Here is a 57671-nt window from a genome sequence, read left to right on the forward strand (position 1 = left end):
TGAGTTAAGGGGTAAGCCTGAGAATGTGATATATCACAGCGATCAAGGTTCGCATTACACGAGCTTGAAATTCAGACAATTAATATGGCGTCTTCAGATTGAGCAAAGTATGAGTCGCCGCGGGAATTGTTGGGATAACGCACCAATGGAGCGTTTCTTTAGAAGTTTGAAATCTGAGTGGATACCCGCCAATGGTTATGGGAATTTTACAGAAGCAGATAAAGAGATCACAAATTACATCACTGGATACTACAGTGAGACCAGACCCCATCAATATAATGGTGGGTTAACGCCAAATGAGTCAGAACGTTTATATTGGAATGACTCTAAAACCGTGGCCAATTTTACTTGACCACTACAATAACCTTATAGCGTAAGGCGCTGGCCATACGCCGAATTTGCCTATTTAAGCCTTGCGTCAGCACGATTTCAATGATTTTATCAACAATCCAGCCGCGCCTATGCTCGTAACTGCGACCAGTGAGTTTATCCTCACCACACAAAAAAGCCCTTCTAACACAGCGATTTATCACATGATAGAAAGGCGTTGTATTGGCATCAATTAACTGTCTTCTGGCTGAGGTCATCACAAGCTCCACACAAACAAAAGCAAGATAATGTAAAGCCTAGTAGAAGGGGCACAAAACACAAAAGATATGGCTGTCCTCTTTATCCCTTTATCTCCGTCCTTTTTTATCTCCCCGCCGTGAACTCTTCCGATATCGAGAGCATGGAAAAGCCGACGGCGATGCTTGAATGCTCAGCCTTTATTCACATTAAATTTGTTGCTAGGGTGTGGGGACGCCTGCTATTGATACTCAGCCTTCCATAAAGTCAAAGGTTCGGCAGAGCACCATTGCCAGAATTTCTTCTCAACCAAGTCACTTGCCGCGGCAGCATCCCGCCCCTCAAACAAGCGCCAATTTTCCTCTGCAGATTTCAGGGCATACTGTCTCAAGTGACCGGTGACCCTTTCTAAATCAACCCCCTCCAACAGAACATCCCGGTAGTGCTCCCACGGTACTTGTGCATTGGGATCCAGTTGCTGGTTTCTGAAGAACCCCTCTGTGTAAACGCTGGCCGAACTGCCTGCCGACACACACTCGTCCCAACGTTTGCAGCGAAAGAAATACTCGTCCTCCGCCTCAGTCGTTCCTGTTAGCTCTCGATAGGGGCAAGCTCGTTCCCAAGCCTTATCGATATTGGTTTCGGCTATACCTTTGCGCGCCAGTTCAATCTCATAAGGCTTAGGAAACATCTCCAATAACAAGTCATAGCCGGATTTTTCCTCTGCAATGGAAAAAGCTGCTGCGCTGAACAGCGAGACACAAAGTAAAAATTTTGTCTGAAATAACCTTATTCTGAATCGCATTTTTACACCCTAGTCACTGTTGATATGAAATTGAAATACATGCCAATCCTAATCATCGAGTTTACTTTTCCAAATCGACAAAGGTTCGACAGCGCACCATTGCCAGAATTGCTTTTTAACGAGTTTGTCAGCTTCACTAGCACTTCGCCCTTCAAACAAGCGCCAGTTTTCTTCAGCAAACTTCAAGGCGTAGTTATAAGAGTGCTCCGAACCGCCACCAAATTCTGCGTCATTTTTGGCCAAGTCTTCGCCATCTTTTTTCCACTGCTGAGGAATTTCCTCCCCAGTTTTATGGTGCTTGAAAAAACCTTCAGTAAACTGACTCGCTGAAGCTCCCATCGTCTTACAGTCTTGCCAGCGGCGACAACGGAGATGAATTTCGTCTAAGTCAATATCGCCCGAATCGTCAAAGAGCAAGCGAGAACTGTTATATGGGCATGGCCGCTCCCAAGCATTCTCTATGCTTGTTTCTGCTACGCCTTTACGAGCAAATTCAACCTCATGGGGTTTAGGTGCATTAGCAAGGATACTTTGCACAGTTACCGCTTTTTCTTCCGCTATAGAAGTAGGTGTAGCGCCGAGCAGCGATATACAAAGTAAAAGTTTTACGTGAGATAACATTATTCTGAATCGCATTTTTGCAAAGTCCTTTGAGCATGAATTTAGCTAGCCAGAAACGGAAAAAATCAAATAAAGCTATAGCCTTAGTTTGATTATTTCTTTGTTATTAACGACTCGTTTTCGGCATCGTCTTTGTATCCGTTAACGTCACCCGTGTTTGCTGAATGAGTAAACATTTTCTATCTGTAATTTCATCAACATATAAAGATAAGGCTTTCGGAAAAAAATTATTTCCCTTTATAAGGTGATGTATTGCAGATGGCTATAACACGAAAGAAGGATTTCTTACTAATTAACGGTATAACTCTGCTCACTCTAATATAATTTTGATTTGGTTATTAAACTGCTTATATGTCATAGATGGTTTTGATTATGATACTGCTATTAATCGTGATGTAACTAAGGCGGTGGCTTCTGCAGTCTGAAAATATGTCTCAATCTTTGCAGTAATATCTAGGCTGAATTATTTTTTATTTTATCGTAATATCGTTCGCGCTTATGTTTTTAAGCTATGAGCTAAATTTCTATTTACCCACTGAAAAGGATTTTTTATGGGACATAAGACGTTATTGAGTGCTGTACTTTTGACCGCGACCTGCGGTGTCGCCACTTTTGCGGTGAATGCTGAATCGCTGTTTACTCCCTTTCCTGATGCCAAATCGCCTAAAGAAAAGCACATCCACTTTACGTCCTTTGAACTTATCACCGCAGGGAATGGTGACAAGTTCACTCTGTTGCCTGTATCAGGAAAATTGACTCGACAAAGCGTTGAGTTACCCGAGGGGTATAGTCCTGAACATGTGATCAATAACTATTTGGCACAGCTAAAAAAGCTTAATGCCGAAGTGTTATTTAATTGCACGGCAGCATCCTGCGGCGACGGGCAAGCTATGCAAAGACAACTAAAGCCGCTTAGAGAAGTGAATGCCGACTATCACAGTGCTTACGTGGCGGCAAAACTGAAAGGTACTCGCGGTGAGGTTTACACCAGTATCTATGTCGTCAATCGCGAGGACAGATATACCTATCTGCAAGTCGATATTCTCGACGCTATCCCTGAGCCGCTGGACTTAATCCAAGCGAATAGTGACTTTTTACAGCAGGCGCCGAAGAACATTGAGATTAAAGATAGGCGTAGTGACGATGCTCAAGGCTCGACAGACCATCCTTTGCTGGGACGTATGCCCGGCAGTTATATTACAAGTTACAAACAAACTAACTTTACCCAAGTGCCTGTATTAGTGGGGATCTCGGGCGCAAATTATCAAACCAAATCGCTGGACACCAAGCTTACCCAAATAAGTTATCAGATGCCTGAAAGCTATTCCCTGTTTGAAATTAACAGCAATTATGCCGCAGCCGCACAAAAGCTTGCAGCAGAGCGGGTATTCCATTGCAAAGGCACGGCTTGCGGCGACGATGATAGCCTGATTAATGCCATCAAATTAATCAAGGACGATAAAGAGGACGAATGGCAGGAGTATCAGCTGTTTAAGCTTAGTCACGCAAAGGGCGATGTTTACTTCGATATCTATTCCCAAGGATATTTCGATGGCACACCTGCCGATACTACCCTCAGGGTAATGGAACTCTCTACTCTGAAGGATGATCGAGTGGCGATTGACCTCAATGCTTTGACCGATGCGATTAGCCAAACTGGCAAGGCGACGTTGGAGGGATTGCTGTTTGATTATGACAGTGAGCGCATGTTGCCTGAGTCCAAACCTGTACTGGAGGTGCTGGCAAGCTATCTTAAGCTGCATCCGACACTGAGTTTCTATGTGGTTGGACATACCGATGACAAGGGCGAGCGGAGTTACAATCAAAGCCTGTCGGAGCGCCGCGCCGCAGCTGTGATTAAGCAGTTGAGTGACGGGTTTCAAATTCCGTCGGCCCAATTAACCGCCCACGGTAACGGGGAATATAGCCCTGTCGCCAGCAATACTAATGACGCCGGACAAAAACTGAATCGCAGAGTGGAGTTAGTACTTCGTTCCGATAAAAAGTAGCTCATATTAATAAGCTTGAAAGGGGAGCTTCGTTTTATAGAAACGCCTGAGTCATCTCAGGCGTTTCTATCTTCATTGGAGTTCATTGGAAGATATTGTTCACGCGGGCATTTGTCTAAAATTGAGGTTAGTAGCTTGAGTGTATTCGCCACTTGTCTTTCTCTAAATTGTCACTGCGGCTTTAAGCACTGCAACTTCCTGTGGGGTGAGTGGCCGCATCGCTCCTTCGGCTAAGGATTCTAGCGTTAATGTCATTAATGCGACGCGCTGTAAGTCAATTACCTTATAGCCTAAGGCGCTGGACATACGCCGAATTTGTCGATTTAATCCCTGAGTCAGCACGATTTCAAAGCTGTCCGAACTGAGGCGGTGGACTTGGCAGGCCAGGGTTTGCAGGTCTTTATAACGCACTCCACTTGCCATTTGCTCAACAAAATCATCTGCGAATGGCCTATCGAGGCGTACATGGTAGGTTTTGCTGTGGGCAAAACTGGGGTGCATGAGTTTATGGGTCAGCTCACCATCGTTAGTTAACACCAGTAGGCCGCGGGAGTCCTTATCGAGTCTGCCGACGGGGTAGAGTCTTGGTGCTTTGGGAAGTAGGTGTATGAGGCTCGTTTCATCCTGCTCAAGCAGACGGCAATCTGTGCCCACAGCTTTGTTAAATACCCAATAGGCGAGCGTTTCGGCTTTAGTGATAGGTTTGCCATCAAACTCAATACGGTCGAGGCAGTGTAATGACTCGTCTAAACAGATGGGATCTGTGTGGCGGGCGATACCGCCATTGAGTGTGATGCGCCCAGCCTCAATCAAACGGCAGGCTTCACGGCGTGAGCCTATGCCACACTGGGCGAGGTATTTTGCTAAGCGCATGGATTACCCTAAAGTATTTGGCGTTCTTGGGCGCGATGATACAGTATTTTTGATAGGCGCTGCATTGCAAAGGCTAGGCTTAAACACCAAATAATACTCAAGTTAGTTTGGAGCCACATATTGGCTGAAACAGTACAAAAGTGTGTTTGGGGCACACAGGGAGGGAAATCCAATATTGTCCAATCTAATTGCAGGGTTAAACTCACTGCACTACAAAAGCTGATCAGGCTTAAATAGAACAGTGGCTTTGGGCAAATAAACCGAGGCACTATCCCCGCTATAATCACAAGGCTGTGTAAGATGAGGGTGCTTAATAGATAACTCGTTGAAACTATTCTGTGTATGCTCAAAAAATTAATGGGGAATATTCCCATCAAAATCACAGAGACTCCTACCCAAGCACCTGTAAGTGCGATGCATTGGCTGAACGTATCCAGTTTTAGTAAGTAGAGCCCAGTCATTGAAATGAGTATGCAGAGCCCTGCAGCCAATAAGCTTAAATTAAACACATAAGCGAGGGGGGAGTTGATATAGTTACCTAAAAAATCAGCTCGTATTTGTAAGACTTGAACTCCAATGTTTTGATATTCAGCATAAATAGCAATTAAAACTCCAGAAGCACTAATAAAGGCTGCGCCTACAATCAACCATGTAATAAGACGATGTAGATCGTAATAACTTGGTTCTTGGTGATAAAGAGGATTCATGGAGACTAAAAATATGCTGATGGGATATGACCACATTGAATGCGGTAACTTGCCTGAATTGTTTAATGAAGGCAAGCGAGTTGATGCTTTTTCGTCAAAAGAGGGCTTTAAAATGACAAGGAACGCCTAGTGCGTTCCTTGTCATAAACGTTAGATTTTACTCATGCGACTCAAATATCATTTAGTGTCGTTTGCGGAAAATTACAATCGCAACAGCCACTACGGCTAAAATCATACAGTACCAAGCGTGTGATACCGCTGCTAATGGCGTGATGCTAAAGGTCGAAGCAATCAAGAGTGCCTGTGCACCATACGGGATCAAACCTTGGATAATACAGGCGAAAATATCGAGTATGCTGGCGGCACGTTTTGGACTCACGCCATGCTTCTCTGCTAAGTCTTTTGCAATATCACCCGTCACCACGATAGAAACCGTGTTGTTAGCCACACAAGAGTTAGTCACTGCGACTATACCTGCCATACCTAGCTCAGCTGCACGGCATGAAGCTTCACCTTGCGCCTTAGAGAAACGAGTGATCAGCTTTTCAATCTGTTTACTCACAAAGGCAAGACCACCTTGCTGCTGCATGAGTGCGGCTAAACCACCCACTAGCATAGACAGAATGAAAATCTCCTGCATATTGCTAAAGCCAGCATAAATATCTTTACCGAATTGGATCACGCCGTAATCCATAGTAAACAGGCCGGTTGCGCCCGCTAATAAGATACCTAAGGTCAAGACCACAAATACGTTCAGACCCGCCACGGCTAAGATCAAAATGGTCAGATAAGGAATGACCTTAATAAGATCGATATTCTGCGTTGCTAATTCTGCTTGGCCTTGTCCGGCAAATACAAAGGCGATTAAGGTTAGCAGTGATGCGGGGATAGCGAAAATCAAATTTTCACGAAATTTATCTTTCATATCACAGCCTTGGGTGCGCGTAGCTGCAATTGTGGTATCGGAAATAATCGACAAGTTGTCACCAAATAGGGCGCCAGACATCACGGCTCCCGCCATCAGTGCATAGTCGATTTGCGCTTGGTCGGCTACGCCTAGGGCGATGGGAGCGACAGCCGCGATTGTCCCCATAGAGGTTCCCATGGCCGTTGCGATAAAAGCGGCAATCACGAAGAAACCAGGTAGTAACAGGTTCGATGGTATTAACGATAAACCAAGAGCAACAGTAGCATCGACGCCGCCAGTGGCTTTAGCGACTGCAGCGAAGGCGCCTGCAAGTAAGTAAATTAAACACATAGCAATAATATTGCTGTGACCAATACCGCCGATAAAGGTATCAATCGATTGATTTAATTTCTGTTTTGATAAAATCAACGCCAGAATGATTGCAGGTAAAATAGCGATAACGCTGGGTAATTGATAGAAGGCAAAGTCGACACCTTGGCTTTGGAAATACACACCCGCGCCAATGAAAAGACCAAGGAAAACAAATAATGGCAACAGGGCAATAAAAGATGCCGGGCTGTGCTGTGCTGCTGTTGGATTGCTCAAATGTTATCTCTCTTTCGCTTAGGGTTTTTCCGCAGGATCCTTGGCAGTCAAACTCGCTTAAATTCAGTGTTGCCTCGGCATCGTATCCTAGCAACTTGAGGCAAAGCATATTTGATCCCTGATAACCTGTCAATTTAGACGTCTAGATGTTTTTACTTCCGTTGTGATCGCTAGGTTATTAATAGGTTGTATAAGATGAAAATTAGTCTTTATTTTAATTACTAATCAATAATTTACCTGTTTTCATTTAGATTGAGTTAGAGGGTTTATATCTGATTTAGCGTGTATTTCAACTGAATGGAATAGCGTAAAATTTAAGCGGATGACTGGTGTGATGGAGTAAGCCGGCTATTTATTGCTCCATTTAGTTTGAGTTGTTGGTGGGTAAGACAGCATAAATAGCGTAAATGATGAGTGGCATTAATCAATAGGGCTCATTTGGGGACGTATTGACTTAGTTCGCTTGTGCAGCGTTGTGATAGCAATGATAAGTCAAATAACTTTAATAAAACCTTAATAAGCAATCTATTGTTTTTAAATGTAAAACAGTTTCAAGCATCTAAAATCCCCATAAAAACTAATGGCAACAATTTGTATTGAAGTAGAGACTTTAATAGAATCCGCACAAATTATGTTAATTACTCTTAGTGCTTTGTTTAAATTTAACTGGATGAAGCGTTTATTGCTGATCCCTCAAATCTTCCTACCACAGTGGGTATTATCATGATACGTCGCGCTAAGCCATTACTCGGAACGCTGGTGGAAATCGCTGCCGAGTCACTGCCAAATCAAAGCGGTGAGGTACAACTTAAAGATAAAGCATTGGAAGCGGCTATTAGCGCGGCTTTTTCGCGTGTGACCCATATTGGGCGGTTGCTGAGCTTCCATCAACAGGACAGCGAGTTAAATCAGTTAAATCGGCAGCCGGGAATATGGGTAACGTTAAGCCAAGATAGTTTACGAGTGCTCAAGTTGGCTAAGGGGCTGGGTAAGGCGAGCAACAACTTATTCAATTGTACCGTTGGCGGCGAAATGATGTCTCGCGGCGCTTTGCCTGCTTACCTTGGTATGCCATTGTTATTGCAAGGTGACTGGCAAGATATTGAAATAAAAGGTAATCAAGCGCGATTAGCTAGACCGCTAATTTTAACCTTAGATGGTATAGCTAAAGGTTATGCGGTTGATATGGCAGTGAGTGAGCTGCGTCGCGCTGGCGTGAGCGGAGGTTGGGTCAATGCGGGTGGCGATTTAAAAGTTTTTGGCAGTGCATCTTTAAATGTAGTGTGCCGCGGTCCATTAGGAGCGAACCAAAAGCTCTGCGTTAGCAATATGGCGCTCGCTAGCTCAAGGGTCTCACAAACCTTAAGTCATGATTACCCTGCACTATTACTGCCAACTGGCAATGTTGCCGATACGAACGTCGATGCTGAAAGCGAGCGTATTGTTAGTGTGAGAGCCTCTTTTGCTTGGCGCGCCGATGCGTTAACGAAAGTCGCAGGCTATCTTAATCCCGACTTGGCCGCTGAAAAAATTACTCACTTGGGTGGTCAATTAGTCAGTTTTGATTGATGTATCTTTTGGCTGTTTTACAGCTTTTGCAGATGATTGAATTAGAAATTCAATCATTACTGTGAGTTAACATTAAGCAGTTAGTACTGTTATTCGCACTTTAACGGGTGAATCGATACAACTTGGGTTTCGTTACCGTTATTTACAACTTGCATACGGTTGTGGGCTTTTATTGTCTTCAAGCTTTGCTTGGTATTATTTCCATTAAAAAGAGTGCCTACATTGGGCACTCTTTTCGTTTCAATAGCTTATCGCTAACCATTTATCGTTAGTCATTTATCTTAAGCGACTTTAAATCGCGCCACTTCTTTTTGTAGATTGCTGCAAATAGCCTTAGTGTTGACGACGATTTGCTGAGTCTCTTGAATGACTAAGTTGCAGTATCTTGTTTTATCGGATAATTCGGTCAAGTTACGATTAATTTCTTCGGTCACATGGGTTTGCTCTTCGGTCGCAGTCGCCGTTTGAGTGGACATCTCACTGACCTTAGAGGTGGAGTTTAGAATTTCATCTAATGCATCTTGGGTCTGGCTGGCGAGGGTCACGGTTGATGTGGTCAGGCTAGCTCCCGATTCAATGCTTTTAACCGCATCATTTACTCCGCGTTGCAACTCTTCAATCATGCGCTGAATATCTTGGGTTGAGGTTTCGGTACGACTCGCCAGTGTACGTACTTCATCGGCAACTACGGCAAAGCCACGGCCCTGTTCGCCAGCGCGCGCCGCTTCAATGGCCGCGTTAAGGGCAAGGAGGTTAGTTTGCTCAGCGATTGAGCGGATCACATCAAGCACTGAGGCAATATTGGCAGAATTGACTGAAAGTTTTTCAATAACTGTCACTGCATTTTTAACTGATTCAGACAGTTGCTGAATATGATTAACGGACTGGGCGAGGATATTCTTACCCTCTACTGTTTGGTCATTCACCTTAGTGATTTCGGTGGCAGTATGAAGAGCGTTACTGGCGACTTCTCTTACGGCTGCACTCATTTCATTTACTGCTGTGACAATAGTATCGACAAACTGCTCTTGTTCATGGCTGATGTTGATTGTGGTAGCTGACTTAGTTGCAAGGCTTTCAACGGTTTGGCTCACATCTTTAGTTTGACCAATAATCGAGATGACCATTTGCTGTAGCTGCTCTACAAATAAGTTAAATGCATGGGCGAGCTCGCCGATTTCATCCTGACGTGTGATAGGGATCCTTTGGGTTAAGTTACCGTCACCATCGACAATGTCATTGATCCTGCTAGTGATATCTTCAATTGCATTGACTATGATTTTAGGGCCGAAGTAGGCAATCAACAGCGCCACAATGGCGACTAAGCTTGCTATCGTTAAGGATATTTGGGTTTGGGTGGTTGCCTGTTCCGTTGCTTGTAAATCTAGCTCTTTTACTCTGTTATCGGCGGCTTCGCCCGCGGCATTGTAGATATCTCTTAATGCCTTAAATTCTTGCTTGGATTTGGTTTCGTGGAGTTGTTTCGCGCGTTCAAAATCATTACTTTTGACGGCATTAATGACCTCTGATGAGGCTTGATACCAGAGAGAAAACTGCGCCTCAAAGCCATTAGTTGATTGCAGTACTTGCAGGTGATCTGTAAGGATTTTTTTAAATTCGCCCATTCTGTCACGGGCTTGATCGACATTCTCTTGCCAGTTATCAATCTCACTCTTGCGATTATCGGCAGATAATTCTTCCCTCAATAACACTTCTTCACTTAGCTGCGCTTGATAAAGGTCGCGATCTGCATTGAGAATTGCCGAAATTGCGGGATTAAATAACTGACTAAATTCCTGCATCTGTTTCACAGTAGCACGGCTTTGCATAGCATCGGTGACTGCCATGACAATGAGGGCTGTCGCCATAATGGCAAACATCAGTGAAAACTTAACGCGAATACTGTTAAACATAGGACGATCTCCATTAATAACTTAATAAATAGCTTAGCCGTTATTTATAGAATTGCCTTTGCGTGCAGCAGATTGCGATGGGATTTTGTACGCATTGAAATAAGCGAAACCGCCTTGGTCACTATTACCAAGGCGTTGACGCATTACTTTGGATTATTCAGGACAAGCTAGGGTAGGGATGACTTTAGGCTTAGGTTTTATCTGCACTAGCATGACGCCAATAATGACCATAGAACCGCCAATATAATGATAAATGGCTAAGGTTTCATCTAGGATGATGGCCGCCAGTATCGCCGCAATAATAGGCATTAAATTAAAGAATACGCAGGTGCGATCGGCGCCGAGTTTGCTTATGCCATTGATCCAAGCCCACGGCGCTAAAAGTGAGGCAGCGATAGCAGCGTAAAGTATCAGTGGTGCTGATTGGGCACTGATCGCTATGCTGGGACTTGTAAACAGCAGTGGTGTCAGCATGAATACGGCTATGAGTCCTTGAATATAAACCGATTCCCAAGTCGGTAGTGGTAGTTGCCAGCGTTTCAGTAATACGCCATAGAGCGCATACACAAAGGCGCTAAAGAGCAACAGTAAATCACCTTGGGTCACGCCGATGGCAAGGTTCATCATATCGCCGTGACTGAGCATAAAAATCAATCCAAATAGCGAGATTAAGGTGCCACCAAAGGCTAACGGTGATAATTTTTGCTTGAGTAATGGCACGGCTAAAAACAGACTGATCATAGGCACGAGAGAGGTGATTAATGCCATATTTGTTGCCGTGGTGGTTGCCGCCGCAAAATAGGCCAGACTTTGGTTTAGTACCATACCTAACAAAGCCAAAGTAGCGAACTTAGGTAACAAAGGTAGTATCACTTGGCGTTTTTGCCAGACGCGACTTGCGACAAAGGGGGTTAACAATAACATAGCGAAAAACCAACGGTAAAATGCTATGGCTTCAGGATCGATAATCCCAAATGAGAGCTTGTTGACTATCGAATTGCCTGCCCAAATTAATACGGCCAACAGGGGAAACAAATACAGCATGGTCTTGCCTTTAGGTACTGGCTAAAGTGACTGGCCTTAGCTTATGGCTTATCACTTAAGCATCCAGATAATAGATTAGCGGCTATTATCCATGGTCGGTTATGATATAAATATCGCTTATCAGACAAGGTCAGTTCCTCTACGGACAAGCGTAATCTGGGTTAGCGATTTCGTTTGAGTTTTTGGACCACCATAGCTTTGAGGGCATCAAAATGCGCACGGTTTACCATCCGCTCACGGCAGAGCAAGAGCCTGCTGCAGATATCTTCTTCAACTATGAAGCTTTCCTGCCAAATACGGTAACGCCAAAACATCAACATGTTTGGGGGCAACTGCAGTTAATCAGCGGTGGAATTATGGAGTTACATGCTGCAGGGCAACGGTTTTTATCGCCGTCACAATATGCGATTTGGGTTCCTGCGGGGATAGAACATGAAAGTTACACTCGGCGCAGTATTCATTATTGCTCGATGAATATAGTTGCCGACCGGGCTGCGGCTTTTCCCATAGAGACCTGTCTTTTAGCCGTAACATCCATTGCCCAATCGATCGTTAACGATCTGCGGGAGCGGCAAGTCACTGTGGCAGAAACTGCGGCGGATAAGCGACTGGTTGAGGTTTTGCTCGATCAGCTGACCTTGGGTAAAGCTCTACCGCAATTTCTGCCCACCGTTTCAGATAAACTGTTACAGCCGTTGTTGTTGGCACTTGAAGCCGACCCTGCGAGTTCGAAAACCTTTAAATCTTGGGCGAGTGAATTACATACCACAGAGCGTACTTTAGCTCGTCGTTGCCAAGAAGTTCTGGGGATGAGTTTTACTGAGCTAAGACAAAGGCATAAGTTTATCTATTCCTTACAACTATTACGTCAGGGACTTGCAATCAAAGAGGTGGCATTGACGCTCGGCTATAACCAAACTTCGCCTTATATCGTGATGTTTAAAAAATATGCTCAGTGCTCACCTGAGCAGTATCGCCGCCGATTGTGATTGAGTGACTGATGGAGTAAGGCTTAATAAAGGCGAGATAATGAGATCCTATGTGAAAGTCGCGCTAGATGATGCACTAAAAATATTGTGGGGAAACTGTGAAATAAGATAGGGTGCTAAAGTATTAACACCCTATTTTCGGCCTATTTAAAGAGAGGATTTAAGGTTTTTTACAGAGTTAGATAAGTTAGTCGGAAGCCTTTTGGCGGTTCCGTTTATCTTGACGCTTCTCTTTTAAGGTTTTCATTGGCGGTTTTTTGTTTTTTTCTTTACTCATAGATATAAACTCCAAAGTGAAGGTTACTATCCGAACCCGCGCCGCAAATCGGTTTCGATAGTTGGGCTCAATTTTTTATTTCAGGCTTTAATTGAGACGGTTTATTTATAAAGAGTATAAAAATAAATTTAACGATTGAGGCGCCGTGCTAAACCTCTTAACCCCTTTGCTGTTTACTCTAAAGCGCTGCCATGACTTATACGTAAATAGTTGCAAAGAGTCGTTAATTGCAGTGTTAAACTTATTTAAAGTGTCTCTTTAATAAATATCGCGGCCAGTTAATGACTTCAAAATAACATTCCCTCTTATTATATTATGTTGAAAATGCCGCTATAAGCCGCCGCTAATAGCGAGTTCAAAGCATGTTGCCACTGAATTGAACATGCTTTATTTTAAAATGCTTACAGCCTAATAATCATATCTTTAAAATTTTATGAAATGTTGTCAAGTAGCAATACTCAATAGCCATTTACAAAAAAGTATGCCAAATGATTTTTCTTATACAGACTTTTTAGGTTGTTTTTTCGTTAAACTGACATCTTTAATCATAAACAGAACTGGTTTGCCTAAAATGCTCACCTCTGCCAGTTCGCCCTTTGATAACCCAAGTAAGCTGACGCCTAAATCTGATATGACAGAGAAACGTCCTGCACTGGGTTTATGCCTTGGTGGATACACGAGTTCAATTTGGTACTCTTGCTGATCCTGCAGATTAACTAAGTGAATTTCTCGTCCCACAGTCACTTTATCACTCGTCGTATCATGCTTTAGCTGCTCAAGCTTACTAATCACGCCTGCCAAAGCCGTTGGGCGTAGAGAGGCATTAAAACTGTTTTGTAAATAATAGGTTTCAGTTTTTAGAATAAAATTCTGGAAAAGACTACTAAAAAAAGAATATGCCATTGCCGCCTCTGAAATAACAAAGTTAAAATATAAGCATAGAAATTAAAATGAGTATTACTCTGTGCTTATTTCACAAGAAGTTATAATTCTGCCGAGCGCGAGTGACGCTCGGCTTAGACTGGGAATTTGAGCGAGAGGCGGATTGAGCTTACTGAACTAGATGTGTTAGCTAACACATGGGAAAATAGTGATGAAAATGCAGTGCTAAACATAGTGTTACATCTCCAGTCAAAAGTTGATATTCGATTGATTATTTATTTTTTGTATATCGATTTAGTATATCGGCCTTGCTGTTAACTAAATCTTGCCATTAACTAAATAAGTAATTGCTTGGCTGATACCATAGGTCAAGTAAAAATATAAAGCAAGCCTAACTAAGCTAATCTTGCTGAATATACTGATAACAGTAAAACTGGATTTAACATGGTTTTAACTTTGCCGTATTGGGGCTAGTCTTTGTCAATTTAATGCTAGCACTCGTAAAGTAAACTGAGCACTTGTTAATTTGGCAGAACTGAAAGCCAAATTAATTCAACCATTGAATGTTCTAGTGCATTGTCACTAGATGCTATGGGCACTAACTGAATTAAGCCTTAATATAAGCTTCTAAAGTCAATATTTACTTAGGTTGTTAAGCCCGCACCTTTTAAAAGTATTTTGATACACATAGAGACGAGGAACAGACAGCTTACGCTTGTACACCAAATCAGCACTAACCAGCCGAGTCGATAGGCGAGGGATTTCGTTTGGGTCGTCATGTTGATCTCCTGCATATGTAAAGTCATCTAAGGTGAATCAGCGACCTAAGCCAAGTTAGCTTAGGTCGTGTTGTGGGAAGCCTCTTTTACCTGAGTCATGGCTAGTGATAGCCTGCATCCTTGGTTACTTTGCCGCGGAACACGTAGTAGCTCCAAAAGGTATAAACCAAAATCAGCGGGATGATCATCAGGGCGCCGACGAGCATAAAGCTTAGACTGCTGTCGGGGGCTGCTGCCTGCCAAAGGCTGATGTTGGGTGGAATAATGTGTGGCCAGATGCTGATCCCTAAGCCACTAAATCCTAAGAAAATCAGCCCTAGAGTGAGTAGGAATGGCTGATAGTTATCATCACGATTTAGGGATTTTATCAAGGCCCAACTGCAGGCTAATACCAGTATTGGCACTGGGGCGAAGTAGAATAAATTTGGTAAACTAAACCAGCGCAGGGCAATATTGGGTTGCACAAAAGGCGTCCATAAACTGACTAAACCTATGGTCATCAACAGGCATAAGGTCAGTGCTCTGCCGAGTTGTTGCATGGTCGTTTTAAGCTCGCCTTGGCATTTTTTCACCAGCCAAGTCGCGCCGAGCAGAGCATAGGCCAGCATAAGACCAAAACCGCAGAAAAGTGAGAAGGGCGTTAACCAATCGAAACTACCGCCGCTAAATTGTTGGTTACTCACCGAAATGCCGGAGATAAACGCCCCCAGTACTACGCCCTGTGAAAAGGTGGCCGTGATAGAACCGAACATAAACGCTTTATCCCAGAATGGTTTAGCTTCTGCACCCGACTTAAATCTAAACTCAAATGCCACGCCGCGAAAAATCAATGCCAGCAGCATGATGAGCAGCGGTATGGTTAGTGCTTCGAGCACTATGGCATAGGCAAGGGGAAAGGCACCGAGCAGACTAGCGCCGCCGAGCACTAACCAAGTTTCGTTACCATCCCAAACGGGGGCGACGGTATTAACCATAATATCCCTGTCGTCCTCATCGTGAATGAAGGGAAACAGTATGCCGATGCCGAGATCAAAGCCATCCATCACGATATACATTAAGGTGGCAAAAATGATGATCCCGAACCAAATCAAGGGTAGATCGAATTCCATGGTGAGCCCTTAAATATGTTTAAGATTGAATAAGTAAAACTAGATTAAAATTAATGGCTTGTTGCTGCGCTATCTGGCCCTTTGCGGATGAGTCGCATCATATAGCGATAACCAACGCCAAAGATGCCGCAGTAACTGACGATGAAAATTCCTAGGCTGATACTCAAGTGGGTAACGCTGTGGGAAGACACGGCATCCTGAGTGCGCATCAATCCTTGGATCACCCAAGGTTGACGGCCAAGCTCGGTAGTGAACCAGCCCGCTAGTGTGGCGAGCAATCCGGCGGGGCCGAGCACGAGTACAAATCGTAGAAAGTGTTTGTTGCTGTAGAGGCTGCCTTTGCGCCTGAGATAAGCACTCCACAGTCCAGCAAAAATCATCAATAAGCCTAAGCCGACCATGAGCCTAAAACTCCAGAACACTAACAACACATTGGGTCTGTCCTCGGCGGGATACTCAGTCAAGGCTGGCACTTGTTTGCTTAAATCATGCTTTAAGATCAGGCTCGCGAGCCCTGGGATTTCGAGGCTGAAGTGGTTTTTCTCTGCGTCCATATCGGGAATGGCAAACAAGATAAGCGGTGTGGGTTTGTCACCCTCATTACGCCAATGGCCTTCCATCGCCGCGACTTTTACAGGTTGATATTCAAGGGTATTTAAACCATGAAAATCGCCAATCACAGCTTGCAGCGGTGCGACAATTAACGCCATCCACATCGCCATAGACAACATCTTGCGGATCGCGGGCGTGTCGTTACCTTTGAGTAAGTGCCAAGCCGCCGATGCGCCCACAAAGAAAGCCGATGAAATAAAGGCCGCCACTGTCATATGGGCTAAACGATAGGGAAATGAAGGGTTAAACACTATCTGAAACCAATCCACTGGAATAACGCGATTGTTCACGATTTCAAAACCTTGGGGCGTCTGCATCCAGCTGTTTGAAGCTAAGATCCAGAAGGTCGAGATAATCGTGCCCGTGGCGACCATACAAGTGGCGAAGAAATGCAGGTTTTTACCTACCTTCTGCTGACCAAATAGCATGACCCCCAGAAAACCCGCTTCGAGGAAGAAGGCGGTGAGGACTTCATAGGTGAGTAGCGGCCCAGTTACGCTGCCCGCGAAGGCGGAAAAAGCGCTCCAATGGGTACCAAATTGGTAGGCCATCACTATGCCTGAGACCACGCCCATGCCAAAGTTTATGGCAAAAATCTTCGACCAAAATTGATAGAGTTGTTGGTACACCTGATTCGCCGTTTTCAGCCATAAGCCTTCTAATACCGCCAGATAAGTGGCGAGGCCGATAGTGATGGCGGGGAAAATAATGTGAAAAGAGATGGTAAAAGCAAATTGGATCCTAGCAAGTACAGTGGCATCAAAATCAAACATAATTTCCTCGAGAGATAAGAGTCTCGTTACAAAGGCATTCATTAATGCAGTGTCCGCTAAGCCTTAAATTGGCTCCACGGTGAAAGCTTGTGTGCTATTAGACCATGGGATATGCTGGCTATAACAGACACAGAATATCTTGACTTGGCTATAACAGATGACGAAGTACGAGCAGTTAGCGCAGGAATTAAAGACACGAATAGCCCAAGGTGTCTGGCAGGCGGGGGACAAGTTGCCGTCGCTGCGCCAAACTGTGGCCGATTCGGGTTTGAGTCTGATGACAGTGCTCAATGCCTATCAGTTATTGGAAAGCCAAGGCGTGATCTCGGCGCAGGCTAAGTCTGGCTATTTAGTGGCGCCAAAGCCGGAATTAATCGCGCGGCAGGGAGAAGCCTTTCGTTATCCCGAGCGACAAAAGCCGATTTATCTTTCCGATAGCGTGGATATTAATGAGTTTGTATTCAATGTTCTGCAGGCTTCAAAGCAGGCGGATATAGTGCCCTTTGGCTCAGGATTTCCCGATCCTAGTTTATTCCCGCAACAAGCACTGGCGCGATCTTTAGTTAAGGTGACTCGGCACATGTCACCTTCTTTTGCCGCCGATAATTTACCGCCAGGCAATGCGGGACTGCGTAAGGCTATCTCCCAACGTTATGCCAAATTGGGCATGAGCATTTCGCCCGACGAAATCATCATTACCTCGGGTGCCATGGAGGCGCTCAACTTGAGCTTAGCGACGCTGACTCAAGCGGGTGATTGGGTTGTCATTGAATCACCGACCTTTTATGGCGCGATGCAAGCCATTGAACGGCTTAAACTCAGGGCGATTGCGGTTGCTACCGATCCACAACAGGGGATTGATCTCGAGGCGTTGGCAGAAGTGTTAAATACCTATCCAGTGAAAGCCTGCTGGTTGATGAGCCAACATCAAAATCCCTTAGGTTGCAGTTTATCGGATGCTAAAAAACAGGCGCTTTATCAGCTACTAAACGAGCATAAGGTCAGTCTGATTGAGGATGATGTTTATCAAGAACTCTATGTCGATTCCAGCGCGCCAAGGCCAGTAAAAGCCTTCGATACCGAAGGACGGGTGTTGCACTGCGGCTCATTTTCTAAGTCTTTGATTGCTGGTTATCGTGTCGGCTGGGTGGCGGCGGGATACCATGCACCGCAGTTACAACGCTTACAAGTCATGTCGACGTTATCGACCAGTGCGCCGATGCAGCTCGCCATCGCCGATTTTATTCAGTCGGCGCAATATGAACGCCATTTGAAACAGTTACGTAAAAAGTTAGCCAGCCGTAAATTGGCCATGTATCAATTATTGTGCGCGCATCTGCCCGAATCTGTGGGGGTCAATTTCGCCCATGGCGGCTATTTTCTCTGGTTAGCGCTGCCAGCACATATGGACGCCACACAAATTTATTATCAGGCGATTGAGCGTGGGATCAGTATTGCACCCGGAAACCTCTTTAGTAATCAGGTCGAATTCCGCCATTTTATGCGTTTGAATGCCTCATACGAGTGCTCGCCAGAGATAGTCTCAGCGGTCGTGGTGCTGGCCGAACTTATCCGCAACAATTTGCGCCGAAGTTAAAGGCTGTGGTTAAAAAGTTTTAGACTTCTAGATGTCTATCTGTTAGCTTGTTGAACATGCACAAATCTTGTGCAATTCTCAATGTCGATTGAATACTGGGCTGCTACGGATAAGGAAGGGAAAATGAAATTAGAGTCACTGGCATTACACCACGGTTATGAGTCAGAAGCGACCACGAAGGCGGCCGCTGTACCTATCTATCAAACCACCTCTTATACCTTCGATGATACCCAGCATGGTGCTGATTTATTTGACTTAAAAGTCGCTGGCAATATTTATACTCGGATAATGAATCCTACCACTAGCGTGCTAGAGCAACGTCTGGCGGCCATTGAAGGCGGCATAGGTGCGCTGGCCGTGGCATCAGGTATGGCGGCGATTACCTATGCGATTCAAGCTTTGACTCAAGTTGGCGATAACATCGTCAGCACCAGTCAGCTCTATGGTGGCACCTATAATCTGTTTGCCCATACACTGCCGCGTCAAGGCGTTGAAGTGCGTATGGCAGCTTTCGATGATTTTGAAGGCCTCGATGAGCTGATCGACGATAAAACCAAGGCCTTGTTCTGCGAATCGATTGGTAATCCAGCCGGCAATATTGTCGATTTACAGCGTTTAGCCGAGATTGCCCATAAACATGGCGTGCCTTTAATTGTCGATAATACGGTCGCGACTCCAGTGTTATGTCGCCCCTTTGTGCATGGCGCCGATATCGTTATCCACTCTTTAACTAAATACATTGGTGGCCATGGAACAACGATTGGCGGGGTGATTATCGATTCAGGCAAGTTCGATTGGGTGGCGAATAAGGAAAGATTTGCCTTACTCAACCAAGCCGATCCTTCTTACCATGGAGTGGTTTACACAGAAGCCTTTGGTCCTGCGGCATTTATTGGTCGTTGCCGTGTTGTGCCGCTGCGTAATACCGGCGCCGCACTGTCACCGCACAGTGCATTTTTACTGTTGCAAGGCCTTGAAACCTTAAGCCTTAGAATGGAGCGACATTGCTCGAATGCCTTGGCATTAGCTGAATATCTGGTGTTGCATCCGGCGGTGAGTTGGGTGAACTATGGTGCCTTGCCGAGCAGCCCTTATCAGGATAATTGCCACAAGATCACTGGCGGAAAAGCTTCAGGGATCATCAGCTTTGGGATTAAAGCGGCCACAGCAGAAGAAGGTAAGCGTGCTGGCGGACGTTTTATCGATGCACTGCAGATGATCCTGCGTTTAGTGAACATTGGGGATGCGAAATCCTTGGCCTGCCACCCTGCGAGCACTACGCACAGACAGCTCGATGCCGATGAACTGGCAAGGGCGGGCGTGTCTGAGGATCTTATCCGTATCTCGGTTGGGATTGAGCATATCGACGACATCATTAACGATGTGGCGCAGGCGCTCGATAAGGCACTGGCGAGCAAATAGCTCGTATCGAATAGTCCATATTAAATAGCTGATATCTCATCGCTTTATTAAATCGTTAACAGTAAAAAAGCCGCCATCGATTCAATTTGATGGCGGCTTTTTTAGTGCTTTAAAAACGATGTTAATCTTGCTGCAGTCGATTTCTCGCCTTTTGATAGAAGTAAGAAACAGTCAGCAAAATGACCCCGATCAGCATAAAGGCAATCACCTTTTGCACTAGCTCGAAGGACGCCATATCCAGTAATAGCACTTTAAGCGTCGATAAGGTAAATAGCCCAGCAGCGAGGCGGATCATATCGGCATTTTGTGGTTTTAAGCTGATAAACATCAACACACTGCCATGGATAACCAATAAAATCGCGCTGAGTGGGGCGGCAATCATGTTATCGAAGCTATAACTCCACATAAAGTAACTCAAGGCGAGTAACAGATGCCAACCCCACTTAAGTCCTTGTAAAGGTAAGATACATCTATGCAAGCGTATTGCTGCACCGTGCTGCAAGATGAGCCTTGCTAGGAGTGCCAGTGATAAAAACTCGATTAACACAAACGAGGCATTATCACGATTAAGCCCGAGTGTTAGCTCAAAATGCAACATGATGGGCAACAGGGCTAAGCCTAAAGTGAGGCCATAGGCGAGATGATAGCTTTCCTTTATTGCGGCTTGGATTTCGGCGGTGAGGGGGAATTTTGCGCTATATGAGGCTTGGCCTACAGATCTCTGACTTACACCTCTCAGGCTTAAACCTCTTTGGATTAGCAATGCAAAATAACCACTTAAGGCTAATGCTGTCATGGCTATTCCTACTAGCTCAGAATGATTAAAGCCATAAACGATCACGGCCAATACCAGTGCAAAGTAATAAGGGCTCAATTGCCATTGTAGTTGCAGCAAGGGGCGCCAATGCTCGGGTAACTGGCGATAACGAAGCAGTGTGAAGCCCATAAATAGGGCGCCAACGGCTAGCGCCGCGAGTCCTTGCCAAGCGTGAATAAGGCATAGCGAGGCTGTCATCAGAACCGCTAACCAAGTGAGGATTTTGGCTTCTATGTTCAAACTCTTATGTTTAACAAAGTAGGCTAAACCTAGGCTCATAAAGGTGCTCAGCCAGAGTGCAATAGCGGTATATTCCCAATGGTTGCGGATGACTTTGGGCAGCAGAATAAGCGGCAGCAGCAAATAGCAGCAGATTTGCATCGTATAAGCGGCTTTGGCAAATAAGGCATCTTTATAGTGGCGACGATACCAATAATGGGCCAAGAGTAGGGCGATAAATAACTCAAACCGTGCCAGTTTTGCTATAAGCGGCTGGGCACTAAAGCTAAAACTGCCTGTGAGCGTTATGCCTTCAACAACCTTAAACAGCAGCGGCAATAGTAAGAGCCAAGCAGCAAACTCGCTGATAACGAGTCTGTCCTTTGCGCTCAAATACAGTAGTAATAGGCTGACGAGTGGCAAGATGGCGAGGTAGTAATCGCTGCTCAAAAGGTAAGCCGCGAGGATAATTGTCGCCACATAAAAACCGCTTAATAGCTCTTTTAATACTCTGTTTAGCTGACTTTCTAGGGTCGAAAGCAATGCATGATGGAGTGTTAATAGCTGAATCACTAAGACTAAGGCGGCGCAACTTAAGGCCAGTGCTAACAGTGGAAAGCCAAAAGCTGACAAGGGAGAAATTGGCACCCCATCGATAAAGCTTGATTCTAAAAGGCTCATGCCTGTCAGTACACTAGACGCATTGAGCCCTAATCCCATCAGCAGCAATACATAGGCTTCGGCGCGAACGGAAATCAGTTCTTCTTTGGTGCCAATCCACAACAGTAATAAGGCTTCGAGCAGTAATACTAATCCAAGGAAATTGTGGCTGAGTAAATACAGTGCGGCAAATCCTGCAAAACTCCCTGCAAAGACTAACAATAAGCCGCTGCGGGCTTTTTCTAGGTTGCCTGTGCGCTTCCAATAGAGGGCTGCGCAAATCAGTGCGTTGGCCGCAAAGATTTCCCCTGCGAACTCAGTAAATTGCGTCAACTCTAATAACACAAAGGCGAGCAATGCTATCGGTAGGGCGAGTATGCGATGGCTCAGTGCATTATATTTTTCATCATGATGGGTAAACTGCTTGGTAAATAGTAGGCCTGTGATGCCGTAGAGATAAAAGAACGCATTAATACTGATAAGCGCGAGCAGACTGACGCCGCCAACGTCGCTGAGTGGCAATTCAATGAAATGGCTAAAAGCTTCGATGCAGCCTATGTGCAACAGGGCGGTGATTTCCAGTAGCAGCGGCCACTTAAGTTTGCGACTCTGGGCAAGGGCGCCGGTACCAATAAGCAGTAAATAAGGCAGATACAATAGCGGCGCATAGCTTTGGGATAACAGCATCATAGGTGCGGTCGAGCCACCGACTAAGGCGATCACGGCGATCACTTTGGCATCTAAGCGCATCGACAGGCCATAACCCGCCAAAGTGATCAATAACAGTAAGATAAAACTCGCGCTATTGGGAATTAACTCAAAATACGGCCCAATAAAGTACGCGCAGAGATAATTAAGTATGAGTCCGAGTCCGACAATACCTGAGCCAAAATCCGCCATGCCCGCGCGTTTTTGGCGAATAAAAATCCCGCCCACTATGATAGCGTTCGCGCTGGCAAACCCGAGTAGCGCTTTGCCAAGTTCTGAAAACCAATGGTTGATTGAATATTGCAGTAAATAACCAAAGCCTAAGGTCAGGGTGATAATGCCTGCGACAGTCATTAAAAAGACAGGTCCTAATCCCTTAGCCTGATAATGATGGTAGAAAGATTTGACTTGCTCGTTGACTGCCGCAAAGGGTGCCATGACGGCCGCGAGTCCTTGGGATAACAACTCATCAAATTGACTCGCCGCTTGCACGCTTGCCTGCAATTTGACTTCATCACTCAGCTGTTGATTTTGCGCTTGAGAAAGGTGTTCGGTTTTAGCGGTTTGTTCTGTCGAGGTATTTTTCGTTTTTCTTTGCCAAGGGTCTTCTTGCCAAGGTTCTCCTGGTATAGGGCCTTGCAGCCATGGGTTGGGTTCTGCTGGGGCTGGTTCTACGGAAGCTGGCTCAAGGGTTGGTGTTTGTGCCGCATAGGTTAATGTAGGCGCGTTATCGGCGGCGGTGAGCACAGATGCAATCGATGAAGCACTCGCTGCCATATTCAGAGTGGTTTCAGTGGCGTCTTCAGTCGCAATTTGCTGACTTAAGGTCTCGAGCTTAGTGGAGAATTCTGCTAATTGACGACCGAGCGAAGATTGCTGCGATAAATGCAGCGATTGTAACTGTGCCAGCTCAGCTTTTAGTTGGGCAACGTCATCCTTTAACGGCATATCTCATTCCTAAGTGTTTAAGTGCTTAACTCATAAACCTTTGTCGGCAAGAAGTGTACTTGTATGTGTATTTTTCGGCTAGTTGTTGTTGATTTTTAGGAAATCTCCGACTGCTATTTTTCCAACATGTCATTGCTCTGCATAAAAAGAGCCCTGTATAAAAAAGAGCCAGACATTGCTGGCTCTCATTTAACGTGTCAATTTCGATGAGGTTATTTTTTCTGTGCCTGTAGGATCACAAATTTACCGTTGGAGGCGACTGTGGTGCAGTTCTTAAATAAGCGCTGTAATTTTACATGGTAAGTCAGATGACGGTTACCGACGATATGTAAGATGCCACCGTCTTTTAAGCGACGGCGAGCATCTAAAAACATCTGCCAGGCGATATGATCGGTAATGGCTTCACCTTGATGAAACGGCGGATTACACAGCACCAGATCCGGTTGAACATCATCGGGCAGATGCGTCATGCAATCGTCCCAATAGAAGTGGCCTTTGTCTGCGGATAATTGATTGCGTGCCCAGTTTGCCTTGGCTGATGCGACTGCCATTTCAGAATCGTCGATAAAGTGAATGTCAGCCTCTGGGAATAACTGGGCGGTGCGTAACCCCAGCACGCCATTGCCACAGCCGAGATCAACAATCGACTTAAAATCCCCTTTGGGCAGATTCTCTAGCATGATGCGTGCGCCAATATCGAGTTTGTTGGCGGCAAACACATTACTTAAATTGCTGATCTCAAGTTGATATTCGGGTACGGCCCAAGTCACTTCTTTGGCTAATGGTCTTGGTTTGCCATCACTGACACAGGTGATCACTCGTGTGTTTTTCCACGCTAAACTGGCGCTTGCGAGGCCTAAATGCTTAGCAAAGATGTCGAGTAAGGCGCCATTAATCGATTTGGATTTGGCGGCTACTAATACACGAGTGCCTGCGGGTAACACTTGCGACAAGCGTCTTAGCTGGTGGGCAAAGTAGCTTAAGTTCTTAGGCAACTTCATCAATACTAAGGCTAAGTTTTCCGGCAAGGTATCGCGGCTGGTAAACCACTGCAGATTATCCATTGGCAACTGATTGCGGCCATGGTTTTGTTCTGTGCCTAAAAAGCTGGTTCTGGCATCGGTTTCAACACGCAGTGGCCAACATGGATTCAATTTAGATAAACCGCAGCTTAAAGCGCCGAAACTGTCGTTGATAATGGCGGTTGGCACGGCGGCTTGCTCTGACTCAATAAGGCTTTTGAGTAAGTGTTCATCGGCGGCATCCCAAGCTTGAAGATTAGATTCCTGCTGAGCCGGATACCGTAAGAGTTCGAGTTCAACACCCGCTACTGAAAATTGTGTTGTCATGTGCCACACTGCGCCAATAAATTTAAGGCGCAGATTATCGCAGATTTCATGGCGCAGTGCGACGGCTCGCATGGAGGACGTCAATGCAGCAAGGTAAGTTAGGGTTTGATACAGAGGGTGAGGCTCAAATTAAACCGCCCATCACCTTAGTGCGGGGTTATCTTAATGCTGAGCAGCAAGCGGCGCTAATGAAAGAAGCGCTGACCTATCCCTTAAGCCGCCCAGAAATCCAAGTCTTTGGTCAGTTTCACGCTATTCCTCGCCAGCAAGTGTGGTTTGGCGATTTGGGCTGCGACTATTTATATTCTGGACTGTTTATCCGCGCCTTACCTTGGCCTAAATATGCTCACAAGTTGAGGGATAAGTTAGCGCGGGATTATGGCTTGGAGAGCAACGGGGTATTAGTGAATCGCTACGCCGATGGTAAAGATTGTATGGGCGCCCACAGTGATGATGAACCTGAAATTGCTCAGGGGAGTCATATTGCTTCTATTACCTTAGGCGCCACGCGGGATTTTGTGCTTAAGCATAAGCACAGTCAAACCAAGTACTGCATCAGTTTGCACAGTGGCGATCTACTGATCATGCACTGGCCTATGCAAAGTGACTGGTTACACAGTTTGCCTAAACGTTTGAAAGTAAAAGAGCCGCGTTGGAACTATACCTTTAGACAACTTATCGTTAATTTCCATGGTTAATTGCCTCCCGCTAACTGCCTATGGTGAAGCACTGCGAAATATGACTGGATATAAAGTGGTAGGGCATCAACAAATTGAAAGCGTGAATTTGATCTTTTCAATTTGAAGCAGTACTCTGCGGCAACTGGATTTTCCCATTCTGAGACTCGAATATGTCCAATACTCATGTGCAGGGCACTGTGGCTAACACTATTTCGCAGAAATTAACCGAATGCTTCTCGCCGACCCATTTAGAAGTGATTAACGAAAGTAATCGTCACCATGTACCACCGAATTCAGAAACCCACTTTAAAGTTGTGCTGGTAAGCGAGCAGTTTGATGGCTTACGTTTATTAGCCCGTCATCGATTGGTCAACACTCACTTAGCCTATGAGTTAGCCAATGGCGTGCATGCTTTGTCTATTCATACTTTCACTCAAAATGAGTGGGATGCGAATGCACAAGTACCTAATACGCCAAATTGTCGCGGTTAATTAATCGCTCAGCAATACTGTTTAGCTTAGATTTCAAGGCCACTCTTCATAGAGTGGCTTTTTGTTTTAGACCAACTTAAGACTATTTTTGAGTTTCCCTACCTTAGTTTCTGTGTTAACAATATGTTTTATTTTAAGAGGTTGGGCGATGTGATTGTCGATACCCATCCTGAGTGTATTTCCATGTCAGTTGGATCCATGCGCTCGTTTGACATCAGGGAGACTATTAAAAATGCGTAAGTTAGGGAGTTTGTTTATCTCAGTGCTGCTGATGGGACTGAGCGGTTGTAACCCCGTCTCCAGTGATGCGCAAAGCGTAGCCGCTTCCCACGCCGCAACTGATGTTCCCCATGCTTTACCTGCCATTGAATGGCGTCTTGCGACCTCTTGGCCGAAAAACTTCCCCGGTTTAGGCATGGCTCCTGAGCGTTTTGCGCATTTAGTCGATGAAATGTCTAACGGTCGGTTAAAGATTAGCGTTTATGGTGCGGGTGAGTTGATGCCCGCTTTTGCCGTATTTGATGGTGTGAGTCAGGGTAAAATTCAAATGGCCCACTCCGCTTCTTTCTACTGGAGAGGAAAAGCGCCCGCAGCGCAGTTTTTTTCATCGATCCCCTTTGGTATGACCGCACAGGAAATAAATGGCTGGCTTCACTATGGTGGTGGTATGGAGCTGTGGACTGAAGTGTATCAACCCTTTGGTATTATTCCCCTCGCGGGTGGCAATACTGGGATGCAAATGGGTGGCTGGTTTAATAAACCCATCAATACCATTGCTGATTTTAAGGGATTGAAGGTCCGCATGCCGGGCTTAGGTGGTGAAGTGTTGAAACGCGTTGGTGCTGTACCTGTAAACATGGCGGGGCGTGAACTTTATGGTGCACTGCAAACGGGGGCGATTGATGCCGCAGAGTGGGTAGGGCCAGTGAATGATCTTGCCTTCGGTTTACATAAAGTGGCTAAGTATTACTATTACCCTGGTTGGCATGAGCCAGGTTCAAATATGGAATTCTTGATTAATACCGCTGCCTTTGAGAGTTTACCTGAGGATTTACAGGCCATAGTCAGAGTTGCTGCGAGAGCCATTAACCAAGATATGCTCGATGAATACACGACCCGTAACGTGACCGCCCTTGAAACGTTAGTGAAGGACGAAGGTGTGGAACTTAAAGCGTTTCCACCGAACGTGTTGTTGGAGCTTGAGAAAATCTCCAAACAAGTGATTGAAGATCAAGCGAATCAAGATCCCTTAATGCGAAAGGTGTACGATGCTTATCACGCGTATGAGCAAGGTGTGCGCCAGTACCATAAAATATCTGAGGATGCTTACAGTCAGCAGCGTCAACACTAAATGATGTTTTTTTCTGCAAATTGTCACATTAGCATCTGATTTATATGAGATGATTTCATCTTAGATTATCTTGTTATCGGCGTAATTCATTTGGTGTTATGCTTGCAAGCCATAAATAGACAGTTACAGTGGCGTTGATGTCGCCCTGAGAATTTGGAGATCCCTATGCCATTACTTGATAGCTTTACCGTCGACCATACTCGGATGAATGCCCCTGCGGTTCGTATCGCTAAGCATATGAGCACGCCAAAGGGCGATGCCATTACTGTATTTGATTTACGTTTTTGCGCACCGAATAAAGAGATCCTCAGTGAGCGTGGTATTCATACTCTAGAGCATTTATTCGCGGGTTTTATGCGTGACCATTTAAATGGCAGCGATGTTGAGATCATTGATATTTCGCCAATGGGATGTCGTACCGGTTTTTATATGAGTTTGATTGGTGAACCCACAGAGCGCCAAGTGGCCGATGCGTGGTTAGCCGCGATGGAAGATGTGCTTAAAGTGGTTGAGCAGTCTGAAATCCCTGAGCTGAACGAATACCAATGTGGTACGTATGAGATGCATTCATTAGAGCAAGCACAAGATATCGCCCGTAATATTATTGCTGCAGGCGTAAGTGTTAATCGTAATGACGATCTAAAATTAAGCGATGAAATTCTAGGTAATCTGTAATTGTTCGCACTCTTATAGTATGAGAGTGCTTCTTTAGTAAATTCAGTTTCCTGAAGTAAATAAGAGAAAGCGACGAGAGTCGCTTTTTTTTTCAAGTAAACTCAGCTATTTTACAAGTTAATAACAAAAACACCGTACGCTAACAAAGTTTTTGGGAGCTTGGTATGCCTAGTCGTTACTTCACTGTATCACTTTGTGCAATTTCTGTATCTCTTGCCTGTTCTAGCACAACGTTCGCCGATGATCTTCACAGTCAAATGCTTGAATTGAACAAGCTCAATGACACATTTCATTCAACGTCTAATCGTTTAGCGTTAGGTCAATTGACGGCTTTGACGGTTTTGCCTGCGGATCTGAGTGGAAATCCCGCGAGCATCAGCATGCGTAGCGCGACTCAAGGCGTGGCCGTATTGCAAGATAGAGTGTATTTCTCCCCTGCGCCGTATTCGGCACCGCAATTACAACTCTTACCTAATCTACTGCAACAACAGAGTGTTACTGCCGCCCCGATGGCAAATATGGCTGTCGGTGGGCAAGGTGCGTTTGGGGTGGTGAGTTATCAAACCTTACCTGTTGCTGAGCAGACCGAGAATAGTAAGGCGACTCTCGAGGGCAATACCGATTCAGACTACAGTGTCGATATGAATTGGGGAGTGAAGCAAAAAGAGTATGGCATGATACTCGCGGTTAATTATGCAGATAATAGCGGCGCAGATCACTTGCTCAATGGTCAAGACACAGACCACCAAACGACAGACATCTTATTTAAAATCAACGCCGCGAGTTTACTCGGCGCCAGAAGTCCACAGGTGACTGAGTTTACTTACCAGTTTCTCGATGATGATAGTTATCGCTCTCAGCTTGGGTTAACACAGGCCGATTGGCAACAAGATCCTATGAGTTTGTATTCGGCCACTGCGGCGGATAAACATCAGGGGCGACATCATAAGTACCAACTGTCTCACCAAGTTACGCTCAATGGTGGGCATAAGGTCACCACAGACTTTTACTACCAGTCTTATTCGCAGCAATTAAACCAACTCAATCAATTTGATGGGCAAATGCTCGATGCCCAGAGTCTTGCTGCGTTGGCCGCATTTGAACGTCAGCCGACAGTCGATGGCGTCGAACTGGCTTCTTTACAGCAAGACAATGATTTCAGCTCCTTTGGGGCACAAACTGAATCAGTGAATCAGTATGGTGCCCATCAAATTATCTATAGCGCCCGTTATCATACGGATAAAGCCGAGATGCGCCTTGGCGATCAACAGAGTCTATGGCAGCAGGACTTGAGTTTAGTGAGTGATGCACAAAATGCGTTATTGGCCTATACCGACGATGCAACTGCATTTACTTCGGCAATCGATTCCTTGTTTAATTGGGACGAATTACAGATAAAGCTCGCGCTTGCCTATGAACAAGTGAGCGTCAATCGCAAGGTCGATTTAGCTTATGTAGGACTGGATGCGGCTGATTTCTCCGACAGCGATTGGATGCCACAACTCGGTGTTTTATATGATGCTGGAGATTGGCGCTTTAGTACGGATATTCGCCGCTCATGGACCGCCGCAAGTGCGGGGAATCTTGAGCAAGAGGCACAAGTATCATTGCAATATCAAGTCAGCGCCCAATATGCCAGTGAGCATTTTAGTGCTGACATCAAAACCTACGTTCAAGATTTTGATAACCTGCATGTCAATTGCGATGCGTATACCCAATGTGCCGACAGTCGCTTGTGGGTTCAAGGCAATGTCGTGGATGTGCTGACCAAAGGAGTTGAGCTGAATCTTGGCTACCAGTGGGATATTGGTAGTGTACAGTTACCATTAGTCTTAAATTATCAATATTCGAATTCAGAGTATCAAACCAATAGCTGTAACGAAATCCAAGGTTGCGTTGTGGCTGGTGATAGAGTGGCTTGGTTACCTGAGCAGCAATTGCATTTTAGTGCTCGAATGAAATATGCCGAATATGAATTGAATGCAAATGTCTTTTATCAATCCGAGCGGGAAATGGGCCAATTTGGCGCTGAATTACAGCCTATCGCAGTACAATGGCGGGTAGATTTAGCGGCGAATTATCATTTTGATCGCCACCATGAGATTTATTTTAGGGTAGAAAATCTCTTAGATGAGTCATTAGTTACGACAGCATCAAATAGCGGAATTCGATCGGAAAATGGACGTATTAGCTATTTAGGTTATCAATGGCGCTTTTAAATTGAGTTTTATTTTGTTTGAATTTAAATCAATTGAAACAAATAAGATCGATTTCGGCTGCGTTTAGTGGACGTTTCGACTTTTTGCTAAATTAAATCTTTAATTATTAATGCTATAGTACCCAGTGGCCGTAATATTCTCTCTTTCTGATCAGTCACTAGGTCGGAAGGTGAACGCCGTAGCGCATGATTCTTTTCAATCCGTATTTTAGGTTTGAAATCACCTATAATTTTCGTGGCGATGCCAAGTCAATTGGGGTAAAATGCGCGCGACCAGCGTGATTGCGATCGCATTTCTGTGATAAATCTGCGCTAGCTCAATGCAGTAGGTTTTGTTTAAAACCTAAGTATTTAGCAGGAACGCGGCGCATTGTCTTTCCTTCAAACGTAGTGCTTGTGGATATGATTACAATTAAGAAAGGATTGGAACTGCCTATAGCAGGCGGACCAGAGCAAGTTATCCATAATGGCCCAGCCATTAAACATGTAGCTACTTTGGGTGAAGAGTATATTGGCTTACGTCCAACGATGAAGATCAAAGTGGGCGATAAAGTACAAAAAGGCCAAGTTCTTTTTGAAGATAAGAAGAATTTAGGCGTTAAATATACGGCTTTAGCCAGTGGTACTATATTAGACATTAACCGGGGCGCCCAGCGTGTTCTGCAGTCTGTTGTCATTGAAGTGGAAGGAAACGACAGCGTTGCCTTTGCTAAATATGATGCCACTGCACTCGATACGCTCGACTCGCAGTTAGTCCGTGACAATCTGATTGAATCAGGTTTATGGACTGCTTTGCGTACTCGTCCTTTTAGCAAAATTCCTGCTGTAGACTCTTCTGCTGCTGGTATTTTTGTAACCGCAATAGATACTCAACCTCTTGCCGCTGATCCCGTTGTGGTGATCCGTGAGCATAAAGAAGATTTTGCTAATGGTCTTAAGGTCTTAGCAAGACTTACTGACGGTAAAGTTTACCTTTGTAAAGCGCCTGGCGCTGATATTCCTGCCGCAAACGCCCAAGTTGAAGAATTTGCCGGTGTGCACCCTGCAGGATTAGTCGGTACTCACATTCACTTCTTATTGTCTGCCTCTGCAAAACGTACCGTTTGGCATATTGGTTACCAAGATGTAATAGCAATTGGTCAGCTATTTACGACGGGTGAACTCAATACCGAACGTGTTATTGCAATCGCAGGCCCTAAAGCGGCTAAGCCAAGACTCGTACGCACTGTTGTGGGTGCGAGCATGACTGAATTAACCGCAGGTGAAGCCTTAGATGGCAATGTTCGTCTGATTTCAGGCTCTGTTCTGAATGGTCGTACAGCCGTTGGCCCACAAGGGTATTTAGGTCGTTACCATGTTCAAGTAAGTCTGTTAGAAGAAGGTACAGAGAAAGAATTTTTAGGCTGGGTATTACCAGGCTCAGACAAATATTCTATCACTCGTGCATTCTTAGGACATCTTGCTCCTTCTCGTCTGTTCAGCATGACGACCAGTACAGGTGGTTCAGACCGCGCTATGGTGCCAATTGGTAACTATGAGCGTGTAATGCCATTGGACATTCTTCCTACTATGTTGTTGCGTGACTTGATTTCAGGTGACTTTGACGGCGCTGCTACGTTAGGCGCGTTAGAGTTAGATGAAGAAGATCTCGCACTGTGTACGTTCGTATGTCCAGGCAAGTATGACTACGGTTCATATCTGCGTGACTGTCTAGATACGATCGAGAGGGAAGGCTAATGAGCTTGAAAGATTTTTTCGAACGTATTGAACCCGACTTTGAAAAAGGCGGTAAATACGAAAAGTTTTATGCCCTATTCGAAGCGGCATACACAATTTTTTATACCCCAGGTAAAGTGAACAAGGGCAAAACCCACGTTCGCGATAACCTCGACCTAAAACGTATGATGATTACGGTTTGGGCTTGTGCTTTCCCCGCGATGTTCGTGGGTATGTACAACGTAGGTTTACAAGCTCAATTAGCTTTAGTGGCTGGTTTTGCTACCCCTGACGTATGGCAAGTGAGCTTGTTCAGCATGTTCGGTACCGAACTGACGGCAAACTCTGGCTGGCCTGCGCTGATGTGGTATGGCGCCTGTTTCTTCCTACCTATCTACGCGGTGACCTTTGCCGTCGGTGGTATCTGGGAAGTGCTGTTTGCCTCTATCCGTGGTCATGAAGTCAACGAAGGTTTCTTCGTTACCTCTATCCTGTTCGCTTTAACGCTGCCAGCAACTATCCCATTATGGATGGTGGCGCTGGGTATCACCTTCGGTGTGGTCGTGGCGAAAGAAGTGTTTGGTGGTACAGGGCGTAATTTCTTAAACCCAGCACTAGCGGGTCGTGCCTTCTTGTTCTTCGCTTATCCGTTGAATATGTCAGGTGATACCTCATGGGTTGTGGCTGACGGTTACTCAGGTGCAACTGCACTGAGCCAAGCGGCGTCTGGCACTTTAGATTACGCAATTAACCAAAACTGGTGGGATGCGTTCTTCGGTTTCATTCCAGGTTCAGTGGGTGAAGTGTCTACATTAGCGATTCTGTTAGGTGGTTTGGTCATCATCTACACGCGTATCGCTTCATGGCGTATCGTTGGCGGTGTAATGGTGGGCATGATTGCCATTTCTACGCTGCTTAACGTTGTCGGTAGTGACACTAATCCAATGTTTGCAATGCCTTGGTACTGGCACTTAGTGTTAGGTGGTTTTGCGTTTGGCATGATGTTTATGGCGACAGACCCAGTGTCAGCGTCATTTACTAACCAAGCTAAATGGGCATACGGTATCTTGATCGGTGCAATGGCTGTGTTTATCCGCGTGATTAACCCTGCATTCCCTGAAGGCATGATGTTGGCAATTTTGTTTGCTAACTTGTTCGCGCCATTGTTCGACCACTTCGTGGTTCAGGCAAATATCAAGCGGAGGATTGCCCGTGGCTAGTAATAAAGATTCGTTCGGCAGAACCTTATTTATCGTCGTTGGCCTGTGTCTAATTTGTGCGATATTTGTGTCTACTGCAGCAGTGTTACTGAGACCGACTCAAGCAGAAAATAAACTGCTTGATAAGCAAAAGTACATTCTGGAAGCCGCTGGTCTTATCGATACTAAAGCTGGCAAAGTGACCAAAGCGCAAATTCTAGATACATACGGCAAACACATCGAAGCTAAACTGGTCGATTTGAAAACGGGTGCTTGGGTTGAGGGTGTTGATGCTGACACTTATGATCAACGTAAAGCGTCTCGTGATGTGAAAACCTCATTTGTACCTGAGAATGACATCGCTTCAGTGAAACGTGTTGCTGATAAGGCTGTAGTTTATCTTGTTCGTGACGGCCAAGGTAAATTAACCAGTGTTATTCTGCCAATCCATGGTTATGGCCTATGGTCTACTATGTATGCCTTCCTTGCTATGGATGCTGACCTAAACACAGTGCAAAGCTTAGTCTACTATGAGCACGGCGAAACGCCGGGCTTAGGTGGCGAAGTGCAAAATGCTCAGTGGAAAGCGAAATGGCATGGCAAAAAGTTATTTGATGAGCAAGGTAAACTCGCTATCAGCGTAACGAAAAACCCAACTGTTGCTAGCACTGAGTACGGTGTAGATGCATTATCTGGCGCAACCTTAACGAGTAACGGTGTACAACATTCACTGACATTCTGGTTGGGTAAAGAAGGTTTTGCGAGTTTCATTGAAAAAGCACGCAATGGAGGTCTCAACTAATGTCTGACGCTAAAGAACTGAAACAGGTTCTGACCGGACCTATAGTCAACAACAACCCGATTGCTTTACAAGTACTTGGTGTATGTAGTGCATTAGCGGTAACGAGCAAGCTCGAAACTGCACTGGTAATGGCGTTGGCGTTAACTGCGGTAACTGCGTTTTCGAACCTGTTTATCTCAATGATCCGTAATCATATTCCAAGCAGTGTGCGTATTATCGTACAGATGACCATTATTGCCTCTTTGGTAATCGTGGTTGACCAATTGCTGCAGGCTTATGCTTATCAGATCTCTAAGCAGCTGTCGGTATTCGTCGGTCTGATTATTACGAACTGTATCGTAATGGGTCGTGCCGAAGCTTACGCGATGAAAACACCGCCAATGATGAGCTTTATGGATGGTATCGGTAACGGTTTAGGTTACGGTGCAATTCTGTTAGCTGTTGGCTTCGTACGTGAACTGTTTGGTAACGGTTCTCTGTTCGGTGTTGAAATCCTGCACAAGATCTCTGATGGCGGCTGGTACCAACCAAACGGTCTGCTACTACTGCCTCCGAGTGCGTTCTTCCTGATCGGTGTTTTGATTTGGATTATTCGTACCTATAAGCCAGAGCAAGTTGAAGCAAAAGGGTAAGTGCGATGGAACATTATATTAGCCTGTTAATTCGCTCTGTTTTCATTGAAAACATGGCACTGGCCTTCTTCCTAGGTATGTGTACTTTCTTGGCTGTGTCTAAGAAAGTCACTACAGCCATGGGCCTAGGGATTGCGGTAGTTGTAGTGTTAACTATCTCTGTCCCAGCAAACCAAGTTATCTATCAAGGGCTGCTAGCTCCTGGTGCACTTGCTTGGGCTGGCGCACCTGAAGCTGACTTAAGCTTCTTGAAATTCATTACCTTTATCGGTGTGATTGCGGCTTTGGTTCAAATTCTGGAAATGGCACTGGACAAGTACTTTCCACCTTTGTACAACGCATTAGGTATTTTCTTACCTTTGATCACAGTGAACTGCGCGATTTTCGGTGCGGTATCATTCATGGTTGAGCGTGACTACAAGCTGGGTGAGAGTGTGGTGTTTGGTTTCGGCTCAGGAGTGGGTTGGGCATTAGCTATCGTATTGATGGCCGGTATCCGTGAGAAGCTGAAGTATGCCGACGTGCCTAACGGCCTACGTGGTTTAGGGATTACCTTTATTACCGCTGGTTTGATGGCCTTAGGTTTCATGTCGTTTTCAGGTGTGTCTCTGTAAGAGACACATAACGGCTTCTTGAATTGGACCTTCTAAGGATAAGTTAATGGATATTCTTGGTATTTTTAAATCTACTCCGCTCGAGGTTTACCTCGGTGTGAGTATGTTTACTGCTATCGTCCTCATCTTGGTATTAGTGATTTTATTCGCTAAGTCTAAGTTAGTGGCTAGTGGTGACATCACGATCGGCATTAATGACGATCCTGAAAAAGCGATTACAACCGGTGCGGGCGGTAAGTTGTTAGGCGTTTTGGCTAACAGCGGTATCTTCGTATCGAGTGCGTGTGGTGGCGGTGGCTCATGTGGTCAATGCCGCGTGGTGATTAAGTCTGGCGGCGGCGATATTCTGCCAACGGAACTTGACCACATCAGCAAAGGTGATGCCCGTAAAGGTTGTCGTCTTTCTTGTCAGGTTAACGTTAAGAACGATATGGAAATCGAGCTTGACGAAGAAATCTTCGGTATCAAGAAATGGGAATGTGAAGTTATCTCTAACGATAACAAAGCCACTTTCATTAAAGAACTGAAGCTGCAAATTCCTGATGGCGAGTCTGTACCATTCCGTGCTGGCGGCTATATTCAAATCGAAGCACCAGCTCATCATATTAAATATGCAGATTTTGATGTACCTGCACAATATCGTGGCGACTGGGAACACTTCGGTTTCTTCAATCTTGAATCTAAGGTTGATGAAGAAACTATCCGTGCATACTCAATGGCTAACTACCCAGAAGAGTTCGGCATTATTATGCTGAACGTGCGTATTGCTACGCCTCCACCACGTAACTTGACACTGCCTTGCGGTAAGATGTCATCTTACATTTGGAGCTTAAAAGCGGGTGATAAAGTCACTATATCTGGTCCATTCGGTGAATTCTTCGCGAAAGATACCGATGCAGAAATGGTGTTTATCGGCGGTGGTGCGGGTATGGCGCCAATGCGTTCACATATCTTCGACCAACTGAAGCGTCTTCAGTCTAAACGTAAGATGAGCTTCTGGTACGGTGCACGTTCTAAGCGTGAAATGTTCTACGTAGAAGATTTCGACGGCCTAGCGGCTGAGAATGATAACTTCGTATGGCATGTGGCACTTTCAGATCCTCAACCAGAGGATAACTGGGATGGTTACACAGGTTTTATTCATAACGTATTGTATGAAAACTATCTGAAAAACCATGATGCTCCAGAAGATTGTGAGTTCTACATGTGTGGACCTCCAATGATGAACGCTGCCGTCATTGGTATGTTGAAAAATCTTGGTGTCGAAGACGAAAACATCCTGTTGGATGACTTCGGCGGCTAATGTTCATTAGTCCTAGATAGAAAAGTTGCAGATGTTGAGGTTAACCTTTCATCTGCAACTTTTGCATTTAAGGGCACAAATAAGAGTAGTAGGTCACTATGTTTCAGACCTTAAAGATCAATACCTCAGCATTAAAGTATTCAGTGAACTGGCTAGTCCTCGTAGGGCTGGCCTTTTTTGTTTCAGCCTGTTCAAAGCAAAATGAAGTCATTTCGTTAGCTGGCAGCACTATGGGCACGACTTATCATATTAAAGTCGTCCCGAATGAGCAGATGCCAACGGCGCAGTTACTTCAAGCGGAAATTGATTTAGCCCTTGAGCTAGTCAATGACCAGATGTCGACCTATCGGCCTAATTCAGAATTATCCCGTTTCAACCAATTGCCATTGGAGCAAAGCGTTGAAGTCTCACCGGATACCATAAAAGTGGTGCAAGAGGGAATACGTTTATATCAAGTGACGGATAAGGCACTTGATATTACCTTAGGTCCTTTAGTTAATCTGTGGGGGTTTGGACCAGATAAGCGTCCAACGAAAGTTCCGACACAGGCTGATATTGATGAGGCTAAAGCCAAAACAGGGATTAGTGAACTTTCCATTGAAGGCAATCGTCTAAGTAAGCACAACACCCATTTATATGTAGATTTATCATCAATCGCGAAGGGATTTGGGGTTGATAAGATCGCTTCCATTCTTGATAAATACCACGCGACAGGGTATTTAGTTGAAATTGGTGGCGAACTGAGTATCAAAGGTGCCAAAGGTGATGGAAGCTCTTGGCGTGTTGCTATAGAGCAACCGACCAATGATGGCTCTGAAGCCGTACAGCAGGTTATTGCACCTGGTACTATGGCGATGGCGACTTCTGGTGACTATCGTAATTATTATGAAGAAGACGGCCAACGTTTTACGCATATAATCGATCCGCGTACTGGTTTGCCGATAAATCATAAGTTAGCATCCGTGACGGTATTGCATCAAAATTGTATGACGGCCGACGGTTTTGCGACGGCCATGATGGTTTTGGGCACAGAAGCATCATTGGAGCTTGCCAAGAAGGAACACTTGGCGATAATGCTAATCGAAAAGCAAGGCGACGGATTTAAGGTCTATTACAGCGACGCCTTCAAGCCTTTCCTTATTTAGTTTTTGGAGTAAACCATGACCTCTTTTATCGCGGCATTTGTGATCTTGTTAGTCTTCTTTTTGCTCATGTCGATTGGTTATCTCATCAAGCGCAAAGCCGTTGAAGGAAGTTGTGGCGGTTTAGGTGTTCTAGGGATTGAAAAAGCGTGTGATTGTGATGACCCTTGTGACAAACGTAAACGTCGTATGGCCGCTGAAGAAGCGCGTCGTGAGAAGTTAACGAAAGACCGCATTATCTAAATAGTCTTGATTCGATCATAGCCCCCCATTTAGGGGGCTATTTTTTGCCTCGTATTTTCTTACACGGGTTAATCATTTGAGATTTATCCTTGGGATTAGAGTGGGATAGCAAGTTAATCTAAGCAGGAATGAGAATGCTTTTCATCATTAAGTGAGTGAAATATAAAGATAATTTGAGTTGGTCGATAAATTGTACTAGGCTAGAAGCTTGATTTAGATCAATCTTTTCACGCTTACCAAGGATAGTAACTTATGAAAGGTCATCCTAAAGTGGTTGGGCAACTGAATCGGGTGCTTACCTGTGAGTTGACCGCCATCAATCAATATTTCCTCCATGCCCGCATGTTTAAACATTGGGGCTTAGAGAAGTTAAACCACGTCGAATACAAAAAATCCATCCAAGATATGAAGCACGCCGATAAGCTCATCGAGCGAGTGCTGTTTTTGGAAGGTCTGCCTAATCTGCAACAACTCGAAAAACTTCGCATTGGTGAACATAGCCAAGAGATGCTCGACTGCGATCTGGCCATGGTGCAAGAGCAGCTTACATTGTTGCGTGATGCGATCAGCTTGTGTGAAGCCGAACAGGACTATGTGAGCCGCGATCTGCTGGAAGATATTCTCGAAGACGAAGAAGAGCACTTAGATTGGCTCGAGTCGCAGCAAGAGCTCATTACGCTAACCGGTATTCAAAATTATCTACAATCGCAAATTAGCGACCAATAGGAGCAAGATATGAAAGGCGATAAAGACGTTATTGATGCGTTAAATCGACTCCTAACGGGAGAACTCTCGGCAATGGATCAGTATTTTGTCCATGCCCATATGTACGAAGATTGGGGCCTGAATGAACTCTATGAGCGTATCGCCCATGAGTCAGATGATGAGAAAGCCCATGCAGCCAAATTAGTGCAGCGCATTTTATTCCTCGAAGGTACACCCAATGTTGCCGCCCGTGAGGCATTGAACATAGGTAAAGATGTAGAAGAGATGCTACGTAATGATCTTGCCTATGAATACAAGGTCGCGGACGATTTGCGCAAAGTGATTGCACTGTGTGAGCAGAAGCAAGATTACCAGACACGTGAAATCCTCGAAGTATTACTCGACGATACAGAGTCTGACCATATGTATTGGCTCGAAAAACAACTTGGGCTTATTGACCGTGTTGGATTGCAAAACTACCTGCAAACTAAGATGTGAGCCTTAGATTGTTAGGTTGAGTAAATACCTAGGCCACTGAGTGTAATGGCCTAGGAAACTCAGTTATTAAGCATGTCTGTTGTTCCTCACACTTGTCTTGTTCTCTTTTCTAGCGCTAGGCCACATCTTATTGGCCCAAATCTATCAGGAATACTTGATTACTGTTTTTATATACAGTATTTTGGCGTTGGAGGAATTCAACGTGCGAAAAATTATTCATATCGATATGGACTGCTATTTTGCTGCAGTGGAAATGCGCGACTTTCCTGAGTACCGTGGCAAACCTTTAGCTGTGGGGGGCAGTAGCGACCGTCGCGGTGTTATCAGTACTTGCAGTTACGAGGCACGTAAATTCGGTGTACGTTCAGCAATGGCAACGGCTTATGCCTTTAAGTTGTGCCCTGAGCTGATTTTAGTTCCGGGTCGGATGCAGGTTTACAAAGAAGTGTCGCTACAAATTCGTGAAATATTTTCTCGCTATACCCAATTAATTGAGCCGCTTTCCTTAGATGAAGCTTATTTGGATGTGAGTGAGTGCCAACAACATAAGGGCTCTGCGACCTTGATTGCCCAAGCGATTCGTCGCGATATCTTAGCCGAAACGGGTTTAACCGCATCGGCGGGTATCGCGCCAGTAAAATTTTTAGCTAAGATCGCCTCGGATCTGAACAAGCCAAACGGCCAATATATCATTACGCCAGAGACGCTTTCTGAGTTTGTTAAGACCTTATCGCTGCGTAAAATTCCCGGTGTTGGTAAAGTCACCGCAGAAAAGCTCTCTTCGCTCGGGCTCAATACCTGTGGTGATGTGCAAGCTTATTCTAAACCTGAGCTCTTAGCGCGATTCGGTAAGTTTGGTGGCGTGTTGATTGAGCGTTCCCAAGGCATAGATGAACGGGGTATTTCTGCCGACAGAGAGCGCAAATCAGTGGGTGTTGAAACCACGTTAGCAAAGGATATTTATAGCTTAGAGCAGTGCCAGCAGGTGATGCCGAGTTTGATCCAAGAACTGTCGTTGCGTTTAAGTCGCAGTGCTAAGGAACGCAAAATACATAAACAGGTGGTCAAACTTAAGTTTAACGATTTCAAGCAGACTACAATTGAGCACCGCAGCGATGAAGTCTCGATTGTAATGTTCTATGAGCTACTCGCACAGGCTATGGAAAGGCAAGAAGGCCGTGGCATTCGTCTATTGGGTATTTCGGTCGGCCTTACTGATTCTACTCTTGTCGTCGCCACAAGCTTAAACGGCCAGACTCAGCTGGATTTAGCACTCTAGCCGTTTATTGAGTCGATAAGCCGCAGACTTATGCCTGCATTGGCTCAATAAGCCTCGGGTGGATTCGCCAACATAAAATCAATTAACAGTCTGACTCGTAAGGGCAGGTTGTCTCGATCGCGATACATCAAGTAGGCGGTACGCGGAATACCTTGCCACTCGGGCAGTATTTGAATGAGTTTGCCACTTCGTATCTGTTCACTCGCCATGCTGATGGGTATGAGTCCAATCCCAAGCCCCGCCACCACGGCCTGACAGGCAATCGCCATATCATCGACGGCTAATTTGATATTCCCCCTTGGTTCAAACTCGACATTTTGCCCTGTGCTATTGTGCTGTAAACGCCACGTTTTTGTGGGCTTGGCGATGATAACCGGATGCTGATCCAGCTCTTCAATGGATTGCAGCGCATGCCACTGCGTTGCCGATGTGCTGGTGCAAAGTACAAAGCTAATCGTGGTAAGTGGCCTTGCAATCCAATCGGGATCTTTAGGTTCGCCCACTCGAAAGGCGATATCGATGGCGTTTTCACTGACATCGATATTCATGTTCGACAGACTTAAATCGATATCAATATTGGGATAATGCCGTTGGAAGGCGTTGAGTGATTCACCCAGCCAGCGATAGGTTGTATTGATGGGCGCCGAGATCCGCAATTTGCCAACCGCTTGATGTTTATCCGCATGCAACTCACCAGATACCTGGTTTAACTCGATAAACAGCGGGCCGCAGCGTTCGAGATACCGCTGACCTGTGGCGGTAAGGTTGACTCTATGGGCGTCTCTGTGCAGTAAACGCAGACCTAAGGATTGTTCTAACAGATTGATTCGACGGCTTAAGGTTGAAGGTGGAATGCCTAAGTGCTGCGCCGCGAGCTTAAAACTCCCTTGCTGTGCCACTACCCAAAATAAGCGCATATCGTCTAAGGAATAATTAAGTTTCATATTTGGAATTTAAGCTCTAAATCTTGTTGGTTTTAATAATATATGAAACTTATAAACTAAGCTCAATCCCAATTACCTCCCTAGAGGCCGATATGAAATCCCATACACCTTACATGACATTCGTTTGTCTACTGATTTGCGTTTTTAGCTGGGGCGGTGTGTTTCCGATTGCTAAGCGAGTGCTGGAGGAGATGTCAGGAGAGTCCCTCGTCTTCTGGCGTTTTACCATTGCGGCTGTGACTCTAGCGTTATATATCGTTTTTACTCGTCAGGCTTGGCCCAAATTGAGTTTGGTGCAATATATTGTCATAGCGTTAGTGGGTGTGATTGGTGTGGGCGGCTTAAATCTGGCGTTATTTAATGGCCTGCAGCATACCTCTGCTGCCAATGGTGCCTTGATTATGGCGCTCAGCCCGCTGGTGACTTCAATCGTCAATGCGCTATTACAGCGTGAATGGCTCAGCAGACAACAAGTGTTTAGCTTAGTGGGTGGATTGGCGGGCGTACTGCTAGTGATCACCAACGGTAGTGTGCAGCAGTTGCTCAACTTTAGTTTTAACCAAGGTGATGTGATGATTGCCGCCGGCATGTTGGCGTGGAGTGGTTATACCATTTGTTCGCAACGGGTCGGCCATTGGTTGCCTGTGTTGCCCTTTACCTTGCTGAGTATGATAGCTGCCAGTGTGTCTATGTCCGTGGTTGGGCTTGGCCGAGGTGAGTTTCACCCTTGGCTGGAGTTGATGGAACTGTCGGCAACGGCTTTTTCTAGCGTGCTCTACATAGGTTTGTTCGCCACTGTGCTCGGTTATCTGTTTTGGATTAACGGTGTTAAGGCGCTTGGCCCCGCTAAGGCATCGATTTTTTTTAATCTCGTGCCCGTTTTTGCAGCATTAACGGCGTTAGCCATGGGGCAGGCGGTGACGGAAATTCAATTGGTAGGGATGCTGATAGTGATCCTTGCGTTGATGTTACCTATGTTAGTCAACTTACGCGCGGCAAGAGGCTTAGTGGTTAAGCGCTGCTAATCAGTGCTAGCTTTGCTGTTTAAATATAAGGGAGCACCTGAATTCAGATAATCACTGCGACAGGTTTATGCTCCCTTATTCGTTAGAGGGGACCTTTCAAACATCACTGATTTACAAAAGGTAACTTATATAAAAGCTTTCACTCTCAACAAATTACAGTTTAAAGCGGCTGACCAGCGCAGTGAGATTACTCGCCATTGACGAGAGTTGTACGCTTGCTGCGTAGATTTCATCAGTGGTTCGTAGACTCTCCTCCGACTGTTCGGCAATGTGTTGAATATTTTGATGGCTCTCATTGGCCATAGTGGTTTGCGCTTTGGCTGCGAGGGCGATTTGATTGTTCATCTCACTAATTTGGCTCACCATTTCTGCAATATGCGCTAAGGCTTCACCGGCATTACTGGCGGCTTCTACGCTTGAGATAGCCTTTTCATTACCGATATTAATCGCCGCCACAGCGCTTTGAGTGCCATTTTGGACATTGGCGATCATCAATTTAATTTCTTCGGTGGATTGGTGAGTCTTAGAGGCAAGGGAGCGCACTTCATCGGCAACCACTGCAAACCCGCGTCCTTGTTCGCCCGCGCGCGCCGCTTCAATTGCGGCGTTAAGGGCTAATAGATTCGTCTGTTCGGCAATGGCTTGAATCACCTCAAGCACGCGGCCGATATGTTGGCCTTCCTGTTCAAGTTTATTGATCTGCATTTCTGCCGTGCCTACATCTCCCGCAAGTTCACGAATCACATTGATGGTTTTTTTCACTCTTGCCTGACCGTCGGCGGTAAATACGTCAGCTTGTTTAGCGGCATCGGCGGCATGACTGGCACTGACTGATACTTCTTGCACTGATGCGGCAATATGATCGCTGGCATCGGCGATTCTGTGGGTTGCAGCTTGTTGATCCATCAAGGTATGTTTTGCTGATGCGCTGGTTTTGGCTAGACCTTCGGCAGCGGTGTTGAGCTCTGATGTAGACTGTTTAAATTGCGAGATAATACCGTGTAAGTTATCGAGAAAATGATTGAATGCCTTGGCGAGATCACCAAGCTCGTCCTTAGAGGTTAAGTGGACTCGTTCGGTCAAATCGCCATCACCATCGGTAATGTCGTGGATTTTTGCGAGTAAAACCGCCAGCGGTTTGCTGATGAGTTTAGGCAGTGCAACGATAAAGAGTATACAGATCAAGAGACTGATGGCTAAGGCAATTAACTGCATCTGTTGTCCATGATTGGCATCATCATCTACTTGGGCTATCGCTGCGGTAGTATTACTATTTAAATCATTGATTAAATGATTAATGTTCTGGTGTAGTTGCTCGAATTGCGTTGCTGCTTGACCGAAACTAAGATCAATCGCCGTCGTTCTACCGTTACGGCCATTTTGGGTGCGTTGATTACTGATTTCTGTAGTTGTCGCTCGCCAAGTATCGAAACTGTGATTCAATTCATTGAGCTTATCTTTAGCGATGGGACTTGTGGTCACATCGGCAAACTTATCAATATGTTCTTTAACCAGAGAGATACTATTAGTGTGCTGCTTTAAAAGGTCGTTGTAAGAGTCTGTGCCCACGTTAACAAACATCAGGCTACGCTCGGCCACTTGAGCTTGATAAAGCTCTTTATCGGCTTGTAGTAGTTCAGATTGGCTAGGTAAGTATTCAAGCGCGAGTGTATTTGCGCTGTGATTTAAGGCTTTGAGTCCTAAAATGCCAGTTGAAGAGGCGAATATGACTACGCCAGCGAGTAGCAGACTTGGATAAGTCAGTTTCTGATTAACGGATAGATCTTTATACCATTCCATAGTCACGCCCTCCTTGATTGATGCACTGAAAAGGTGAGAGCCGCAATAACCTCTGTGATAAGAGGATGCAGCCCATCACTGGCGTTCTCTGGTAATTAGAGTCCAAATTGATCTAGGTTGATCCCAATCGTGATAGCACCAATTGCAGCATCGCCATCCATCACTGGAATAGAAATTTGTACTAGATAGGCTTGGGAGCTCTCGTCAAATTTGACCGGACCTATGTGTTTATCGCCTTTGCCATTTATCCTCATCACCCTGCCAATAATCTGAAGTTTTACTGATCATGGCGACGTTCGCGCCTTGATTGTCCATGAGGAAAATTTCTTGGTAGTAAGGTTTGCTGGCTTCGAAGGTCGTGAGATACTTGGCCGCTTCGTTGTTCATCAGGGATGACATAAAGTCATCAATACCTGCGGTGGCAATCCATTTTTCATCTAATGTTTTGATTGAATCTAAGCTTTTGCCTTGGGCGTTTTGCGCTTTAACGGCATTCACCAGTACCACTTCTCTGCCTAATGGCATCAGTGAATCGGCTAGGTCGATAACGGCTTTGGGGACTTCTTCGGCGAAACTGAGGTTACTGCTGAGCAGTAGTGCGGCGGCTGACAAGATTTTACCAAATTTCATGATCTCTATTCCTTAAGGTCACAGTATTGAAGGGGAAAGCGGTTATCTCTAAAAGCGCGATAAGCAAAAATACGTTAGGGTCAGACAGAACAACTATAGTAGAAAATTCAAGTTATTCAGTTCTTTCATAAAAATTTTATCGATGGCATTTCTTCACAAATAGAATCCGCGGTAAAAAATAAGGCCACATCTGACTTGAGCAGATATGGCCTTGAATTGAGTGAGCTAGGGTAAGGTTAGAACATTAAGCCTTGACTGGAATGCGCTCGAGTACGGCTAATAATAATGTCCAATATTGGCCGACTGTGGTGATGTTTACCATTTCGTCTGGACCGTGTGGATAGCGAATGGTGGGGCCAATCGAGACCATGTCCATGTCTGGATAGGGTTTCTTGAATAGGCCGCACTCGAGACCCGCATGGATCACCATGATCACTGGCTCTTTGTGGTAAATGTCTTGATAGGTTTCGCGCACTATTGCCATTACAGGTGAGCTGTTATCTGGCTTCCAGCCTGGGTAAGCACCGCTTAAATCGATATCGGCTCCGGCTAAGTTGGTCAGCGCAGTTAACATGCCTTCGACTTGAGTACGGCCAGAATCGATCAGCGAGCGGATAAGGCACAGGATAGTGACTTCTTCATCGTTAGTGCTGATAACGCCAACGTTGAGCGAGGTTTCAGTCACACCTTCGACTTCATCACTCATGCGGATCACGCCGTTCGGGCACACATGCAGCAAATCGATCAGGGTATTTTGGCTGTTTTCGCTCATCACACGTTTTGGCGTTGGGATAGTGTTTAACACTAAACGCATATCGGGATCGGCAATGGCGAGTTCGGTGCGGATAAGCGCTTCAAACTCAGCGACTTTTTCGTTTAAGGCGCTGACGTTTTCTTCTGGCAACATAAAGCTGATGTTGGCTTCCCGTGGGATCGCATTACGCAGTGAACCGCCGCTAAATTGGGTCAACTCCAATGCTAAATCATCTGCGTTTTCAAAGAGGAAACGCGCTAATAGCTTGTTGGCATTACCACGACCTAAGTGAATATTCACCCCAGAGTGACCCCCTTTTAAGCCTGATAAGTGCAGGCTAAAGGCTGAGTAACTTTGCTCAGACGCTTGCCACACCATAGGCAGGGTGATTTGAGCATCGACACCACCGGCGCAGCCCATGTAGATTTCACCTTCTTGCTCTGAGTCGGTATTGATCAGAATGTCTGCGTCTAACATGCCAGCCTGTAAACCGAAGGCGCCTGTCATGCCCGCTTCTTCATCTATCGTCAGCAGCACTTCTAATGGGCCGTGCTTGATATCATCAGAGCCTAAAATGGCTAAAGCCGATGCCATGCCAATACCGTTATCTGAACCTAAGGTTGTACCCTTGGCTTTAACCCAATCGCCATCGACATAAGCTTCGATAGGATCTTTAGTAAAATCATGCACTTTATCGGCATTTTTTTGTGGCACCATATCGATATGGGCTTGAATAACCACGATTTTACGATCTTCCATACCCGGCGTCGCAGGTTTACGGATGATCACGTTGCCAACGGCATCCTCAACGACGGCAAGTTGTTTGCTTTTAGCCCACGCTTGAATGTGCTGGCTTAAGGCTTGCTCATGTTTAGATGGATGGGGAATCGCGCAAATTTGTTCGAACCATTGCCATAATGGCTGCGGGTATAACTGACTTAAGGCTGTCACTTGAGTGTCCCTCATAAGGTCTTGTGGGTATAGGGCAAATTTGCGGCCATTCTACCACATTCTGTGCAGCCAAATAATCTCAGCATCACAGGCTTTTGGTGAGCTGGCAGCCAAAGTTTCCAATTCGATTTTTTCTGGGAGTGTCGGTAGCACTTTTAGATTGGTAATTAAGCGATAGAGCGGGAATAATGCAGGCACAATAATGAAAAAGGATGGGTCATGTTTCAAGTTAACTTCGTTGATGTAAAAGCAGAAAATGCCATTTTTGATGGTGAAGGCTGGGATGCGGTTGTGGTGGTGACGCCCGATCTGGATTCTATCGGTTTTGATGAGATAGGTTTATTGGCTCAGCACGGTGCCCACGTGGATAAGCGCGTGGGTAAGAGCCCGACATTACTGTTTGCCCCAGGGCTTGCGGGAGGGCGTTTGATCATTGCCCCTGTCACCCAAGTGAATGACGAGTATGTTGACGTGCGAGTCTATGCCAATGCTGCAAGGGCGGCGATTGCCATTGCAAAAGACGCAGGCGCAAAACGTCCGTTGTTATATGTAGTGCCATCGAAGGACTCACGTTTTAGTTTTGCCTCTGAAGTCGCAGCATTAGCCTGCGGTCAAGAACTGTGGCAAACCTTAGAGCTGCGTGAAGCGACTGGCTTAACGCCTGCATTTGAGGCCATAGGGTTATTATCTTCATCAACCCATAACAGCAATTTGCTCAATGCCTTAGAAGCGGGCCGCGTATTAGCGCGGGATTTGTGTGGTACTGAACCTGAGCGCATGTCGGCTAAAGCCTTTGCGGACTATTGTTTGCAATCCTTTGCGGGCAGCGTGATCAAAACCGCCGTGGTGGAAGACAGAGATATTTTAGAGCGTGATTATCCGCTGCTCAGTGCTGTGGCGCGTTCTTCTTTTGCCGTCGGTCGTCATCAGCCTCGCGTGGTGAAACTAGAGTATCTGCCAGAGGGTCAAGTGACTCGCACTTTCCTGTTTGCGGGTAAGGGCGTGATTTACGATACCGGCGGCGCCGATCTGAAAGTCGGCGGCGCTATGGCGGGTATGAGTCGTGATAAAGGCGGCGCTTCTGCCGTGGCGGGTTTATTTAAAACTCTGTCAATGCTCAAGCCTAAAGGTATTCGAGTGATTGCCGAGTTAGGTTTAGTGCGTAACAGCATAGGCAGCGAAGCCTTCGTGACCGATGAAATTATTACGAGCCATGCGGGTGTGCGGGTACGAATTGGTAATACGGATGCCGAAGGGCGCTTAGTACTGGCGGATTTACTGAGCCATTTACGCATCAAAGCCGTGTCGGCGGTGAAGCCTGAGATGTTTTCGGTAGCAACACTCACAGGTCATGTCGTGCGTTGTTATGGCAGCTATCCCGCGGCGGTGGAAAACTCTGTGGCGAGTTCACAGCAATGCGCTGTCACTTTACAGCAGCAAGCGACTCAATGGGGTGAACCCTTTGAAGTGTCTACATTACGCCCTGAAGACTTCGCTAAGATCCGCGATGTGTCAGGCGCTGCTGAAATATTATCTTCCAATAATGCGCCATCATCGATTACCGCCCGTGGACATCAGTATCCCGCGGCATTTTTACTGAAAGCGTCGGGGCTATTTGACCATGGTGTAACAGCCCCTATTCCCTTGGCTTACACACACTTAGATATTGCAGGCAGTGCAACAGAAGGTGATCCGCTCTACGGCAAACCTACAGCGAGTCCGCTGGTGGGCTTGTATCAATATCTGATCAATCGCTAACGGGTAGGGCGTGTTGACGTTTCAGGGTTATTTTTGCAGCGAGTTGGCTGGCTTTTATGCAAGGTAAAGCCCGTGCGGTGTAGTTATTCTACATAAACGGGCGATAACGCAGCAGAAATGCCAGCCAAACGCTGCCCGAAGGGTTCGTCTGGCAAGCTCTTGCTCTTTGTCACTCGTCATTTGAGTAGAATAACTACACGTCACTCCTCGTTTCGCGATCACGAGCTTGCCAGAGCGAACAAAATTTAATCTCGAAACGTCAACACGCCCTAGTAACAAAAAGAAATAATTCTGTAATATCTTATTTATTAGATATTTACAGGGTTATTTCTGTTTTTCTGTGAAGCAGGTCGCCATTAACCTCACTATAAATGTGTAATTTAATTACATTAAAAAGCCTTAATCAAAAAAAACACAAATAAAGGTTGTAATAAAACTACAAATCCATATAATTGCTTTCGTGGATTAGGCACTATGCCTTTCCTCTCTAGTCTATCCAGGATGGATATTTTTCTCCAAGGACCTGAGTGACAAGTCGTCTCAACGGATATGAGAATCTCTAGTTCCAAGGAACCGAGCCAAGCTTCACTAGAGTACTTAATCACAACTAATTTAGGAGTATTGACTATGTCTTATACAGGCAACAACCATATTTATTGGCAAAACACTTGGTTTAACACTGATGTTTTGCGTGGCGGTTTATTCGCCATGAGCTTTAAGGCCTAACCCTCCTTAAAGTTTAAGTTTCCATCATCCATCAACCTTTGTATCGCCTTTTTTGGCGTGTTTAGACTCAAGTAGCATATTGATGTTTTTGCATGAATATGCCAGGTTTTTCCCGCTAGCGCGGTAATGTACTTCCCCGAAAGGGACGCTTGAAATATGTCTTTGCCTGCTCATTGAGCAGGCTTTTTTTTGTCTTTTTTTCGCTTAAGCGTTTAACGGTTTTGCCTGATGTAATGAGCGTAAACGGTTCGTGTTAGAAGTGATGTGGTATGGACAATAAATGGATATGGGGTTCAATATACAAGCTATCGGCCTATCGCTTGTGATACTTGTTACTCAGGGACTGTTTATGGACACTAAGTTGTTTTTTCAAAATGGTAAGTTAACACTGGATATCAACCCCAGTGAGATGCGAATGTCGCATTGGGTTTATGCGCCAGTGTTAATCAATACTGAAACGGCGGAAGTGCTTTTTGATTTATCAGGGAAGGGCTGGGATTTTCGGTCTGCAGAAGAAAGTGGTGATGACATCATTTTAAAGCTTGCCCGTTATCCTGATGCGAACAATGTATTTAGGCTCATTCTGAATATATCAAAAGACCGAGCAAGCCTTAACGGTAATATTTTTTCAATTAATGATGTGTGTAAGGTATTAGAGGATATTGCCTAACAAGTGATATATGGATTTTTTAATTTTTATATATAAATCATAGCCTTTAATCTGCAAAGATATATGCGGCAAACCCTACCCAACTTAATAGTAAAAGCGTTATGGCAATCCAAGTCGCGGTGGTGAACTGACGTTGAGATTCGAATAATGCGTCTGAATCCTCTAGTTCATCAGTGTCATTAACTGTGCGAGATTTTGCTCTCAACTGTTGTTTACGTGCTTTATCCCGTTCGCGAGCTTTGGCTTTTTGCAGCTTTTTATATTCAGCTATGCCTTTTTCTATCCCTTGGGCAATGAGTTTAGTTTGCTCTTTGGTTTGGCCCGGCTTTTGGGTGGCTTTGGCTGCGACCAGTGCTTCTTGTTGAGTTTCTGTCGAGATAGTGGGTTTCATCTGGGCTCTGCCTAAATTAATGCGGCTGTGGCTAAAAGGTGATAGCTAAAGTGTAAACGCAGCGATTATACCCACATTAGACCTCAAAAATGTAAGATGAATATCTTCTTTCCATTAAAAAATCAGTGGATGTCCACCCTGTGGGGCGGGGATATATACTGGCTCGTAGTCCCATACTTCCCTAATGGTATCAACCGACAGAGCATCGGATGGCGTGCCTTCACTGACGATTCGCCCTTGTTTTAACACAATTAATTGATCGCTATAGCGCGCGGCTTGGTTTAAGTCATGCAGTACCACTATTACAGTGTAGCCTTGTTGGTGAGCTAAGTTTTGGGCTAACTCAAGTACTCTGTGCTGCTGGGCAAGATCCAACGCCGATGTTGGTTCATCCAGTAATAGTACGGGCGGAAACGGCGATTGCCTGAGTTGAGTCAAGACTCTGGCGAGTTGGACTCGCTGTTTCTCGCCGCCTGAGAGGGTTGGATAGCTGCGCTTAGCCAGATGGGTTAAGCCCACTTGCGCCAGTTGCTCGGCAACTAACGTATCACCTTCTATCTTACTGATGGTTAAGGGATATAAACCCATTGCTACGACTTCTGACACAGTGAAGGGAAAGGTGAGGCTGGCGTGTTGCGGCAGTACAGCTAAGGATTTTGCCAACTCGCTCCTAGGCCAATCCGCCAGCTGGCTATGGCCTAACCGTATACTTTGCCTTGGTGTGCTAATTTCTTGGCAAAGGGCTTTAAGCAGGGTGGATTTACCCGCACCATTTGGGCCGAGTAGGGCGGTTACTGCACCCGATTGAAACTGTACATTAATATCACTGAGCACGGTTTTTGGGCCGATGCTGACATCGAGCTGACAAATGCTGAGCTCGGTGCGATCAAATTGCGCCTTGGCTGAATAAGTTGCCGATTGTGATGGTTGATTTACAAAGGATGTTGCAGCCATAAAAACTCGCTTAGATTAGCTTACTGCGTTGTTGCAGTAGTAAAAAGATGAAGAAAGGCGCACCGATGAGCGCGGTGACGAGTCCAACGGGTAACTCGGCAGGCGGTAAAAAAGCGCGCGCGCCGATATCGGCCAATGCCAATAGGGCTGCACCTAAAAGTGCGCTGATGGGCAGCAGTTGGCGATGATCTGGCCCTAACATCATGCGCACTAAATGCGGCACGACGAGGCCGATAAAGCCGATAATTCCTGTTGCAGCTACACTTACGCCAACCCCTAAGGCGCAAAGCAAAATAAGCCTAAGTTTGAGCCTATCGACATCTATCCCTAAGTGGCGTGCTTCGGATTCGCCAAGCAGCAAGGCATTGAGTGCCGCCGCATCTTGGTGAAATCGCCAACTCAGTAGTGCTAAGGTCACAAGACACAGACTGACATATAGCCACTGCGCACCTGCAATCGATCCCATTTGCCATAGGGTTAAGTCACGTAGCGCCATGTCGTTGGCAAGATATGTGAGAACACCTATTCCTGCGCCTGCCAGCGCAGCTATGGCAACACCCGACAAAAGTAATAATACGACCGATGTACCTGTTGGGCTGCTGGCGAGTCGGTAGACGATAAGGGTGGTCACTAATCCCGATGCAAACGCACTGATGGGGATCATCAACGGATTTGTGTTGGGTAGCAGCACGATACAGATGGCTGCGCCAAGTGCTGCGCCGGATGACACTCCGATAATACCGGGATCCGCTAAGGGATTGCGAAAAAGCCCCTGCATTACCGCGCCGCACTGTGCGAGCGTAGCGCCTACTGCTAACGCCAGTAATGTCCGTGGTAAGCGCACATTGTTGATTACCAGTTGCTCGTGGGGCGCAATATTGCCGATATTTTGCTGGGTAGCCCAATTGAACACTGCATTTAGGGCGTCGATAAAGCTGATGCTAACGGGGCCAGTGCTGACCGAGAGTAAGCCGCTTAGGGCTAACAGTGTGACTAGACTCGGCCAGAGCCAGCGGTTGAGGAACATCTCAAATATCCTTTCTATTTTTATCTGGGGTTAATTAGTGCTAACTGCACTCATCGCTGCGTTTGTTAATGGTTTTGCTTGAGCAATGTGCTAGCGAGCGTATCCGCGGCGCTTATGGCACTGATGCCTAAACCACCGAGAAGGGCTTGCGGTGCTAGTGTTTGAATATGGCCGTTTTCACCTGCTGGGGTATGGGCGAGTAGTGGCATCTCTTTCAACAGTTCTTGGGCAATTTGTGCATTAGTTTGATCTGTGGGTTTATCGCTACGCTTTGACAGCAAAATAATGTCGGGCTGCAAGGACAGAATCCCTTCTTGAGACATGCTTTTGTAGCCATCAAACTCGGCGATATTTTGTGCCCCAGACAGCTCGATAATAGTATCAGCGGCTGTGCCTTTACCGCCAACCCGTGCACCGCGGCCTTCTTGTAACAGCATGAAGAGAATTTTTGGCTGAGAGCCCGCATCGCGCACTTGTTGTTTTTTACCCGCTAAGCTTTGCAGTTGTTGATGTAAATCTTGTTTTAATTTAACCGCATGTTCTTGGCGATTGAGTAAGTGACCTAAGGTATCCACATTGTTCATCAGTTGTGGTTCATCATTTGTTGCGGGTAATTGCACGACTTGGATATTCGCCTGTTTTAATACCTTTAGTGTGGTTTCAGGTCCCATCACATCTGAACCGACAACCAGCGTAGGGGAGAGGGCAATAATGCCTTCGGCGGAGAGCATTCTGTGATAACCAAGCTTAGCCACATGGCTCAAACTTTCAGGCACATAGCTGGTGGAGTCGATGGCAACTAGCTCATTGCCTGCGTCGAGGGCGAGCACGAGCTCTGTGACTCCTGTACCCGCACTCACGAGTCTTATCTCTGGCTCGGCACTCAGTTCAGCGCTAAAAACGCTTGAGGATAGTAAGGTCGTAAGTGCTGACGTGAAAAAAATAAATTTTTTCAATGCGTTATATGTGCGTCTATGTTGATAACGTTGAGCAATGGAACCTTTTTTTACTGGTATTTTAGTTGCTTGAAACAACATGGTTAAACTCCTAATACAACTTGTTCGCGACAGGCTTAGATGCCGTTTTTTGATATCAGACTTTTGCTTTCTCATTTAAATGGCGGGTTCGGATACGCTAATGCTCCATCAAAATTTGTGTCTGACTGATGGACTGCGTCTGCAACAGTGCAAGCAGTTGCATCAAAGGTTCCACTGGCGCGGCTTTGTCGGCGGCAATGACAACCGTCGCCTTCGGCATAGTCTGAAAATGTGCAGTAAATTCAGTGGTAAAAGTGGCTAAGTCATCAAACTCTTTGCCATCAATAGCCCAATAAGGCGCTGTTGCCATGATATTGATGGCAATTGTTTGTTTGTTGTCGATTGCCGTGATAGCTGAGCTTGGGCTTTGTGGCACATCTACCGGCAAACTCAATAATTGGCTATTTGCCGTCAGTAGTAAAAACACCAGCACGATAAAAATAATGTCGATTAACGCGGTTAAATCTAGGCTCGGAAGTTGCTCAGGCGAAGCAATGCCAGCCTGCGATAAGAATGATTTATCTGCACTTATCATGTCTGTGGCTCAATTTGAGAATGGGGCTTGGATGCCAATTTTTGCTCGACGCTGGTTTTACTGACTCGGGTGAATGCTTGGTAATGATTGGCATCAATTGAAATATCTTCGATACCCGCTAACCAGAGATTGAGTTGATTGAGCACATGCCCAGCGCGCAGGCATTGGCCTTGAGCCCAGATCCCAAAAAGATGGGCGGCGGTAATGGCGGGCACGGCGATCATGAGTCCGGCAGCTGTGGTGTTCATCGCAAGGCCCAGTCCAGCACTGAGTTGTGCTGGAGTGACGGGGCCTTGTGATTGCCCGAGTTGGGCAAACATTTCGATGAGTCCCAATACTGTGCCGAGCAAACCGAGTAGTGGACTAATGATGCCAATCACTTGTAAAACCTTGAGTCCGGCTTGCAAGTCGCGTTGTTGCTTATTGAGCCACAGACTGAGTAATTCTTCCCTTAGCACTTTTGGCTGGTGGACTTGTTTGAGTAACAAGGTCGCGCCACGGGCGAGTAAATCTTGCTGTGCGCTGGTTTGCGCTAGCAGCGCGCTGACGTTTTCAGTGGTCGCCGCTGAGCTTGATTGACGCAATGCTTTTACCCAGGCCTGTTTTTGGGGCCAGATTGACAGCAGAGTTTGATGCAAAAACAAGGCGCTACGTTCAAGGCAGATCATCAAAGCTAAAAAAGCACATAACAACAAGGGCCAAGTGAGCACGCCGAGTTGAGTCTGTAGGGTTGAAAAATCAGTTACGGGCATTAAGCCTCTCCAATCGATTGAAAAATAAGTTTTATATGTAAGTTAGTAAAACAAAAATCACGCTAGTTGTGCGGTGGCTAACACTCCACGAGCTAATTCTCCACGAGCTAACTTTTCAGTGGCAACATTGGGCCTGTTAGTTGAGCGCGAAGCGAATAGGCACTCTGACTTTATAATGACTCGCTAGCCTTTGCGCTGGCGCCGCAAATTGCCAGTTTTCAACTGCATCTAACGCGGCTTGATCTAACAGACTGAACCCTGAGCTTTTTACTAACGTCAGTGCAAGTTGCTCACCAAGTTCGTTAAACATCACTTCTATGGTTGCAGTGCCTTCTAGCCCTTTTTTACGCGCTATCTTTGGATAAGTCGGTTGCGGTGGTGCTGCAGCGAACAGCGGTTTTGCTAATTCCACTATGTTAGTTTGTGCACTGTCAGTTGTTACACTGGCTACATTTGGGGTCGCTTTTGCATCAACTTCGGCTGCGTTAGCGATTAAATCCATTTGTGCAGTTTTGGGTTCTGTTTGTTGTTCAACTTGTTCGAGTCGCTTATGTGCTAAAGCACTTGGGTTTAAAGCACTTGAATTTAAAGCACTTGGTTCTAAAGCGTTTGTAGCTAAAGGGTCCGTATTCGGATGATTGTTAGCAGTGGGTTTTGTTGCTGAAGATTTTTTTGCGAGTTGGCTGTCAATTCGTTGATCAGCTTTAGTTTTCGGGATAACCGCCTTATCGACAGATTCTGCTGTTGATACTTTTTGCACAGCACTGTTTTTTTGCACTGTACTGCTCATAGTGGCTACTTTGGTGTCTGTTTGCTTGATGGGCTCTGCACTCGTGTTGCTTGTAGCGCTAGTTGCGGTAGAAAAATTAAGGGTGACAGTATTCGCGCTGGGAGTGAGTGATGTTTGATTTACGCTCGATGTTTGGGAGCTTGGCTGCATAGTCATAGCGGGTTGGGAGGCGATAACACCCGTCTGGATGGCAACCGTTAACGTGCCAAAGGCAAGATATCGTTTTGGTGTCACAGCAACCTCTTTTTTCCAATGAAAGCCATTTTCCTAATTAAGATATCTCAATATAAACAAGATCACAAATGATAATGATTTGCATTTGATCTATTTTATTATCTCAGGTAGAGTGCCTGCAATAGCTCGAATGAGCGCTTAAAAAAGCAGCTAAACCGACAATTTATCCTACTTTATGGGTACTGATTGCCTTGGGCTCGATCTGGAAGAGGCTCAATCTCGAAAGGGCCAAATCTAGAACAGACTCAATCTCGAAAGGATTGGCGTCTGGAAAGAGAGTCTAGGCTCAGTAATAAATTGTACGGAAACAGCTGAATATCACTTGAGGATGAAGAGATGAAAAAAAAGCCGTTAGTGATCGCCATGGCGATAGCACTGAGTGGTACGGCCCTAAGTTTTACGTTAGCGGCAGAGGAAAGTGTTAAGCCCGTTGTTCAACAGGATGCGAATAAAAAACTGGTCACGACTGAATTTGATGAAGTATTGGTGAGTGCAACACGCATCAGTGAAAAAGCCTCCGAAACCAGCCGTAGCGTGGCAGTGGTGGATGAAGAGCAACTTACGGTCGCCCAAGCATCATCAGTTGCCAATGCCCTTAAAAATGAGGCGAATATTACGTTGACCAATGGCCCAAGAGCTTCATCTCAAGGGGTTGAAATCCGTGGTTTAAGTGGCGATCGTGTGTTGCAAACAATTGACGGCGCAAGACAAAATACCAGCTCTGGTCACAGAGGTACCTACTTTATGGACCCAGAGTTGCTCAAATCCATCGAAGTGCTGCGCGGCCCTGCCAGTAGCTTGTGGGGCAGTGGTGCCCTCGGTGGCGTCGTAGCGCAGAATACTAAGTCGGCACAAGATTTTTTAGCACCAGACGAGACCTTTGGTGGCTATTTCAAACAAGGTTATGAGACCAATGGCTCCCGCACTAAAACCAGTGGCGCTATTTATGGTCAACAAGACAGCATCGATTGGTTACTCAATGGTTCCTATTACGATTCAAACAATATAAAAACCGGTAATGACGAAACTCTAAACAACAGTGCATCCCAAGGCAGCAGTGGTTTAGCTAAATTCGGTTGGCAAGCCGACGAGGCATCACGGTTAGAGTTATCTGCAAGAGCTAGCAAAAACAATGAATTAGTACCGAGCAATCCTTCTGCTGCTGTGAGTAGTTCAGTGCCTTTGGTGCGCCGCAAGACTGACGATCAAAACCTCACCCTAAACTACAGTCTCAATCCTGCTAATAACCCGTATCTGGATACTAAGATGCAAGTGTATTGGAACAGTACCGACTACGATGAAGACCGTATTACGAAAGGTCAGCAAGACAGTACTGAGTTCCGCACTGTGGGGATTAACCTTAATAACAGTTCGCGTTTAGGCAATACTCTGTTGACCTACGGGGTCGATGGTTTTCGCGATACCATAGAAACGACGCGTGATGATTCGGGCCAAGTGGGCCAGCGTCCAGAGAATATCGATGGCGAAACCACAGTATGGGGCGCTTTTACGCGTGCGGATATCGAGCTGACTAAGACGTTAAATCTTGATGCGGGTCTGCGTTATGACAGCTTTAAAAATGACAGCCATAATCTCAACTTATCCTCAGATGACAATGAGTTATCACCATCGCTTGGCTTGGTGTGGCAGACTCAGCCTTGGTTGACCTTAAGTGCCCGTTACGATCAAGCCTTCCGCGCACCTACGGTAGAGGAAATGTTCTCCAGCGGCACCCACTATTGCATCCCGCCAATCCCCGGATTTTTACCCCAAGGTTTATGTAACACCTTCGCGGTGAATTCGGATCTAAAAGCAGAGACTGCGCGCAATAAAGAAATTAAAGCGGACTTACGTTTCAGTGAGTTAGCGGGTGATGATGAACTGGCGCTAACGTTTAACGTTTTCCGTAACGATGTGGACGATTTTATCGTGCAGCAAGTATCTAATCCTTGGCGTGGCATTCCTGGATTCGAGCAAACGACCTCATGGAATAACGTTGAAGATGCACGTTTAACAGGTTTTGAAATTAGCGGTCGTTACCGTATTGGCCAAACTCGCTTAGCGATGAATTACGGCCAAACCCATGGCGAAGATCGTCAAACGGGCGATGATATAGAAGGTATACCCGCCAATAAGTTCAATGTCGATTTATCCCAAGGCATTATGGAAGGTGACATGAAACTCGGCACTCGCGTCACTTATGTGGCGACTCAGTCGAATACGCCTGACGGCTTTAAAGTGGCGAAATACGACGATTACACCCTATGGGATGTGTATGTTGCGTGGGAGCCGACTATGGGCGCGATGGCGGGTGTGAGAGTGGATTTCGCAATCGAAAATATCGGTGATGAGAAGTATCAACAAGCGTGGCAAACCTTGTATC

General features: G+C 45.7%; 49 protein-coding genes and 1 pseudogene (1 of these 50 running past the window's edge). 26 read left to right on the forward strand and 24 right to left on the reverse strand.

Features of this window, described 5'->3' with window-relative positions:
- The coding region (locus tag L5L97_RS15510) for an integrase core domain-containing protein (RefSeq protein ID WP_263187172.1) at window positions 1-352 on the forward strand (352 nt) is incomplete at its 5' end.
- A gap of 82 nt (window positions 353-434) precedes the next feature.
- Here the strand turns inward: L5L97_RS15510 and L5L97_RS15515 are convergent.
- The 3 genes and pseudogenes from L5L97_RS15515 to L5L97_RS15525 all read right to left on the reverse strand — a co-directional run.
- Window positions 435-587: pseudogene (locus tag L5L97_RS15515) on the reverse strand (alpha-amylase family glycosyl hydrolase); the annotation flags it as partial.
- Between the two features lie 221 nt (window positions 588-808).
- Complete coding sequence (locus L5L97_RS15520; protein WP_263182729.1) at window positions 809-1372, reverse strand: hypothetical protein; 564 nt, start codon at window positions 1370-1372, stop codon at window positions 809-811.
- A gap of 48 nt (window positions 1373-1420) precedes the next feature.
- Window positions 1421-2008 carry a hypothetical protein gene (locus L5L97_RS15525; protein WP_263182730.1) on the reverse strand — a complete coding sequence of 196 codons (588 nt, stop codon included), beginning with the start codon at window positions 2006-2008 and terminating at the stop codon, window positions 1421-1423.
- A gap of 536 nt (window positions 2009-2544) precedes the next feature.
- Here L5L97_RS15525 and L5L97_RS15530 point away from each other — a divergent pair.
- Window positions 2545-4002 carry an OmpA family protein gene (locus L5L97_RS15530; protein WP_263182732.1) on the forward strand — a complete coding sequence of 486 codons (1458 nt, stop codon included), beginning with the start codon at window positions 2545-2547 and terminating at the stop codon, window positions 4000-4002.
- A 162-nt stretch (window positions 4003-4164) separates the two neighbouring features.
- Here L5L97_RS15530 and L5L97_RS15535 read toward each other — a convergent pair whose 3' ends face one another.
- Together L5L97_RS15535 and L5L97_RS15540 are read right to left on the reverse strand one after the other, a co-directional pair.
- On the reverse strand, window positions 4165-4875 hold the full coding sequence (locus L5L97_RS15535) for a 23S rRNA pseudouridine(2604) synthase RluF (protein WP_263182734.1): 711 nt from the start codon (window positions 4873-4875) through the stop codon (window positions 4165-4167).
- 888 nt (window positions 4876-5763) lie between these two features.
- The gene (locus tag L5L97_RS15540) at window positions 5764-7095 is read right to left on the reverse strand and encodes a Na+/H+ antiporter NhaC family protein (protein WP_105250033.1); all 1332 of its coding nucleotides are present in this window, start codon (window positions 7093-7095) and stop codon (window positions 5764-5766) included.
- A gap of 723 nt (window positions 7096-7818) precedes the next feature.
- On the opposite strand from L5L97_RS15540, the gene L5L97_RS15545 reads away from it, so the two are divergent.
- Complete coding sequence (locus L5L97_RS15545) at window positions 7819-8664, forward strand: FAD:protein FMN transferase (RefSeq protein WP_263182738.1); 846 nt, start codon at window positions 7819-7821, stop codon at window positions 8662-8664.
- 281 nt (window positions 8665-8945) lie between these two features.
- On the opposite strand, the gene L5L97_RS15550 is transcribed toward L5L97_RS15545, so the two are convergent.
- Both L5L97_RS15550 and L5L97_RS15555 read right to left on the reverse strand, forming a co-directional pair.
- Window positions 8946-10577: a methyl-accepting chemotaxis protein gene (locus tag L5L97_RS15550; RefSeq protein ID WP_173496925.1), complete on the reverse strand. Its 1632-nt coding sequence runs from the start codon at window positions 10575-10577 to the stop codon at window positions 8946-8948.
- 153 nt (window positions 10578-10730) lie between these two features.
- Window positions 10731-11621: a DMT family transporter gene (locus L5L97_RS15555; RefSeq protein ID WP_263182740.1), complete on the reverse strand. Its 891-nt coding sequence runs from the start codon at window positions 11619-11621 to the stop codon at window positions 10731-10733.
- Window positions 11622-11833: 212 nt separating this feature from the next.
- Between L5L97_RS15555 and L5L97_RS15560 the strand changes: the two genes are divergently transcribed.
- Complete coding sequence (locus tag L5L97_RS15560) at window positions 11834-12610, forward strand: AraC family transcriptional regulator (RefSeq protein ID WP_263141701.1); 777 nt, start codon at window positions 11834-11836, stop codon at window positions 12608-12610.
- A 775-nt stretch (window positions 12611-13385) separates the two neighbouring features.
- On the opposite strand, the gene L5L97_RS15565 is transcribed toward L5L97_RS15560, so the two are convergent.
- From L5L97_RS15565 to L5L97_RS15580, 4 genes are all read right to left on the reverse strand, one after another.
- Complete coding sequence (locus tag L5L97_RS15565) at window positions 13386-13790, reverse strand: GreA/GreB family elongation factor (RefSeq protein ID WP_212600402.1); 405 nt, start codon at window positions 13788-13790, stop codon at window positions 13386-13388.
- Window positions 13791-14413: 623 nt separating this feature from the next.
- Window positions 14414-14548 (reverse strand): DUF2474 domain-containing protein, encoded by a 135-nt coding sequence (locus L5L97_RS15570; RefSeq protein WP_105250029.1) that lies wholly within the window; start codon window positions 14546-14548, stop codon window positions 14414-14416.
- 101 nt (window positions 14549-14649) lie between these two features.
- Window positions 14650-15657: a cytochrome d ubiquinol oxidase subunit II gene (gene cydB, locus L5L97_RS15575; RefSeq protein ID WP_168824951.1), complete on the reverse strand. Its 1008-nt coding sequence runs from the start codon at window positions 15655-15657 to the stop codon at window positions 14650-14652.
- A 50-nt stretch (window positions 15658-15707) separates the two neighbouring features.
- Window positions 15708-17042 (reverse strand): cytochrome ubiquinol oxidase subunit I, encoded by a 1335-nt coding sequence (locus tag L5L97_RS15580; protein ID WP_263182742.1) that lies wholly within the window; start codon window positions 17040-17042, stop codon window positions 15708-15710.
- Window positions 17043-17199: 157 nt separating this feature from the next.
- On the opposite strand from L5L97_RS15580, the gene L5L97_RS15585 reads away from it, so the two are divergent.
- Window positions 17200-18639, forward strand: coding sequence for a PLP-dependent aminotransferase family protein (locus L5L97_RS15585; protein WP_263182745.1), 1440 nt, complete (start codon window positions 17200-17202; stop codon window positions 18637-18639).
- 123 nt (window positions 18640-18762) lie between these two features.
- Window positions 18763-20061 carry an O-acetylhomoserine aminocarboxypropyltransferase/cysteine synthase family protein gene (locus L5L97_RS15590; RefSeq protein WP_263182747.1) on the forward strand — a complete coding sequence of 433 codons (1299 nt, stop codon included), beginning with the start codon at window positions 18763-18765 and terminating at the stop codon, window positions 20059-20061.
- Between the two features lie 121 nt (window positions 20062-20182).
- Here the strand turns inward: L5L97_RS15590 and L5L97_RS15595 are convergent, their stop codons facing one another.
- Both L5L97_RS15595 and L5L97_RS15600 read right to left on the reverse strand, forming a co-directional pair.
- Window positions 20183-23413 (reverse strand): DUF2339 domain-containing protein, encoded by a 3231-nt coding sequence (locus L5L97_RS15595; protein ID WP_263182750.1) that lies wholly within the window; start codon window positions 23411-23413, stop codon window positions 20183-20185.
- Between the two features lie 212 nt (window positions 23414-23625).
- Window positions 23626-24762 (reverse strand): methyltransferase, encoded by a 1137-nt coding sequence (locus tag L5L97_RS15600; protein ID WP_263182818.1) that lies wholly within the window; start codon window positions 24760-24762, stop codon window positions 23626-23628.
- Window positions 24763-24845: 83 nt separating this feature from the next.
- Between L5L97_RS15600 and L5L97_RS15605 the strand changes: the two genes are divergently transcribed.
- The 16 genes from L5L97_RS15605 to dinB all read left to right on the forward strand — a co-directional run bounded on the left by L5L97_RS15605 (window position 24846) and on the right by dinB (window position 40310).
- Entirely contained in the window at window positions 24846-25460 is a 615-nt protein-coding gene (locus tag L5L97_RS15605) for an alpha-ketoglutarate-dependent dioxygenase AlkB family protein (protein WP_113939871.1), read from the forward strand.
- 152 nt (window positions 25461-25612) lie between these two features.
- The gene (locus L5L97_RS15610) at window positions 25613-25933 is read left to right on the forward strand and encodes a BolA family protein (RefSeq protein WP_173246445.1); all 321 of its coding nucleotides are present in this window, start codon (window positions 25613-25615) and stop codon (window positions 25931-25933) included.
- A 232-nt stretch (window positions 25934-26165) separates the two neighbouring features.
- Complete coding sequence (locus L5L97_RS15615; protein ID WP_113939872.1) at window positions 26166-27284, forward strand: TRAP transporter substrate-binding protein; 1119 nt, start codon at window positions 26166-26168, stop codon at window positions 27282-27284.
- Window positions 27285-27449: 165 nt separating this feature from the next.
- Window positions 27450-27959, forward strand: coding sequence for an S-ribosylhomocysteine lyase (gene luxS / locus L5L97_RS15620; RefSeq protein WP_028761570.1), 510 nt, complete (start codon window positions 27450-27452; stop codon window positions 27957-27959).
- 164 nt (window positions 27960-28123) lie between these two features.
- Window positions 28124-30178, forward strand: a complete 2055-nt coding sequence (locus tag L5L97_RS15625) for a TonB-dependent receptor domain-containing protein (protein ID WP_263182753.1) — start codon at window positions 28124-28126, stop codon at window positions 30176-30178.
- Window positions 30179-30579: 401 nt separating this feature from the next.
- Window positions 30580-31914, forward strand: coding sequence for a Na(+)-translocating NADH-quinone reductase subunit A (locus L5L97_RS15630; RefSeq protein ID WP_263182819.1), 1335 nt, complete (start codon window positions 30580-30582; stop codon window positions 31912-31914).
- Entirely contained in the window at window positions 31914-33113 is a 1200-nt protein-coding gene (locus tag L5L97_RS15635) for an NADH:ubiquinone reductase (Na(+)-transporting) subunit B (protein ID WP_105250021.1), read from the forward strand. Before L5L97_RS15630 ends, L5L97_RS15635 begins: the two co-directional genes overlap by 1 nt.
- Window positions 33106-33894, forward strand: a complete 789-nt coding sequence (locus L5L97_RS15640; protein WP_028761566.1) for a Na(+)-translocating NADH-quinone reductase subunit C — start codon at window positions 33106-33108, stop codon at window positions 33892-33894. Before L5L97_RS15635 ends, L5L97_RS15640 begins: the two co-directional genes overlap by 8 nt.
- Window positions 33894-34526, forward strand: a complete 633-nt coding sequence (locus L5L97_RS15645) for an NADH:ubiquinone reductase (Na(+)-transporting) subunit D (RefSeq protein ID WP_006080467.1) — start codon at window positions 33894-33896, stop codon at window positions 34524-34526. Before L5L97_RS15640 ends, L5L97_RS15645 begins: the two co-directional genes overlap by 1 nt.
- Window positions 34527-34531: 5 nt before the next feature.
- Window positions 34532-35140, forward strand: coding sequence for an NADH:ubiquinone reductase (Na(+)-transporting) subunit E (gene nqrE, locus L5L97_RS15650; RefSeq protein WP_006080469.1), 609 nt, complete (start codon window positions 34532-34534; stop codon window positions 35138-35140).
- A gap of 46 nt (window positions 35141-35186) precedes the next feature.
- On the forward strand, window positions 35187-36443 hold the full coding sequence (nqrF, locus tag L5L97_RS15655; protein WP_028761565.1) for an NADH:ubiquinone reductase (Na(+)-transporting) subunit F: 1257 nt from the start codon (window positions 35187-35189) through the stop codon (window positions 36441-36443).
- A 98-nt stretch (window positions 36444-36541) separates the two neighbouring features.
- Window positions 36542-37588: an FAD:protein FMN transferase gene (locus L5L97_RS15660; RefSeq protein WP_263182754.1), complete on the forward strand. Its 1047-nt coding sequence runs from the start codon at window positions 36542-36544 to the stop codon at window positions 37586-37588.
- Between the two features lie 15 nt (window positions 37589-37603).
- Window positions 37604-37828 carry a (Na+)-NQR maturation NqrM gene (gene nqrM, locus L5L97_RS15665; RefSeq protein ID WP_105250019.1) on the forward strand — a complete coding sequence of 75 codons (225 nt, stop codon included), beginning with the start codon at window positions 37604-37606 and terminating at the stop codon, window positions 37826-37828.
- A gap of 252 nt (window positions 37829-38080) precedes the next feature.
- Window positions 38081-38554 (forward strand): bacterioferritin, encoded by a 474-nt coding sequence (bfr, locus tag L5L97_RS15670; RefSeq protein ID WP_006080475.1) that lies wholly within the window; start codon window positions 38081-38083, stop codon window positions 38552-38554.
- A 9-nt stretch (window positions 38555-38563) separates the two neighbouring features.
- A complete protein-coding gene (gene bfr / locus L5L97_RS15675) occupies window positions 38564-39031 on the forward strand; it encodes a bacterioferritin (RefSeq protein WP_011918791.1) in 468 nt (155 codons plus the stop codon).
- Between the two features lie 202 nt (window positions 39032-39233).
- Window positions 39234-40310 (forward strand): DNA polymerase IV, encoded by a 1077-nt coding sequence (dinB, locus tag L5L97_RS15680; protein WP_263182756.1) that lies wholly within the window; start codon window positions 39234-39236, stop codon window positions 40308-40310.
- 44 nt (window positions 40311-40354) lie between these two features.
- Here the strand turns inward: dinB and L5L97_RS15685 are convergent, their stop codons facing one another.
- The gene (locus L5L97_RS15685) at window positions 40355-41254 is read right to left on the reverse strand and encodes a LysR family transcriptional regulator (protein ID WP_028761561.1); all 900 of its coding nucleotides are present in this window, start codon (window positions 41252-41254) and stop codon (window positions 40355-40357) included.
- A gap of 92 nt (window positions 41255-41346) precedes the next feature.
- Here L5L97_RS15685 and L5L97_RS15690 point away from each other — a divergent pair, with 92 nt between their 5' ends.
- Window positions 41347-42279 carry a DMT family transporter gene (locus L5L97_RS15690; RefSeq protein WP_263182757.1) on the forward strand — a complete coding sequence of 311 codons (933 nt, stop codon included), beginning with the start codon at window positions 41347-41349 and terminating at the stop codon, window positions 42277-42279.
- Between the two features lie 153 nt (window positions 42280-42432).
- Here L5L97_RS15690 and L5L97_RS15695 read toward each other — a convergent pair whose 3' ends face one another.
- The 3 genes from L5L97_RS15695 to L5L97_RS15705 form a co-directional block, all read right to left on the reverse strand.
- Window positions 42433-44079, reverse strand: coding sequence for a methyl-accepting chemotaxis protein (locus L5L97_RS15695; RefSeq protein WP_198572971.1), 1647 nt, complete (start codon window positions 44077-44079; stop codon window positions 42433-42435).
- Between the two features lie 228 nt (window positions 44080-44307).
- Window positions 44308-44709, reverse strand: coding sequence for a hypothetical protein (locus tag L5L97_RS15700; RefSeq protein WP_263182760.1), 402 nt, complete (start codon window positions 44707-44709; stop codon window positions 44308-44310).
- 244 nt (window positions 44710-44953) lie between these two features.
- The gene (locus L5L97_RS15705) at window positions 44954-46414 is read right to left on the reverse strand and encodes an aminoacyl-histidine dipeptidase (RefSeq protein ID WP_131523865.1); all 1461 of its coding nucleotides are present in this window, start codon (window positions 46412-46414) and stop codon (window positions 44954-44956) included.
- A 219-nt stretch (window positions 46415-46633) separates the two neighbouring features.
- Here L5L97_RS15705 and L5L97_RS15710 point away from each other — a divergent pair, with 219 nt between their 5' ends.
- Both L5L97_RS15710 and L5L97_RS15715 read left to right on the forward strand, forming a co-directional pair.
- Window positions 46634-48172: a leucyl aminopeptidase family protein gene (locus L5L97_RS15710; protein ID WP_263182763.1), complete on the forward strand. Its 1539-nt coding sequence runs from the start codon at window positions 46634-46636 to the stop codon at window positions 48170-48172.
- A 1012-nt stretch (window positions 48173-49184) separates the two neighbouring features.
- Window positions 49185-49568, forward strand: a complete 384-nt coding sequence (locus L5L97_RS15715; RefSeq protein WP_263182764.1) for a hypothetical protein — start codon at window positions 49185-49187, stop codon at window positions 49566-49568.
- Window positions 49569-49614: 46 nt separating this feature from the next.
- Here L5L97_RS15715 and L5L97_RS15720 read toward each other — a convergent pair whose 3' ends face one another.
- The 7 genes from L5L97_RS15720 to L5L97_RS15750 form a co-directional block, all read right to left on the reverse strand.
- Entirely contained in the window at window positions 49615-49959 is a 345-nt protein-coding gene (locus tag L5L97_RS15720) for a DUF2956 domain-containing protein (RefSeq protein ID WP_173246420.1), read from the reverse strand.
- 114 nt (window positions 49960-50073) lie between these two features.
- A complete protein-coding gene (locus tag L5L97_RS15725; RefSeq protein ID WP_263182766.1) occupies window positions 50074-50913 on the reverse strand; it encodes a heme ABC transporter ATP-binding protein in 840 nt (279 codons plus the stop codon).
- A 10-nt stretch (window positions 50914-50923) separates the two neighbouring features.
- On the reverse strand, window positions 50924-51940 hold the full coding sequence (locus tag L5L97_RS15730) for a FecCD family ABC transporter permease (protein WP_263182767.1): 1017 nt from the start codon (window positions 51938-51940) through the stop codon (window positions 50924-50926).
- A 65-nt stretch (window positions 51941-52005) separates the two neighbouring features.
- Window positions 52006-52977: a hemin ABC transporter substrate-binding protein gene (locus tag L5L97_RS15735; protein WP_263182768.1), complete on the reverse strand. Its 972-nt coding sequence runs from the start codon at window positions 52975-52977 to the stop codon at window positions 52006-52008.
- Between the two features lie 97 nt (window positions 52978-53074).
- Window positions 53075-53512, reverse strand: coding sequence for an ExbD/TolR family protein (locus L5L97_RS15740; protein WP_168824988.1), 438 nt, complete (start codon window positions 53510-53512; stop codon window positions 53075-53077).
- On the reverse strand, window positions 53509-54264 hold the full coding sequence (locus L5L97_RS15745; RefSeq protein WP_113939886.1) for a MotA/TolQ/ExbB proton channel family protein: 756 nt from the start codon (window positions 54262-54264) through the stop codon (window positions 53509-53511). Before L5L97_RS15745 ends, L5L97_RS15740 begins: the two co-directional genes overlap by 4 nt.
- Window positions 54265-54400: 136 nt before the next feature.
- Complete coding sequence (locus L5L97_RS15750; protein ID WP_263182769.1) at window positions 54401-55288, reverse strand: energy transducer TonB; 888 nt, start codon at window positions 55286-55288, stop codon at window positions 54401-54403.
- 336 nt (window positions 55289-55624) lie between these two features.
- Here L5L97_RS15750 and L5L97_RS15755 point away from each other — a divergent pair, with 336 nt between their 5' ends.
- Window positions 55625-57671: the 5' portion of a TonB-dependent hemoglobin/transferrin/lactoferrin family receptor gene (locus tag L5L97_RS15755; protein WP_263182770.1), read on the forward strand. 44 nt of this gene lie beyond the right edge of the window; 2047 of the gene's 2091 nt are visible here — the first part of the coding sequence; the start codon lies at window positions 55625-55627; the stop codon falls past the right edge of the window.

It is taken from the genome of Shewanella sp. SM71, assembly GCF_025653905.1.
GTDB classification, from domain to species: domain Bacteria; phylum Pseudomonadota; class Gammaproteobacteria; order Enterobacterales; family Shewanellaceae; genus Shewanella; species Shewanella oncorhynchi.

Excerpts from the sequence above, each read along its gene's own strand:
- L5L97_RS15520 (WP_263182729.1), bottom strand. The coding sequence starts at position 1,372 with ATGCGATTCAGAATAAGGTTATTTCAGACAAAATTTTTACTTTGTGTC.
- L5L97_RS15525 (WP_263182730.1), bottom strand. The coding sequence starts at position 2,008 with ATGCGATTCAGAATAATGTTATCTCACGTAAAACTTTTACTTTGTATA.
- L5L97_RS15530 (WP_263182732.1), top strand. The coding sequence starts at position 2,545 with ATGGGACATAAGACGTTATTGAGTGCTGTACTTTTGACCGCGACCTGC.
- L5L97_RS15535 (WP_263182734.1), bottom strand. The coding sequence starts at position 4,875 with ATGCGCTTAGCAAAATACCTCGCCCAGTGTGGCATAGGCTCACGCCGT.
- L5L97_RS15545 (WP_263182738.1), top strand. The coding sequence starts at position 7,819 with ATGATACGTCGCGCTAAGCCATTACTCGGAACGCTGGTGGAAATCGCT.
- L5L97_RS15550 (WP_173496925.1), bottom strand. The coding sequence starts at position 10,577 with ATGTTTAACAGTATTCGCGTTAAGTTTTCACTGATGTTTGCCATTATG.
- L5L97_RS15555 (WP_263182740.1), bottom strand. The coding sequence starts at position 11,621 with ATGCTGTATTTGTTTCCCCTGTTGGCCGTATTAATTTGGGCAGGCAAT.
- L5L97_RS15560 (WP_263141701.1), top strand. The coding sequence starts at position 11,834 with ATGCGCACGGTTTACCATCCGCTCACGGCAGAGCAAGAGCCTGCTGCA.
- L5L97_RS15565 (WP_212600402.1), bottom strand. The coding sequence starts at position 13,790 with ATGGCATATTCTTTTTTTAGTAGTCTTTTCCAGAATTTTATTCTAAAA.
- L5L97_RS15570 (WP_105250029.1), bottom strand. The coding sequence starts at position 14,548 with ATGACGACCCAAACGAAATCCCTCGCCTATCGACTCGGCTGGTTAGTG.
- cydB (WP_168824951.1), bottom strand. The coding sequence starts at position 15,657 with ATGGAATTCGATCTACCCTTGATTTGGTTCGGGATCATCATTTTTGCC.
- L5L97_RS15580 (WP_263182742.1), bottom strand. The coding sequence starts at position 17,042 with ATGTTTGATTTTGATGCCACTGTACTTGCTAGGATCCAATTTGCTTTT.
- L5L97_RS15585 (WP_263182745.1), top strand. The coding sequence starts at position 17,200 with ATGACGAAGTACGAGCAGTTAGCGCAGGAATTAAAGACACGAATAGCC.
- L5L97_RS15590 (WP_263182747.1), top strand. The coding sequence starts at position 18,763 with ATGAAATTAGAGTCACTGGCATTACACCACGGTTATGAGTCAGAAGCG.
- L5L97_RS15595 (WP_263182750.1), bottom strand. The coding sequence starts at position 23,413 with ATGCCGTTAAAGGATGACGTTGCCCAACTAAAAGCTGAGCTGGCACAG.
- L5L97_RS15600 (WP_263182818.1), bottom strand. The coding sequence starts at position 24,762 with ATGACAACACAATTTTCAGTAGCGGGTGTTGAACTCGAACTCTTACGG.
- L5L97_RS15605 (WP_113939871.1), top strand. The coding sequence starts at position 24,846 with ATGCAGCAAGGTAAGTTAGGGTTTGATACAGAGGGTGAGGCTCAAATT.
- L5L97_RS15610 (WP_173246445.1), top strand. The coding sequence starts at position 25,613 with ATGTCCAATACTCATGTGCAGGGCACTGTGGCTAACACTATTTCGCAG.
- L5L97_RS15615 (WP_113939872.1), top strand. The coding sequence starts at position 26,166 with ATGCGTAAGTTAGGGAGTTTGTTTATCTCAGTGCTGCTGATGGGACTG.
- luxS (WP_028761570.1), top strand. The coding sequence starts at position 27,450 with ATGCCATTACTTGATAGCTTTACCGTCGACCATACTCGGATGAATGCC.
- L5L97_RS15625 (WP_263182753.1), top strand. The coding sequence starts at position 28,124 with ATGCCTAGTCGTTACTTCACTGTATCACTTTGTGCAATTTCTGTATCT.
- L5L97_RS15630 (WP_263182819.1), top strand. The coding sequence starts at position 30,580 with ATGATTACAATTAAGAAAGGATTGGAACTGCCTATAGCAGGCGGACCA.
- L5L97_RS15635 (WP_105250021.1), top strand. The coding sequence starts at position 31,914 with ATGAGCTTGAAAGATTTTTTCGAACGTATTGAACCCGACTTTGAAAAA.
- L5L97_RS15645 (WP_006080467.1), top strand. The coding sequence starts at position 33,894 with ATGTCTGACGCTAAAGAACTGAAACAGGTTCTGACCGGACCTATAGTC.
- nqrE (WP_006080469.1), top strand. The coding sequence starts at position 34,532 with ATGGAACATTATATTAGCCTGTTAATTCGCTCTGTTTTCATTGAAAAC.
- nqrF (WP_028761565.1), top strand. The coding sequence starts at position 35,187 with ATGGATATTCTTGGTATTTTTAAATCTACTCCGCTCGAGGTTTACCTC.
- L5L97_RS15660 (WP_263182754.1), top strand. The coding sequence starts at position 36,542 with ATGTTTCAGACCTTAAAGATCAATACCTCAGCATTAAAGTATTCAGTG.
- nqrM (WP_105250019.1), top strand. The coding sequence starts at position 37,604 with ATGACCTCTTTTATCGCGGCATTTGTGATCTTGTTAGTCTTCTTTTTG.
- bfr (WP_006080475.1), top strand. The coding sequence starts at position 38,081 with ATGAAAGGTCATCCTAAAGTGGTTGGGCAACTGAATCGGGTGCTTACC.
- bfr (WP_011918791.1), top strand. The coding sequence starts at position 38,564 with ATGAAAGGCGATAAAGACGTTATTGATGCGTTAAATCGACTCCTAACG.
- L5L97_RS15685 (WP_028761561.1), bottom strand. The coding sequence starts at position 41,254 with ATGAAACTTAATTATTCCTTAGACGATATGCGCTTATTTTGGGTAGTG.
- L5L97_RS15690 (WP_263182757.1), top strand. The coding sequence starts at position 41,347 with ATGAAATCCCATACACCTTACATGACATTCGTTTGTCTACTGATTTGC.
- L5L97_RS15695 (WP_198572971.1), bottom strand. The coding sequence starts at position 44,079 with ATGGAATGGTATAAAGATCTATCCGTTAATCAGAAACTGACTTATCCA.
- L5L97_RS15700 (WP_263182760.1), bottom strand. The coding sequence starts at position 44,709 with ATGAAATTTGGTAAAATCTTGTCAGCCGCCGCACTACTGCTCAGCAGT.
- L5L97_RS15710 (WP_263182763.1), top strand. The coding sequence starts at position 46,634 with ATGTTTCAAGTTAACTTCGTTGATGTAAAAGCAGAAAATGCCATTTTT.
- L5L97_RS15715 (WP_263182764.1), top strand. The coding sequence starts at position 49,185 with ATGGGGTTCAATATACAAGCTATCGGCCTATCGCTTGTGATACTTGTT.
- L5L97_RS15720 (WP_173246420.1), bottom strand. The coding sequence starts at position 49,959 with ATGAAACCCACTATCTCGACAGAAACTCAACAAGAAGCACTGGTCGCA.
- L5L97_RS15725 (WP_263182766.1), bottom strand. The coding sequence starts at position 50,913 with ATGGCTGCAACATCCTTTGTAAATCAACCATCACAATCGGCAACTTAT.
- L5L97_RS15730 (WP_263182767.1), bottom strand. The coding sequence starts at position 51,940 with ATGTTCCTCAACCGCTGGCTCTGGCCGAGTCTAGTCACACTGTTAGCC.
- L5L97_RS15735 (WP_263182768.1), bottom strand. The coding sequence starts at position 52,977 with ATGTTGTTTCAAGCAACTAAAATACCAGTAAAAAAAGGTTCCATTGCT.
- L5L97_RS15740 (WP_168824988.1), bottom strand. The coding sequence starts at position 53,512 with ATGATAAGTGCAGATAAATCATTCTTATCGCAGGCTGGCATTGCTTCG.
- L5L97_RS15745 (WP_113939886.1), bottom strand. The coding sequence starts at position 54,264 with ATGCCCGTAACTGATTTTTCAACCCTACAGACTCAACTCGGCGTGCTC.